Source organism: Donghicola tyrosinivorans (assembly GCF_003003355.1).
GTDB classification, from domain to species: domain Bacteria; phylum Pseudomonadota; class Alphaproteobacteria; order Rhodobacterales; family Rhodobacteraceae; genus Donghicola; species Donghicola tyrosinivorans.
Genome location: NZ_PVTQ01000001.1, coordinates 57,304 through 113,010, shown reverse-complemented (window position 1 = coordinate 113,010; position 55,707 = coordinate 57,304). Strand labels below are relative to the sequence as shown.

The window sequence follows — 55,707 nt, the reverse complement described above, 5'->3', positions numbered from 1 at the left end:
CTCGGTACAGGTCTTTGGCCTTTCAACAGACAACGCCCGCGCCTATTGGAACTGGCAGTTCATGCCCGAAATGCCCGACCTGCCCCGCACCCGCGCCATGCTGGAGAGCGCCTGCGACGTGCGCCTGCCCGCCCGCTTGAAGCAGGATGATCTGGACTATATCGCCAGCGCCCTTGTCCGGGCCGCCGAGAGTGTGAAGGGCGAGGTTCGCGCCTACGGAACCTAACGCTGGCGCCTATTGGCGGCATTGCATGAGTATTTTCATCAAGAAGAAGCGCCAGTCGGAAGGTATTCCGGCTGGCGTCTTCTTTGGCGTGCGCCGCGATATGAGTATTTGTGCAATAAAGAAGCTGCTGGTGTCAGCGCAGGTGAAGGCTGCCTTCGAGGAAAGGGTAGCGTTCGATCGCGGGGGTCAGCATGTGCTGATCCAGCAGGCCGCGCAGATGCTGCGCGATTTCGGCAGGGATCGTGCCGAGGATACCTTGGCGGGCGGTGAGCGAGATGTTCCGCGACAAGGGCGCGAACGGGAGCGGCAGCACGTCAACACGGTCCAGCAGGCGACGGGCGCGCATCAGGGCCAAAGGTGTGAGGATTGACCAGCCTGCCCCATCAGCCACGAGCGCGAGGACGGCGTGGTAGCTGTCGATCTCGAACCGGTGGGACAGTTTGAGGTTCTGGCGGGCCAGATGACTGTTGATCATCCGCCCCATGTAATGGCGGGTCGAGTATTGGATCATCGTGCGCTTGCGCAATTGATCGATGATATCCTCTTGCGGGTCGATCAGACCTTTCGGGACTGCCAGCACGTAGGGTTCGCTCAGGAGGGGGTGAACCTCCATCCATTCGGCCTCATCCCCGATTTCGGCGGCGACCACCAGATCAAGGGCGCGGTCATCGAGTTGGCCGTATAGGGCGTGGCTTGCGCCGGTTTCCAAGAGGAACTGGCAGCTGCGCATTTCGCCCGCAAGATGGGCCAGAAGGGCTGGTGTGACATCAGCCTCAAGGTCTTCGATCATGCCAAGACGCAATCGCGTCAGGGCCGAGAAATCCGCAAGCGCCAGTTCGGCGCGGGCCTGTGCGGCCTCATTCAGGATGGTCGAGGCGCGGCGGCGAAATAATTCGCCCGCAGGGGTCAGGGCCACAGGGCGCGCATTGCGCACCAGAAGGGTGGCACCGATAGCGGCCTCAAGACCGGTCAATTGTTGGGATACGGTGGATGGGCTGGTTGCCAGCCGTCGCGCCGCCGCAGAGATCGAACCTTCTTCTGCGGTGGCCACGAACACTTCGATCCCCCAGAGGGTGATCCGCCCCGGGGAATCGACCATGTGTTACTTGCTCATCTTCGAGAGCTTGGCCTGTAGTTCGGCCAATTGTGCCTTGATGTCGTTCAGGTCACCCGAACCATCGCGAGCGCCCTCTTCGCGGGCAGGCCCGCTAGAGCCCGGCCATTTGCCCGACAGACCGCCGGTCATGGCTTTCATGAAAGCTTGTTGCTGCGCTTGCATTGCCTCAAACCCCGGCATCGAGGCCATCGGATTCATCGCCGACATGTTTTCGACCATCTTGGATTGGCCGTCCCGCAACATTTCAAACGACATCGCAAGGAACTGCGGAACCACGCTGGTGGCCTGTGTCGTATAGCTGCGGACCAGATCATTCAGCACGCTCAGGGGCAGGACATTTTCCCCTTTGCTCTCATGTTCTGCAATAATTTGAAGTAGATACTGACGCGTCAGGTCATCGCCCGACTTCAAATCAACAATCTTCACTTCGCGACCACCGCGGATGAAACCCGCGATATCTTCCAAGGTCACGTAATCACTGGTCTCGGTGTTATACAGCCGACGGCTGGCATAACGTTTGATCAGAAGCGGTTTTTCGGTTTCCGACAAGGACTCCCCTCCCATGCTGCAACGCTGATAAAACCGTAGGGGGTAATTTCACAAAAAGAAAGGGCAGGCTTCACAGCCTGCCCCACTTACCGATCTTTGGGAGGGAGGGCTCCCGCGATCGACGCAATTACTTCGCAGCAGCGGTCGCTTTTTTAGCGGTGGCGGTCATCTCGGTGGTCGCCTTTTTTGCAGCAGCAGTCATTTCTTCGCCCATGTCTTTACCAGCAGCCATCAGCAGCTCCATGGTTTCCGACTGGACTTTTTTCGCGATTTCAGCGAACGCGGCAACGTTCTCGGCAGCCATTTCGGCCGACGCGCTTGCGAAGTCAGTCATTGCCTTGGCGTAGTCAGCAGGCTCTGCCTTGGCTTTGGTCATTTCGCTGATTTTCGACAGAGTGTCTTTGGTCCACTTGGTCGACAGCTCGGTCGACTTTTCAGCGGCGTCCAGAGCAACAGCCGACAGCTTCTCCGACAGAGCAGCCTGGCTCTTGAAGCCATCTTCCATGGCCGACATGTCCATCGGGAATGCGCCCATCATGTCTTTGATCATCGCGGTGAAGTCAGCGGTCTTAACGGTCATAATTCCAAATCCCTTTTATGCTGGACGGGCCCACCCCGTCTTCATCAGCTGAGTCCAATATGGATGCTGCAGCGCAGCAAATCAAGTTTTTTCTGCGCTGCAGCAAAAGAGATTTAAAGAGGCAACCAGATCAGTGACTTGGGACCGCCGTCACATAGGTTCCGGGCGCCGGAGCCAATGTAGGATGGTCCGAATCGCCTGGCTCGCGGGCGTCGATCCGCTTGCCGGAGCGGTTCGAAAGCCACTCATCCCAGCGCGGCCACCATGAGCCTTCGGTGAATTCTGCACCTGCAAACCACTCGTCCGCGGTCTGGCTCATTTTGGGGTTCGTGTAGTGGCCGTACTTCTTTTTGGACGGCGGGTTCACGATGCCCGCGATGTGGCCCGACTGCGAGACGATGAAGGTCTTGGACCGGCTGCCCATCTGGCGCACGCCGTTGTAGCTGGCTTTCCATGCGGCGATGTGGTCGGTCTCGCAGGCAATGGCGCAGATCGGCACGGTGACTTCTTTGAGGTTCAGCACCTCGCCGCAGATCTCGATGCCGCCGTCAGCGAACTTGTTCTTCTGGCACAGGTCGCGCAGATACTGGATCGCCATCGCACCCGGCAGGTTGGTGCTGTCACCGTTCCAGAACAGCAGATCGAAAGCGGGCGGCGCTTCACCCAGCATATAGCTGCGGATCGCGGGGCCGTAGATCAGATCGTTGGACCGCAAAAAGCTGAAAGTCCGCGACATGAAATATGAGCTGAGCATTCCTTGCTCGCCGATCTCTTCCTCGATCCCGTCGACGAAGTCGTCGCCAAGGAAAACGGTGAATTCTCCCTGATCCGAGAAATCTGTAAGGGTCGTGAAAAGGGTCGCGGATTTGATCGGGTTCTCGCCCCGTTTCTTCAGCAGCGCCATGGTCAGCGACAGGGTGGTGCCCGCAATGCAATAGCCCACGGCGTTCACCTGCGGCACGTCGCAGATCTTGCGGACCTCATCGATGGCAGTCAGGTAGCCGTCGGTGATGTAGTCATCCAAGGACACATCGCGATAGCTGTTGTCGGGGTTGATCCAGCTGGCCACAAAGACCGTGTAGCCCTGATCCACCGCCCATTTGATCAGGCTGTTCTTTTCCTTGAGGTCGAGGATGTAGAACTTGTTGATCCACGGCGGGAAGATCAGCAGCGGGATTTCATGGACCGTGTCGGTGGTCGGCGTGTACTGGATCAGTTCCAGCATGTGGTTGCGGAACACAACCTCGCCGGGGGTGGTGCCGATGTTCTCGCCAACCTTGAAGGCGCTTTCATCGGCCAGACGAACCAGCAGGCGGCCATCGTTGGCCTCCAGATCGCGGACAAGGTTTTCCAGACCGGCGACCAGACTTTGACCCTCGGTCTCAACGGCCTTTTCCAGCGCATCGGGGTTGGTGCCAAGGAAATTGGTCGGTGCCATCAGATCGATGATCTGGCGGGCGAAATAATCCAGCCGCTGCTTATCGCGCGGCTCTAGGTCCTGAACTTGACCCAAGGCTTTCTCGATCGCCTCGGCATTTAGTAGGTATTGCTGTTTTACATAATTAAAGTACGGATGGGTCTGCCACAGGGGGTTCGAAAAGCGCTTGTCCGGTGGTGTCCGGTCTTCGGGCACTTCGAATTTGCCGTTCGTCAGCGCTTTCTGGGCCTCTACATAATGCTGTAAGGACTTGCCCCAGAATTGTACCTGATGTTCCAGAATTTTTTGCGGATTTTGCATCCACTCCGCCCAGTAATGGGTTGCGGCTTTGACCATCAGGTCTTGGCCGGGGCCCTGAAGGGCGGGATTGATCGCTTTGCTATGCGAAAGTGCTGCAACCAGCCGTTTGGACAAGTCTTCAATCTTAGAAATATTTTCGTTCAAACGGGCAAGCTCAGTACCGGTTTCACTCTCGTGCGTTGTCATGCTTGCGATTCCCCCCTAATCTCGCTGCAACATAGCGTTGCTGGCCGGAGGGGGCAAAGTGACGATTTCACCCTGCGCGGCCCGCAGCTAAGGAGAACCTGATGCGCTACATGGCGACTTATGACTTGATGGAAACGGTTCGGAACACGAACCAGTGGCTAGGCGCCACGGCCAAAGCGTTCGCAGCTTATCCAGGAATTTCAATGGTTCCCAACCCGGTATTCCAATGGATGGGTGCATGGGGCGAAGTCACTGAACGCAGCTTTGCACGCATGGTTGCCAAGCCTGACTGGGGTATCCATTCGTATACCTGCGAAGATGGCCGCGACCACATCGTCAACGTCGAGAAAGTGGTCGAGCGTGACTTCGGTGACCTGATTCATTTCAACGTCCAAGGGCGTCCGGACACCACCCGGAAGGTGCTTTTGGTCGCTCCGATGTCGGGACATTATGCCACACTGCTGCGCTCGACTGTGATCAGTCTTTTGCCCGATTGTGAGGTCTACGTCACCGATTGGCACAACGCCCGCGATATTCCGGTCAGCGCAGGTAAATTCGACGTTGAGGACTACACCCTCTATCTGGTCGAGTTCATGCGTCACCTCGGGCCCGATACCCACGTGATCGCCGTCTGTCAGCCTGCACCGCTGACACTGGCCGCGACCGCCTATCTGGCCGAAGAAGACCCCAGCGCGCAGCCCTCGTCGCTGACCCTGATCGGTGGCCCCATCGATCCCGACGCCGCCCCCACCGAAGTCACCGATTTCGGCAACCGCGTCACCATGGGCCAGCTGGAAGAGATGATGATCCAGCGCGTCGGCTTTAAATATCCGGGCGTGGGCCGTCAGGTCTATCCGGGCCTGCTGCAGCTGTCGTCGTTCATGACCATGAACGCCGAGACCCACGGCAAGGCGTTCATGGACCAGATCCATCGCGCCACCCGTGGCGAGGCCCGCGACAACGACCGTCACAACCGTTTCTACGATGAGTACCTTGCGGTCATGGACATGCCGGCCGAGTTCTACCTCTCGACCGTGGAACGCGTGTTCAAGAACCTTGAGATCGCCCAAAACAAGTTCGTGGTGAACGGCAAGAAGGTCGACATCGGCAAGATCACCGATGTGGCTGTGAAAACCGTTGAAGGCGCGAAAGATGACATCTCGGCCCCCGGCCAGTGTGTCGCCGCTCTGCGCCTCTGCACCGGCCTGCCGGAAGAGTTGAAGGCAAGCCACCTTGAGCCCGGCGCAGGTCACTACGGTATCTTCGCCGGCAAAAGCTGGCGCAGCAACATCCGCCCTCTGGTGCTAGAATTCATCGACGCCAACAACGGTCGCCACAAACCGGCCGCCGCTGCGGAATAATCCAAGCGCGTTCTGAAACAGAAAACCCCGCCTGAACCGGCGGGGTTTTTCTTTTGGCTGCCTTCCGTGTGATCAGTGCAGGCGCAGCGGCATCTCTAGCCAGCTTTGCAGCGCTGCTAGGGTCGCCTCGGGCTGTTCCAGAGATGGCAGGTACCCCGCATTCGGGATTTCGTGAAGCTTTGCGCATGGCGCCAGATGGGCCATCAGATCAAAGCGGCGGCGCGGGGTCAGCCCGTCATCGGACCCGCAGATCACAGCCGTGGGCACCGTACAGCGGCGCAGCAGGTCGTGCTGGTCACGCTTGCGCTGCATGGCGCGGGATTGGCGGATAAACAGATCCGGCCCCAAATCCAGTGCCATTTGCCCCAGCGTGTTCAGCACCGCCAACCGACCCGAACCGGGCGCCAGCGTCTTGGGCTGGATTTCCGAGGCCAGCACATCCTCCATCCGGCCAACGCGGGCGCGCACGATCCGCTCTTCCCGCAGGGCGGCAGCCATCGGGGTTTCGGACAGCAAGCAGGTCGAAATCAGCCCCAGACGACTGACCCGTTCGGGCGCACGTTTCAGGATCTCAAGCGCGATGTTCCCCCCCAGCCCCTGCCCCGCCAGCGCAAAACGCTCTGGCAGATCGGCGAGCAAGTCTTCGGCCATCTCTTCGACCTTCTGCCCCGTCTTCGGCGTGCGCACACAAACGGTCCGCCCCTTTTCCAGACCCGAGGCCTGATGGGCAAACACCCGATCGTCACACAATATCCCCGGAAGCAGAACCACCGCCTCAACCATACCGAGAAACCCTTAACATAAACTATACAATTTAAATTGTGCGGGATTCCGGTTTGAGAGGGCAAGCGTTTATCAAGTCGGGGCAGGAAAACCGGACCAATTTACCACGAACCGTTGCAAATAAGGGCCGCACGCCACACAGCCCGCACAGGATTTATGCAACACCTGCCGTCACTGAAGACGCGTTGAGAGACCGCAAACAACAGCCGCCCTTCGAAAATGATAGCCATATTGACGGTTTACGAAGACACCCGGACAACACTCTACCCCAGTGACGCGACCTTCATTGGCGATGCAGAATGCAGCCCGCCCTTTACCCGTTGCGACACCCCGAGCATGACGGTCCAAGAGGCCCAAGATGATAGCGGGCATTAGAAGTCACCGCCCCAGCCCGTAAGCTTCACAATTAACAACTCTAAGCAGAACAACCCAAACGGGAAGTTATACTCACAGCTTAAAAAAGTTTTCACACCGTCAGATTTTGCAAAATTTTTAGCATATGATGTGGTAATTTACCGTCTTCCCTACAAAATATGCGATCACGCGGGAAAATTATACACATGGCCCGCCGCAGCTATGCCCCTTATCCCCACAGAGTTATCCACAGCTCCCACAGGTTCACGGGACAAATATGCAAGCGCACTACGTCCTGCGAAGGATAGTCTTTCTCAGTAGACCAACTGACAAAAAATCTCCGATTGATCCTGCACCATACAGCGCAAAAAGCCCGCCACAGCATCAGCTTGGCGGGCGATCTGTAGCAAGGCAGGACAGCAGGCTTACCCTGCGCGGCTGGACACCTCGGTGATCGCGCTGGCAATCACCTCAAGGCAGTCAGGGGTGGAAAAACTGTGATCCGCCCCATCCACCAACAACAGCCGCATGTCATCCCCCTGCGCATGCTCAAACAGCCGCAGCGCCGTCGCGGTCGAGACCGAAGTATCCGCCGTGCCTTGCAAGAATCGCACAGGGAACGGCAGCGGCAGCGGGCTGCGCAGGACCAGATTGCTGCGCCCATCCTCAATCAAGCGGCGGGTGATAATGTAGGGCTCGGGGTAATCCGAGGGCAACTCTAGCTGGCCGTTCGCCTCAAGCACGCGGCGCTGGTCCTCATCGAAACCGGCCCAAAAGCTGTCTTCGGTGAAATCCGGCGCAGCGGCGATGGTGACCAGCCCCGCCACGCGGCCCTTCAGGCGCTGGGTCATCAAGAGGCTGATCCAGCCGCCCATGCTGCTGCCGACCAGCACCAGCGGGCCATCGGTCACGGCCTCGATCACCGCATGCGCATCATCGGCCCAATCCCCGATGCAGCCGTCCACGAACGCTTCGGACGATTGGCCGTGGCCCGAATAGTCGAACCGCAAGAACCCGCGCCCCTGCGCCTTGGCCCAGTCTTCCAGCCAGACCGCCTTGGTGCCTTCCATGTCCGACTTGTAGCCGCCCAGAAACACCACCAGCGGCCCTGCGCCGTCTGTCTTGTGATAAGCAATCCGGCGACCCGAGGCAGTGTCTAGAAAGGTTGGTGCGGTCATGGGGCTCTCCTGTGGTTTTGCGGCCAAGATAGGCAAGGCGCGGCTGGGTGCAACTTATTCCACTATCGCGGCCAAGTGGCCGAAAGGCACCCTGCGTGAATTCATCTGCTATGAAACCGAACCATGCCTTGACTTGCCTGACCCGTTTATTCACATACCCCCTACACCATAACCCGCAACCGGGCGTCCCGTAGGCGCCAAACCGACGAGGAGACTTACGGCCCATGGCCCAGATTTCCCTGACATTCCCTGATGGCAATGCACGCGAATACGACGCAGGTGTTACTCCTGCGCAGGTCGCTGAATCGATCTCCAAGTCACTGCAGAAAAAAGCAATCAGTGCGACCGTGAACGGCGCGCATTGGGATATGCAGTGGCCGATCACTGAAGATGCGCAGATCGCCATCCACACCATGCAAGACGATGAACAGGCGCTGGAGCTGATCCGTCACGATCTGGCCCACATCATGGCCCGCGCCGTGCAGGAAATCTGGCCCGACGTGAAGGTCACCATCGGCCCCGTGCGCGGCAACGGCTGGTTCTATGACTTTGATCGTCAGGAACCCTTCACCCCCGAAGATCTCGGCCAGATCGAAGCGAAGATGAAAGAGATCATCAACGCCCGCGACGCCGTGAAAACCGAGGTTTGGGACCGCGCCCGCGCCATCGCTTACTATGAAGAGCGCGGCGAGCCCTTCAAGATCGAGTTGATCGACCGCATCCCCGAAGGCGAAGACCTGCGGATGTACTGGCACGGCGACTGGCAGGACCTTTGCCGCGGCCCGCACCTGCAAAGCACCGGTCAGGTGCCCGCCGATGCCTTCAAACTGACCCACATCGCTGGGGCCTATTGGCTTGGGGACAACGAACGCCCGATGCTGCAGCGCATCTACGGCGTGGCCTTCAAGAACCGTCAGGACCTCAAAGCGTGGGAAGTCCAGATGGAAGAGGCCGCCAAGCGCGATCACCGCAAGCTTGGCAAGGACATGGACCTGTTCCACCTGCAAGAAGAGGCCCCCGGTCAGATCTTCTGGCACCCGAACGGCTGGCGCATCTACACGACCCTGCAAGACTATATGCGTCGTCAGCAGGACCGTGACGGCTACGTTGAGGTGAACACCCCGCAGGTCGTGGACCGCAAGCTGTGGGAAAAGTCCGGTCACTGGGACAACTATCAGGAAAACATGTTCATCGTCGAAGTGGACGAAGAGCATGCCCGCGAAAAGGCGATCAACGCCCTGAAACCCATGAACTGCCCCTGCCACGTGCAGGTGTTCAATCAGGGTCTGAAATCCTACCGCGACCTGCCCCTACGTATGGCCGAATTCGGCTCGTGCAACCGTTATGAACCCTCGGGCGCGCTGCACGGGATCATGCGCGTGCGCGGCTTTACTCAGGACGATGCGCACATCTTCTGCACCGACGACCAGATCGAGGCGGAAACCAAAAAGTTCATCGAGTTCCTGTCGAAAATCTACGCGGACCTCGGCTTTGACGACTGGACCATCAAGCTTTCGACCCGCCCCGAAAAGCGGATCGGTTCCGATGAATCGTGGGATCGTGTCGAAGCGGCATTGGGCAACGCCTGCCGCGCCGCCGGTCATGACTATGAGATTCAGGAAGGCGAAGGCGCGTTCTACGGCCCGAAACTGGAATTCACCCTGACCGACGCGATCGGCCGTGAATGGCAGTGCGGCACCCTTCAGGTTGACCCCAACCTGCCGGAACGTTTGGACGCGAACTACATCGGTCAGGACGGCGCAAAGCACCGCCCCGTCATGCTGCACCGCGCTGTCCTTGGCTCGTTCGAGCGTTTCATCGGCATCCTGATCGAGAACTCGGCCGGTAAACTGCCCTTCTGGCTGGCCCCCCGTCAGGTGGTCGTGGCCTCCATCGTCTCGGACGCGGATGGCTATGTACAAGAGGTGGTCGATGCCCTGAAGGCCGCTGGCATCCGTGCCGAAGCGGACTTCCGCAACGAGAAGATCAACTACAAGGTCCGCGAGCATTCGCTTGGCAAGGTGCCTGTGATCCTCGCCGTGGGCATGAAAGAAGTCGAAGAGCGCACCGTTTCGGTCCGCCGTCTTGGCGAAAAACAGACCTCGATGGCGACCTTGGACGAGATCGTGGTCACGCTGAAAGGCGAAGCGACCCCGCCGGACCTGAAATAATCAGGGACTTCGGACAGAATATAAGGGCTGCCCTCGGGCGGCCCTTTTTTGCGCCGTATTAAGCCTCGTGATGAACGATGTGGAATCCTTCATCCTCGGTCGGGGGCTGGTAATGCTTGGTGATCGCCCAGAACTGCGCCTCTGTGGCCGCAAAGGCGTGCTCCCCGCCCGCATTCCGCGCGTGCAGGCGCTGCAAGCAGACCTCATCAGGAACATCCAACACATGCATCTGATGATCAGCACCTGACTGATCAATGATCTCGCGCATCCATGCCCGCGTTGCCACTGTATTCGCCGGAAAATCCAGCACGACCGAGACACCGGCCCCCAACAGCGCCGCCACATGCGGCCCCATCACAGCCTTCAGCTTGACCGAACAGCGCACATAGTCCTGCACATTGGTCATCTGATCCGCGAACAAGGCGGCCAGCCAGACATCTTCGGACACCAACACTGCGCCGTCCGCTGCCAAACGCGCGGCAAGGGTGGATTTCCCTGCCGCGATCTTGCCGCTTAAAAGATGCAGCGTGGCAGCCATTACGCCGGAATGCCCACGTAGTGATGAACCCAGCAGCGCTTGACGAATTTCTCCATCTCCTCGGGGATATGGGCCACTGTCCAATCCTCACCGGCAAATTCACTCAGACCGGCCTCGTCCTCCCATTCAGAGATCATCGCGTATTCGTTCGGCGTCCCTTCTGTGGGCCAACCGATGGTCACACGGGTGCAGCCTGCATAGCCGGACACGGATTGAACCGCGACGGTCTTGAACAGAGGCTCAAATTCGCTGCGCAGGTTGCTGTGGATGCGAACGCGGTAAATGCGGGTAATCATAGAAACTCCGGATACTAAACAGGACGGCCCCAAATCAGCCCCACCATGCAGAGGCAACAGCGCCGCTGGCAAGAGGGGGAAGGCCCGCAACATCCCTGACAGGGACGTGAGGCGATCACAACACCCTACAAAGCAGCAATTTCGGGATTGTAACATTCGGCACTGCCGCAGCGCCTCACCCCCGCCGCATGACGGTGAAACGTTACAAACAGGCGGAAAACCGCCCATTCCAAATCACCAAATCCAACGGTTTTTAACGCCCGCGTGACCCACATCCCTGTGAATGGCCTGTGGGGAGCGATGCTGGCTAGTGTTTGGGTGTCGCCGGAAACGTGAGCGGCGACAGAGGATCAAAAAAGGATAAGCCAATGAATACCTTCACTAAAACCGCATTCATCGCCGGCGCTTTCGTCACCGCAATTGCAGCAAACACCGTCCCCGCCGCTGCTCAGGCGCAGGAAAAATGTTTCGGTGTCGCGCTGGCAGGTGAGAACGGCTGCGCCGCTGGCCCCGGCACCACCTGCGCCGGCACCTCGACCGTAGATTATCAGGGCAACGCATGGACGCTGGTCGAGGCAGGCACCTGCACCGACATCGAACTGCCCGCCATGGCAGACGGCACCGCCCGCATGGGCAGCCTCGAAGCGCTGGAGCGTGACATCCCCGCATAACGCCTCCCTCGGGGTGCCCTTCCCCAACAGGGCGCCCCACCTTGCCCGAAAGGACCTGCCATGTTCGATACAACCATGCGCCGCCTGCCGAACGGGCCGGGCGTCGGCTACAAACCCCAACACTACAGCGCCCTGATCGCGGACCCTGCCCCCGTCACATGGCTGGAAATCCATGCCGAGAATTACATGGGTGACGGTGGCCGTCCCTTGGCGCAACTGCGCGCCCTGTCTGAACGGTTCCCGATCTCGGTCCACGGGGTTGGCCTGTCCATCGGAGGCGAAGGCCCCTTGGACCCTGACCATCTGGCCCGTCTGAAGACCTTGTGTGACTGGCTGAACCCCGCCAGTTTTTCGGAACATCTGGCATGGTCCACCCACGACAGCGCCTTTCTGAACGATCTGCTGCCCCTGCCCTACACCGACGCCACCCTCAGCCGCATTTGCGCGCATATCGATCAGGTGCAAGAGACTTTGGGACGGGAAATGCTGCTGGAAAACCCCTCCAGCTATCTGGCCTTCAGCGAAAGCACATGGGCCGAGCCGGATTTTCTGCGCGAAATCGCCCGCCGGACAGGCTGCGGCCTGCTGCTGGATGTGAACAACGTCTTTGTCAGTGCCACCAATCTGGGCTTTCGCCCGCAGGACTATACCGCCGCCTTCCCGCTGGATCAGGTGGGCGAAATTCACCTTGGCGGCCATGACGAAGACCTTGATGACCACGGCGCCCCCTTGCTGATCGACAGCCACGGGCGCGAGGTCGCCGATCCGGTCTGGAGCCTTCTGGACATCACCCTAATGGCCTCCGGCCCCCGCCCCGTGCTGATCGAATGGGACACTGATGTCCCCGACTGGCCCACCCTCAGCGCCGAGGCAGTCCGCGCACACCGCGCCCTACAAAAGGTGCTGGCATGAGCATCCAAACTACCTTCCACGCCGGCCTTCTGGACGCGGCCCAGCCCGTCCCCGAGGGGCTGACCGATGGCGAAGGCCGCCCCGCTGGCCGTCGCTATTCAGTCTATCGCAACAACGTTGCTGTCTCACTGCGCGAGGCGCTAACCACCGGCTTTCCCGTGACCCGCAAGCTGATCGGAGAGCAGAATTTCGACCATGTGGCGGGGCTTTACCTGCGGGCGCACCCGCCTAGTGATCCGCGCCTGATGCTATACGGTGCGGGCTTTCCCAACTTTCTGGCCAGCCTTAGCGCCCTATCGCACATCGGTTATCTGGCGGATGTGGCGCGGCTGGAACTGGCAATCCGCCACAGCTACCACGCCGCAGATGGCAACCCGATTGACGGCAACGCGCTGGCCCATCTGGGCCCCGATCAGCTGATGGCCCTGCGCCTTAGCCTTGCGCCGTCGGCGCGGGTGTTGCGTTCACCTTGGCCGGTGCTGTCGATCTGGCAATTCACGCAGGATGCCTCGGTGGGCAAACCCAAAGCCGGCTCGCAGGATGTGCTGATCACCCGCCCCGCCTTCGATCCCCAGCCGCAGCTTTTGCCCACGGGCGGTGCGACCTTCATCAGCGCCCTTGCCACCATGCCCTTGGGCGAAGCTGCCGAAGCCGCCCTGCGCAGCGCCCCCGACTTTGACCCCTCGGCCACTTTGGGCCTGCTACTTGCTGGCCGCGCGTTGGAGATGCCCTCATGCTGACACCCATCCAAATCCCGCAATCACTCGCGCTGAATGGCCTGCCTCTTTTGGCCCGCCTGACATTTGCCGGAACCCTACTAGTCTATTTCTGGAACTCGGCGCTGACCAAACTAGGGGACGGCGTGCTTGGTTTTGTGCGCCCGTCATTCAACTCTTACGCGCAAATCTTCCCCCGCCAGATGGAGGCCCTGAACTATGACGCCAGTCAGTTGGGGCTATTCCATTGGGCAGTAGTCATGGCAGGCACCTATGCAGAATTCATCCTGCCCGCGCTGATCATACTAGGTCTACTGACCCGACTGGCCGCGCTGGGAATGATCGGCTTTGTCGTGGTCCAAAGCCTGACCGACATTGTCGGCCATCACGTGCCACTCGGCGCTTGGTTCGATGCGGCGTCGGATGCGCCCATCGCGGACCAGCGCGCCCTTTGGGTTTACCTCCTGGTGACCCTCATCGCCTTGGGCGGCGGCCCGCTGTCGCTGGACCGCCTTCTATTTCAAAGAAAATCCGCCTGAACGTCCTTAGCCCATCCCAGCCACATGCGGTCCCCGTCCACGATCAACGGGCGCTTCATCAGGCTGGGATGCTCTGAGATCAGCTCTAGAACGGGACGCGCACGGGCCGCCTCATCCAGCTGCCGCCACGTGGTGCTGGACCGGTTCGCCAGCTTATCCCCGAACACCTCAAAGGCTTTTTCCAGCATCTCGGCAGGAACTCCGTCTTTACGCACATCCATAAATGTCGCCTCGGGTATTGCCTTAATCGCCTTCCGGCAGGTGTCACAGGTTTTCAGCCCATAGATGAACATCGGTTTCTCCTATTTTTTCCGCGTTTGTGAAGATGTGACCCAAATTGCAAGGTTGTTTCGCTTGATTTTTACACAGGGCATGCAACGTTAAGGGTGTAGCTTCATCCTGCAACGCTGCGTTTCTAGATTCGTTGTGTTGTCCTTTGAACGTTACGACAAGGCCTCCGGCACGCCGGAGAAGACGACTAGAAGGAGTAAGGGGCTATGCCCACAGGAACCGTCAAGTGGTTCAACACCACCAAAGGCTATGGCTTTATCGCACCCGATGGGGGCGGCAAGGACGTATTTGTTCACATTTCAGCGGTTGAGCGGTCTGGCCTGACCGGTCTGGCTGACAATCAAAAAGTAGAATTCGAGATGAAAGAAGGCCGCGATGGGCGTGCCATGGCTGGCGATCTGAAACTCGTCTAAGGCGAACATCTCGCGTCTGTTGACCAAAGCGCATAGCCGAGGCGTGTGAATGCCTCGGTTATTTCCATTTTGGCGACGCGACAGTTACCGGCGCAGCAGTTCCCGAACCGTGCAGACTGGGTCTTCGGCCCGCAGAACCGTGCGGCCAAGCTCGCGCCATTCGGCGTCCGAGACCTCAGGGAACCAGGTATCGGCACCCTCGACCTCGGTCTCGACCTCGGTGATCAGCAGGCGATCGGCCAGAGGCAGCATCTCTTTATAGATGCGCGCACCGCCCATCCCGTAGATGCGGCGATGACCGTGCTGTTCGGCCAGCTCAATCGCAGCCTCAAGCGATGAGACCACATGTTCGGCCTCGGCGCCACGCGTGGAAACAACGATATTCAAACGGTTTTTCAATGGCTTGAATGGCAGGCTTTCCCACGTGTTGCGCCCCATGATGACGGCGGCACCACTGGTTTCGCGCTGAAAGAACTTCAAGTCCTCGGGCGCGTGCCACGGGATCGTGTTGTCCTTGCCGATGGCTCCGTTGCGGTCGCGGGCAACAATCAGGCTGATCATACGGCCACAGGCGCCTTGATCGCCGGATCGGGGTCATAACCCACCACTTCGAAATCCTCATATTTGAAATCAAAGATCGAGGTCACGCGGCGGCGGATCTTCATTTCGGGCAGCGCCTTGGGCGTGCGCGACAGCTGCAACTGCACCTGATCCATGTGGTTCGAATAGATATGCGCGTCGCCAATGGTGTGCACGAAATCACCCACTTCATAGCCGGTCACATGGGCCAGCATTTGCAGCAGCAGCGCATAAGAGGCGATGTTGAACGGCACCCCAAGGAACATATCGGCCGAGCGTTGATACAGCTGCAAATGCAGCTTTCCGCCAAGCACCCGCACCTGCCACATGGTATGACACGGGGGCAGCGCCATGTTCGGCACATCCACCGGATTCCACGCCGAGACCAGCATCCGGCGGCTGTCGGGGCTGTTCTGGATCATGTCGATCAGGTTGGTGATCTGGTCCACGCCGCCGAAATCGCGCCACTGCTTGCCGTAAACGGGGCCAAGATCGCCCTGCTCATCGGCCCATTCGTCCCAGATCGAGACGCCGTGTTCCTTCAGATAGGTGATGTTAGTGTCACCGGACAGGAACCACAGAAGCTCATGGATAATGGATTTCAGGTGCAGCTTCTTGGTGGTTACCAGCGGAAAGCCTTCAGCCAATGAATACCGCTGCTGCATCCCGAAATAGCAGATGGTGCCGGTGCCGGTCCGGTCCGTCGATTCCACTCCGTGATCCAGAATGGTCTGCAAAGCCTCATGATACTGGCGCACCGTGCTCTCTCCGCCGCTGTTTCCTTGGCTCTGTCTTACAAACTGTGGGCGGGGAATCAAAGTGGTTCCACGATATGTTGACGGACGCGCTCTTCCGCAGACCGGAAATTTCCCGCGCGCCCCCTTTGCGTGGGGCCTGCAGCGCCTTAGGTTGTCCGACAAGTCATACGCTAACAGGAGAGTTCCAATGGGTATCCGTTACCTGCACACCATGGTCCGCGTGAAGGATCTAGAGAAATCGATGGCCTTCTTTTCCCTGCTGGGTCTGAAACAGACCCGCCGCTCGGACTATGAAAAAGGGCGTTTCTCCCTCGTGTTCATGGCTCCTGAAGGGCAAGAAGACTGCCCTGTCGAGCTGACCTATAACTGGGATGGAGACGATGGCCTGCCTTCTGACAGCCGCCACTTCGGGCATTTGGCCTATCGGGTGCCGAACATCTACGAGATGTGTCAAACCCTGATGGACAATGGCGTTACCATCAACCGCCCGCCCCGCGACGGGCATATGGCGTTTGTACGTTCCCCTGACAACATCTCGATCGAGTTGCTGCAAGAGGGTGATGCCCTGCCCCCGCAAGAGCCGTGGGCCAGCATGGAGAACACCGGACACTGGTAACCGGCACTCTCGGGAAAGGGTCCAATCAGGGGCCCTTTCTCAGTAAATGTAGCGGATCTGATCGCCCCAATAGCGTTCAACCCGTTTCAACGCGCCTGCGATGGTGTCGATCCCGTCCATATCCAGAACCGCGCGTTTTTGCAGGCCGCTGGCGTGACGCTGAAACAGTTTCTCAACCACATCGCGCACATCGCGCCCGCGCTGGGTCAGACGCACCCGCACCGAGCGGCGATCCATTTCGCAGCGCTGATGGTGCATATAGCCCATCTCGACTAGTTTTTTCAGATTATAGCTGACGTTACTGCCTTGATAGTAACCGCGGCTTTTCAATTCGCCTGCCGTCACTTCGTTGTCACCGATGTTAAACAACAACAGGCCCTGAACCGCGTTTAGTTCCAGCACGTTCAGCCGTTCGAATTCATCCTTGATCACATCCAGCAGCAACCGGTGCAGCCGTTCGACCAGCGACAGGGTGTCCAGATAGCGCGCGATATAGGTTTGGTCGGCCGAGGCAGCCGGCGGCGCATGCATCATCATCTTTCGATCTCCGCTCAGTGGGTTGATGAGGACACACTGAGCGGAATTGCCGAATATTCGGTTAAATCGTGCGAAAGATGGCTAAAATGCGGCCTATTTCTTAAAATTCAGGTCTTTCGCGATATCGGTGACCAGATCCAGATATTGCGAAGGTGTCGGTGCCTGACCGCTAACCCACTGGTAAAGATCGTGATCGTTCTCTTCCAACAGCGCCTCATAAAGGTCCAGCGCGGGGGCATCCAGATCGGCCATACGGTTGTCCGCATAGGCCATCAGGATCAGGTCCATCTCTTTGATGCCACGGCGCATGGACCGCATTTTCAGACGCTTCAGACGGGTTTCACGGTCTTCTGTGATCTGGGTCACGGGATCAGCTCTCCTTCAGGGCGGCACGCAGCCGCTTTTCCAGTCGGGCCAGCTTGTCGCCACTGCTTTTGATCTGGGTGCGCAATTCACGCATTTCCCCCAGCAGAGCGCTGACCTCAGGAGCGATGTCCTCTTCTTCGGGCGGCCCGTCAAGCCCGTCGCCCTCACCATTAAGCAGCCACATCAGCGAAACGTTCAGCAAACCTGCCATCATTTGCAGCTTGTTGGCGCGGGGCTCGTTCAGGTCCTGCTCCCAACTTTGCAATGTTCCCAACTTGATACCCATGCGGCGGGCCAGTTGTGCCTGTGTCATTCCGGCGGCTTCGCGGGCAGCTGCCACGCGATCGCCAAAAGTTGCGGCATCTTCGCTATACCAGTTGTCGTTCATCTGTTGTCCTTCCTGTGAACCCGCTTGATCGACTTTCGGCGTCAGACTAGGACAGTTGCACCTGAGTTTCAAATCGCCGGAGTTCGCGTATGTCTTTGTTGTCCAAAGCGCTTGAGCGGGTCAAACCCTCTCCCACAGTGGCCGTTACCCAAAAAGCGCGCGAACTGAAGGCCGCAGGGGTGGATGTGATCAGCCTCGGCGCAGGCGAGCCTGACTTTGACACCCCCCAGCACATCAAGGACGCCGCTATTGATGCGATAAACCGGGGCGAGACGAAGTACACCGCTCCCGACGGCATCCCAGAGCTGAAGAACGCCATTTGCGCGAAATTCGCCCGCGACAACAATCTGGGCTACACGCCTGCGCAGGTGATCGTAGGCACGGGCGGCAAGCAGGTGCTGTATAATGCGCTGATGGCCACCCTGAACCCCGGCGATGAGGTGATCATCCCCGCGCCCTACTGGGTCAGCTATCCCGATATGGTGCGCCTTGCTGGCGGTGAGCCGGTGATCGTGGAATGCGGCATCGAACAGGGCTTCAAACTGACGCCCGAGGCGCTGGATGCAGCCATCACCGACAAGACCAAATGGTTCATCTTCAACTCGCCCTCGAACCCCACGGGCGCAGGCTACACGGCGGATGAACTGAAGCAGTTGACCGACGTGCTGCTGAAGCACCCCCACGTCTATGTGCTGACCGATGACATGTATGAACACCTGACCTTCGACGGGTTCGAATTCGCGACCCCCGCGCAGGTGGAGCCGGCCCTTTATGACCGCACCCTGACCGTCAACGGCGTATCCAAGACCTATGCCATGACCGGCTGGCGCATCGGCTATGCCGCTGGCCCCGAGGTGATCATCGGCGCCATGCGCAAAATCCAAGGTCAAAGCACCACAAACCCCTGCTCGGTCAGCCAATGGGCCGCGGTCGAGGCGTTGAACGGTCCGCAGGACTTTATCCCTGCGAACAACGAAATGTTCAAACGTCGCCGCGACTTGGTCGTCTCGATGCTGAACGACAGCGATGGGGTCACCTGCCCCACACCCAACGGTGCCTTCTACGTCTATCCCAACATCGCGGGCTGCATCGGCAAGACCTCGAAAGGGGGCCGCGCGATCAAGGATGACGAAAGTTTCGCCACGGCACTTCTGGAAGAAGAAGGCGTCGCTGTGGTCTTTGGCGCGGCCTTCGGCTTGTCGCCCAACTTCCGCATCAGCTATGCTGCCTCGGACGAGGCACTGAAAGAGGCATGCCTCCGCATCCAGCGTTTCTGCGCAGGTCTCAGCTAAGGATCTCCATGACCGAGCTTCCCGAATTCTACTTTCGCACCCGTGAGAACGGCGCATTCGTTTTCCGTATCGACACGGAAAACCGGATGCGCCGGATCGAGATGGACCAGATCGCCGTCGTCAACATCCGCAACGGCGAGATCAAGCCCCACGGCAGTCGGGAACTGAGCCCTGAAGAGATCGAGGTCATCACCGACTGGATCGTCAAGCGCCGCCGCGTTTTGGCAGAGCGGGATATCGACGACATCCTGCGCTCGGTCGATCACCTGAACCTGACCACCCAATGGGCGCAAAGCCGTGCGACCGATGAACAGCTAGAGGCGGTGTCGGATTCGCTTCTGCTGGCCATGCACGATCTGCGCTCGGTCCTGACGCGGAAAAAGGCCGAACGGCTGATGGCCGCACAGGATAAGACGGACACGAACGACGACTAGGTTTGTCAGACGTTTTGTGATGCAAAATCGGTGGCGCTCTGCGGTGCGCCATCCATACGCGGATAGGTAACCAGCCAGAACCGCGCCATCAGCAGGACCGCCGCGCTGGCCAGACCAGAGACCAGCCCCGTCCAGACCCCCACCGCGCCCCAATCCAGCACAAACCCGAACACATAGGCCGAGGGCAGACCGATCAGCCAATAGCTGACCGCCGCCATGATCATCGGCACGGTGCTGTCTTGCAGCCCCCGAAGCAGCCCCAGCGCCTGCACCTGCATGGCATCCACCACCTGAAACAGCGCGGCCATGAACAGCAGGCTAACGCCAATGGCAAGGATCTCGTCCCGCGCGGGTTCATCATCGCTTAGGAACAGGCCGACCAGCGTGTCAGGGATGGCGATCATCAGCGCCAGCGTCACGGCAACCACGCCCAAGGACAGGGCGATCACCGTGATCCCGCCGCGCTTGAGGTTCGCCCGATCCCGTCGCCCGTAAGATGCCCCTGCCCGCACAGTCGCCGCATTCGACAGCCCCATATGCACCATGAAGGTCGCTGTAGCGATTTGCAGGGCGATACCATGGGCGGCCAAGGGCTCGGCCCCAAGCCAACCGATCAGAATGGCAGACGTGGCAAACAGGCCCACTTCGCTCAGGTTCGTCAGACCAATCGGCACGCCCAGTTTGAAGACCCGCAGAAAGAACTCCCAATCCGGTCTCCAGACCCGCTGGAACAGATGGTGCTGCGGCAGCACCGTCAGCGCATAAAGAATACAGCCGATCAAAGACACCACCTGCACCGCGACACTGCCAATCGCCGCGCCGCGCAGGCCAAGCTCGGGTGCGCCCCAATTGCCGAAGATCAGCGCATAGTTGATGACCCCGTTCGCAATCGCCGCCACCACGGTGATCCACAGCACCACCTGCGTACGCTCTTGCGCGGCCAGATAGCTTTTCAGCACCATCACCGCGAGGCCGGGGATGATCCCCCAACCAGCAATCTGCAAATAGCTCTGCGCATCGGTTGCCAGTTGTGCCTCTTGCCCCATCCAGCCGAACACGACCGCCGATGCATAAAAGACCACCATACAAGGCAAGGCGAACAGCAGGCTCAGCCACAAGCCCATACGGGTGATCCGGCGGATCGAGACCTCATCCCCTTCGGCAGCGGCAGCCGCCACCATCGGCAGCACCGCCCAAGCAAAGCCCGACCCCATGATGAACAAGGTCATAAACAGCGAGCCCGCAAGGACCGAGGCCGCCAGAGGCTCGACCCCATAGCGCCCAAGCATCACCGTGTCCGTGGTCCAGATAGCAAACTGCGCCAGATGGCCACCAATCAAAGGCAGCCCCAGCAAAACAACCGCACGAATATGGTCGCGATAGGGAAGAGCAGGATTTTTGATCATATGGTCGGAATATTCTCGGCCCGTCGATGCGGCAAGAAGATTCAGAGCGCCCGCATCAACAACTGGCTTGCAGCGATGCACACAATTGCGCCCGCCGCGATCTCGATCACGGCCTGAAGGCGCAATGCGCCTGTGCCGCCCGCCACTTGCATCAAGGCACTGGTCCGCAAACCATGGGCGGCAAAGGCCACCAGCAATGTCACACTGGCCGTTCCCAGCCCCATGACAAAGGCCCCCGCAATCCCCGCCAGATCGATCCCCAGCTTCCAGCACAGCAGAAGCACAAAGATCGCCCCCGTGCAGGGCCGAATGGCAATGCTGGCAATCAAAATCGCCGCCTCGCGCCAGTTACCTACCTTTGCCGCCGCCTCAGGGTCCGGCCCATGGGCATGGCCGCAGCCGCATCCTTCATGGTGTTCGTGGTGATCCACCGGACGGCTGGCCCACCACCGGCGCACACCGCGCAAGCCCAGCCAGACACCGACCAAAGCAATCGCGCCGTAGCTGACCGGCGCCATCGTCTTCTCGGCCACACCCTCAAGCTGCGCCCGTCCCAGCTGGAACAGGCCCACACCGGCATAAACCACCACAACCGCCGTCAACGCCTGCGCCAGGGACGAGGCCACAGCCAGCCCCGCCAGCTTGACCCGCGCCACATCGCGCCCAAGGCCATAGCCCCCGATCAGCACCTTGCCGTGACCCGGACCCGCCGCATGGAAAAACCCGTAGGCAAAGCACAGACCCATCAGCGTCCAAAAAGCCGCGCCCTGCCCCGCCTTTATGCCGCGCAAGGCGCCCGCCATCTGGTTTTGAACATCGCGCTGACCGCTGGCGGCCCAACGGGACAGATCCTCCATCCCGCCATAGCCCCAAAGCCAAACCGCCAACGCGCCGCACAGGGCCAGAACAGCAAACCCTAGCCACCGCATGACACAGTTACCTCATCCGCGAATTCGGCCCCCACTTCGGGGTATTCCACATCGGTGTTCAGAATGCCCAATTCCTCGATCAAGGCGTTGGCCTTATCCTGCGCCGCCTTGATGTCCGCTACGATGACCGAGACCTCGCAGCCCTCAGGCACATCTACCCCGCCGCCCAGATCATAGGCCGTGTAGAACGTCGGATCATAGGCCTTGATCCGCACCTCTCCCGATACTGGCGCGGCTAAGTGGCGGAAATGGCGGCTGACCACGCGGCCACCTTCATATGCGCTTTCCAAAGGCTCGGGCGCGCCCAATTCCAGCGCCCCGTCGCCCTGCCAAAGATACAGATCGCCCGCATAGCCCGGCTGCCAGTTCATATCGAACCCGTCCAACGCCGCAGCCTCGCCATCTGCCAGAACCCCGTCATAGTCCTGATCCAGCCCCATCTCATCCAGCAGCATCATCGAATACAACTCGTCATAGGTCCACTGAACCTCAACGCCGCTGACAGCACCCGCGCCATCGGTGCGCACCACCAAACGGGTTTCGATAAAGATATGCGGATGGGCCCGCGCAATGGCCGGCCCAAACATCAGCGCCCCAAGGGCCGCCATCTGCAAAACACGATAATTCATAGGCGCAGAATTAGGCCGCGCGCCGCATCGGCGCAACGGCCCGACCCCCCGATCGGCCTGAATTTGCCGTGAGGCCTCAGCCCTCGCTGCGCCGCTGATCGGGATGCAAGGCCGACCCCAGAATATGCTCGGACTTGTGGATCACATGGCTGGCCCCACCCACAATCAACGGATCGGGCGCACGCACAACTTTATGGTCCTTACCCGGATAATCGATCGAGCTCAGGAAATGCCGCATGCAGTTCAACCGCGCACGCTTCTTGTCGTTGGATTTGACGATCGTCCAAGGGGCATCGGCGGTGTCGGTGTAAAAGAACATCGCCTCTTTCGCCTCGGTGTAATCATCCCACTTGGTCAGACTGGCCTTATCGATGGGCGACAGCTTCCAGCGCTTCAGCGGATCGGTCTCACGGGCCTCAAAGCGGCGCTTCTGCTCATCCTGCGTGACCGAGAACCAGTACTTGTACAGCCGAATCCCAGAGCGTACCAACATCCGCTCCAACTCCGGCGCCTGCCGCATGAACTCCAGATAGTCGTTCGGCTCACAGAACCCCATGACCCGCTCGACACCGGCGCGGTTGTACCAACTGCGGTCATAGAACACCATTTCCCCTACCGTCGGCAGCTCTTTCACATAGCGCTGGAAATACCACTGACCGGATTCCTCCCACGTGGGCTTGTTCAGCGCCACCACACGGGCCGCCCGCGGGTTCAGATGCTCCATAAAGCGCTTGATGGTCCCCCCTTTGCCCGCTGCATCGCGCCCTTCAAACAGGATCACAAAGCGCTGGTCAGTCTCTTGCGCCCAGAGCTGAACCTTCAACAACTCTGCCTGCAACTTGGCCTTCTCGCGCTCATAGGCCCGACGGGACATCTTCACGTCGTAAGGATACTCGCCTGTCTCGAAGGCCCTCCGGACCTCTTCAGGGCTGGCCACATGGGGCTTACGCAACTCCACAGGGGCCTCTTGCCCGATCTCCGGCAACGGCGCAGCGGCTGCATCCGCCATCGGGGTCTCATCCAGCACAGTTACAGGGGTCTCGGTCATGTCAGGCTCCTTTCGCATCAAGGCCCACATTCTGCACCCCTACGCACAATCGCGCCTTGAGATGGGTCAAACCCGAATCTTCTCAGCCCCTCTCCAACCCCAATAAAATAAGGCGATTGCAGAAAGCGCAGGCCATAACTGACTTTTCCAGCACATTCCCCAAGGGCAGCCCCGCAAAATTATGCGGGCAAGGGTCACGTATTCCTCACCCATGCGACTCAAGCTTTGGCACAGACCCGCGCTGCCCCTTACACTCGACCAATCATCAAACATCACACCCGATTGGAGACCCGCCATGAGCCTGACCCTCGGCTATGTCTTCTGCGCGCTGGCAACGCTTGTGATCATCGCAGGAGACTACTTTATCAAACTTGCCGCCGACCAAGGCCTGACCTTCGGCGCCCCGAAAGTGCTGCTGGCCTGCGCCCTCTACGCCGTCTCGGCCGCGCTCTGGTTTGCGGCCATGCACCACATCACACTGGCGCAAATGGCCGTCGCTGCGGCCATCTTCACGCTTCTGGCCCTCACGGCCCTCGGCGTCACCGCCTTCGGCGAAAGCCTCACAGCCCGCGACATCATCGGCATCACGCTGGCCGTCGGCGCACTGATCCTTATGTCCCACCGCGCCTAAGGCAGACCGCTTCCACGCCCAACGCCCACAACTTCTTTATTGCAAAAATACTCATCTCCCCAAGGGCCGCCCCACAGCACCAGCCACTCATACCGCACGGCCCCGCGGCCTTCTTCTTGACCAAAATACTCACAGCGAACCCGCGCCAAACACACCATCCGCCTTGCCCGTCTTGCCCCCCGCCCACAAGCTGCTGTATCTCTAGCTCCCAAAGCTACCAAAGAAAGCGAGCAGCATGTCCGACGATCTTCTCCACGGGACCGAAGCGGAAACCTATGACGCCTCCTCCATTGAGGTGCTCGAGGGTCTGGAACCCGTGCGCAAGCGCCCCGGCATGTATATCGGCGGCACGGACGAACGCGCCCTGCACCACATGGTGGCTGAAATCCTCGACAACTCCATGGACGAAGCGGTCGCTGGCCACGCCACCCGCATCGAAGTGGAACTGCATGAGGATCACTCGATCACCGTCCGCGACAACGGCCGCGGCATCCCGATCGACCCGCACCCCAAATTCCCGGGCAAATCCGCGCTCGAGGTCATCCTCTGCACCCTCCACGCAGGCGGCAAATTCTCGAACAAAGCCTACTCCACCTCCGGCGGCCTCAACGGCGTCGGCTCCTCGGTGGTGAACGCCCTCTCCGATTTGATGATCGTGCAGGTCGCCAAGAACAAGGAACTGTTCGAACAGCGCTTCTCCCGCGGCGTCCCCCAAGGCCCGGTCGAGAAAATCGGCGCCGCCCCCAACCGCCGCGGCACCACCGTCACCTTCCACGCCGACCCCGAGATCTTCGGCTCGCTCAAACTCAAGCCTGCCCGCCTCTTCAAGATGGTCCGCTCCAAGGCCTACCTCTTCTCGGGCGTTGAAATCCGCTGGAAAACCGCCGTCAACGACAACGAGACCCCGCTGGAAGCTACCTTCCACTTCCCCAACGGCCTCTCGGACTTCCTCAACGAATCCCTGAAAGGTGTCACCACCTACTCCGACCGCCCCTTCGCGGGCAAAGTCAGCTTTCAGGACAAATTCAACGTCCCCGGCTCGGTCGAGTGGGCAATCAACTGGACGCCCATGCGCGATGGCTACATCCAGTCCTACACCAACACCGTTCCCACCCCCGAAGGCGGCACCCATGAGACCGGCTTCTGGGCGGCAATCCTCAAAGGCATCCGCGCCTACGGGGAACTGGCGAACAACAAAAAGGCCGCGCAAATCACCCGCGAAGACCTGATCACCGGCGGCTGCGCCCTCCTGTCGATCTTCATCCGCGAACCCTCTTTCGTCGGCCAGACCAAAGACCGCCTCTCCACCGAAGAAGCCGCCAAATGGGTGGAAAACTCGGTCCGCGACCACTTCGACAACTGGCTCGCCGCTGACACCAAATCCGCAGGCGCCATCCTTGATTTCCTCGTCCTGCGTGCCGAAGAACGCCTCCGCCGCCGTCAGGAAAAAGAGACCGCCCGCAAAACCGCCACCAAGAAACTGCGCCTACCGGGCAAGCTGGTGGACTGTTCGGCCACCAACCGCGACGGCACCGAACTGTTTCTGGTCGAGGGCGACTCGGCCGGCGGCTCTGCCAAAATGGCCCGTGACCGGAAAACCCAGGCCCTCCTGCCCCTGCGCGGGAAAATCCTGAACGTTCTGGGGGCCGCCAGTTCGAAACTGGGCAGCAACCAAGAAATCAGCGATCTGTCACAGGCGCTGGGGGTTGGCCTTGGCAGCAAGTTCAACGTGGATGACCTGCGCTACGACAAAATCATCATCATGACCGATGCGGACGTGGACGGCGCCCACATCGCCGCGCTGCTGATGACCTTCTTCTTTACCCAGATGCGGCCGATGATTGACCACGGCCACCTCTATCTGGCCTGCCCGCCGCTCTATCGCCTGACCCAAGGGGCGCACCGCGTCTACTGTCAGGATGAGGCCGAGCGGGACCACTGGCTGAAAAAAGGCCTCGGCGGCCGCGGCAAGATTGATGTCAGCCGTTTTAAAGGTCTGGGTGAGATGGACGCCAAAGACCTCAAAGACACCACCATGAACCCCGCCACGCGGCAGCTCATTCGCGTGTCGATTGACGAGGACACCCCCGGCGAAACCGGCGATCTGGTCGAGCGTCTCATGGGCAAAAAGCCCGAACTGCGTTTCGAGTACATTCAGGAGAACGCGAAGTTCGTCGAGGATGTGGATGTTTGATGGCCACTCAGAAATTCAAAGCAGAGACTATCAGAATCCTTGCCACATTTATAACCACAGCGGTGACAACCTACATCGTAGCTCGAATCTACATATATTGGGATGTCTACCATGCAATGGCCCCGAACGAATGGGGAGATTTCTTCGCAGGCGCAACTGGTCCTCTGGCCTTTTTCTGGCTTATTCTCGGGTACCAACAGCAAGGGGAGCAGCTAAGAATTAGCAACGAAGAACTCCATGCTACAGCAAGCGCGAACGCTGACCAAGCATATGCGGTCGAAAGAACTTCAAAAAGCCAAGAACGTCTCGAGCAAAACGCTGAGAAGCAAAGACAAATTATGAAATTAGACTTTGAGCTTCGACACAAGCAAGCAATTCAAAGTGCACGAGCAACTATCCAGATTGTGGATGTACGTGTTCACTCCGCGAAAATTGAATCGTCGTCGAACCCAAAACTGGGGCCGTTTAGCAATACTGAGACGCTTGTGGATTTTTTCATCCAGTCTCTAGGAAATACTGCAAATGATGTTTTCGTCGAATTATGCAGAGAGTACGATGAAACAGGCCAAGGCAATTGCTCTTTGGAATGCAAGGAAAATTCATTTAGGTTCAAAAATGGATTTCGCGTACCAATCTTGAAATCTGACCAATATGCTGCCTTTGGCATAAGAATAGACCACTTACCAGACGGGAACTGGTTCGCACCTATAAAAATCACTCACACAAACAAAAATGGCAAGACTGATCAAAGCCTATTTTTAATTTGCGCAGATCCTTACGGGATAAACTCGCACCACCTAAGGCTAAACAACTCAAACGAATACTACAAATACGAAAACTATATTTCAGACGTCATCAAAGGCAACATGAAACTTCTCAATCAGATGAATACAATAGAGAAGCCAATCGAAAGAAAGAAAATATTTTGAAGTCTATTCTCACCATATCGATTCATTAAAGCACACATCCGTTCCCATCAGATACACCCAACGTCAGTACGTTTGCCATATGTTTGCCATACCTAAACCAGCAGGCAAAAAAATACCCTGAGCCAAGGCCCAGGGTGTAAGGTCGAGTTCTGGAGGCGAAACAAAAGTCTCGCGAGTTGACACCATCAGCGCCTACCGGGATGACGGCGCCTCAAGCATCCCCATACCCAATAGTTAAGATTTGCCCAGCGCAGTTACCACCTCTCGCAAGGTCAAATCTTTGTCTCTTTCGCGAGTGGTTTATATCCGCAAGGATAGGTTAGCGCAGCTGGCCGCCGTCCAGCGTCACAGTCCGGTCCATCTTGGCCGCCAGATCGGGGTTGTGCGTCGCAATCAGCGCCGCCAGCCCCGTCTCCCGCACCAGATCCATCAGCGCGGCGAACACCCGATCACTGGTCGCAGGGTCCAGATTGCCCGTCGGCTCGTCTGCCAACAGCACCTTAGGCCCGTTCGCAAGCGCCCGCGCAATCGCCACCCGCTGCTGCTCGCCCCCCGACAGCGCGCCGGGACGATGCTCCATGCGCCCAGCTAGGCCCATGTGATCCAACAGTTTTTCCGCGTGCAGCTTGGCGTCCTTCTCCCGCACGCCCTCGGCCAGTTGCGGCAGCACGATATTCTCCAGCGCCGTAAACTCGGGCAGCAGATGGTGGAACTGGTACACAAACCCCAAGTCCCGCCGCCGCACCAAAGTCCGCTGCCGATCCCCCGCGCCCGTCACATCCTCTCCGGCGATCTCGACCGTGCCAGCGTCCGGCGTATCCAGCAGACCAGCAATATGCAGCAGCGTGGATTTCCCCGATCCAGAGGGCGCAACAAGGGCAACAACCTCACCCTTCTGCAAAACCAGATCGGCCCCCTGCAACACGGCCACCTCACCGGCCTCACCGCGCTTGTAAACCTTTTCGATGCCCTGAAGGCGCAGCACAGCCTCACTCATAGCGCAATGCCTCCACCGGATTCATCCGCGCCGCCCGCCGCGCCGGAAAGATCGTGACGATAAAACTCAGCGACAAAGACAACAAAACCGCGCTCAAAACATCATCAAATTCCAATTTCGCCGGCAAAGCATATATCCCCCGTATCGATGGGTCCCACACCCCGCCACCCATCATGTAGTTTACTGTGGCAAAGATCGGATCAATATATAGGGCAAAAAGGCATCCCAGCAGCACGCCCATCGCGGTACCGATCACACCGGTGAACGCCCCGCAAATGAAAAACACCCGCAGTACGGCGCCCTCGGTCAGACCCATGGTCCGCAAAATCCCGATGTCGCGCCCCTTGTTTTTCACCAGCATAATCAAACCGCTCGTGATGTTCATCGCGGCAATCAGCACGAGGATCGAGAGGATCACGAACATCACATTATCCTCAACCTCAAGCGCCCGCAGGAACGACCCGCTCGCATCGCGCCATGTCCAGACCAAAGCCCGCTCTCCGGCAGCCTGCAGGATCGGAATGATCAACCCGTCAACGCTATCGGGATCCGTGACCATCACCTCCAACTCATCGGCAACGCCGGTTCGGTTGAAATAGGCCTGCGCCTCTTCAAACGGCATATAGACCCGAGTGCGATCAATATCGTAGCGGCCAGCCGTGAAGATATAGACCACGTCATAGGCCTTCACCCGCGGGCTAGTGCCGAAGGGCGTTTTCACCCCCTCGGGCGAGATCAGCTTGATCTTCGAGCCCACCTGAACGCCCAATTCACGCGCCACACCGGATCCAATGGCCACACCAGAGGCGAAGTCCTCAATCCGGCCCTCTTTTGCCTCAGGCTCGACGATACGCGGGATCGTCAGCAGATCGTCATAGGCAATCCCGTAGACCTCGACGCCCGCATTCTTTGCGTTAGCCGTCACCATGACTTGGCCCTTCACCAAGGGCGCGACACGGGTCACGCCCGGAACGTCAGCTACCCGCGCGGCCATATCAGCATAATCCCCAATTGTCCGGCTGGTGCGCCCGTTCGCGTCGACCTCAATTGCATTGTAAACGGTGATATGTGCGTTCGACCCCAGAATGGTGTCCACAAATTCGTCCCGAAACCCTGACCGCACGGCCAAAGTCGCGATCAGAGCAAACACGGCCAAAGTGATCCCGACAAGGCTGATCCAGGTCATCACACTGACCCCGCCTTCTGCCCGTTTGGCGCGCAAGTACCGCCAGGCAATCATGAATTCATAAGCAGCAAAGGGAGGGGGCGTTCTACGCATCATAGTCCTCAATCAGTTGGCGACAGATGTGCATCCCCCGCCCGCGGGGTCAAGTCACGGTGCCGCCAGCATACCGACGAAGCCGCGCGAAAAGCCCCGAAAACGCACCCAAGACCAGCCGAACCCCGCTAAATCCGGCCAACGCGCCCATACCTGCCATGACAAGCCCCTCAAATGTCAAAGGCACCGCAGGCCGATAAGCCTGCCACGCCCGCGCCAGAATGAAACTATCGTGAAACCGGCCAACTTCATAAAGGCGCAGAAACGGCCCCGCCCCTTCCAGCGCCGCCAAATCAGCTGATAGCCTCTCTGACCGCGCAAACACACGTCGCATGTCCGTCGCACGCGCATCCAGAAACGCCGTTCCAACCAGCTGCGCCAATGCCTCTTCCCGCGTCAGCCCTGCCCCCGCCGCCGAAGCATCAAAGTCCGCGACCACAACGCGCAACTCATCCACTGCCCCGCCAAGGCGTTGCCGGTACTGTTGAGAGAATTCGGGGAATTGCGACAAACCAATTGCCCCGACCAATCCCCCTGCCAATGCAATCGTCCGCCCGATCATGCGCTCGTTCCTGACTTCTTTATTGCCCAAATACTCAAAAAGAAAACGGCCGCTGCCAAGGGGGCAACGGCCGCTGAATAGCTTCAAGCGATCAAAAAGAGATCACAGACCCTTGGGATCGGGGTGCTTGGCGTAGATTTCTTTCAGTCGTGCGACAGCGGCGTCCATGGACAGCTCTTCGCTTTCGCCGGTACGGCGGCTGGTCAGTTCGACAACGCCCTTCTCCAGACCGCGCGGGCCGATGGTCACGCGCCAAGGCAGACCGATCAGATCCATGGTCGCGAATTTAGCGCCGGCGCGCTCTTTGCGGTCATCGTACAGGGGCTCAAGTCCGGCAGCTTCCAGCGCCGCTTCCAACTGGGCGCAGGCGCCATCAGTCGCGTCATCCCCCTGCTTCAGGTTCACGATACCAACGTGGAAAGGGGTCACGCCTTCAGGCCAAATGATGCCATTCTCGTCGTGGCTGGCCTCAATAATCGCGCCAAGCAGGCGGCTCACGCCGATGCCGTGGCTGCCCATATGTACAGGAACCACGTTGCCTTCGGCGTCCTGCACGGTCGCGCCCATAGCTTCGGAATATTTGGTGCCGAAGTAGAAGATCTGGCCAACCTCGATCCCGCGAGCCACACGGCGGCGCTCTTCGGGGATCTTGTTGAAGATTTCTGCGTCGTGGGTCTCGTCAGTGCGGGCATAGCGGCTGGTGAATTCTTCCAACACGGCCTGACACTGATCTTTGTTGTCAAAGTCGATCTCACGATCACCAAAAGTCAGATCGGTGATCTGCGAATCGTAGAACACTTCCGACTCACCCGTATCGGCCAGCACCAGGAATTCGTGGGTGTCGTCGCCGCCAATGGGGCCCGAGTCCGCGCGCATGGGGATCGCCTGCAGGCCCATACGCTCATAGGTGCGCAGGTAGCTGACAAGGTGACGGTTATAGGCGTGCAGTGCGTCCGCTTTGGTGAGGTCAAAGTTGTAGCCGTCTTTCATATAGAATTCGCGGCCACGCATCACACCGAAACGGGGGCGGATCTCGTCGCGGAATTTCCACTGGATTTGATAGAGGGTCAGCGGCAGGTCTTTGTAGCTGCGCACATAGCTGCGGAAAGTATCGGTGAACAATTCTTCTGCGGTGGGCGAGAACAGCATGTCACGGTCATGGCGGTCCTTCATGCGCAGCATCTCGGGGCCGTAGGCGTCGTAGCGGCCCGACTCGCGCCACAGGTCGGCGGTTTGCAGGGTCGGCATCTGCATGGGGATGTGACCGGCTTTGATCTGCTCATCATGAACGATGTTCTCGATCTTGCGCAGAACTTTGAAACCCAGCGGCAGCCACGAATAGATACCGGCGCTGGTTTGCTTGATCATGCCGGCCCGCAGCATCAGGCGGTGGCTGACGATCTGCGCCTCGGCGGGCGTCTCCTTGAGAACGGGCAGGAAATAGCGGGACAGGCGCATGGAACCCTCGTAGACAGTATGGCGTTTGCTGCATGGGTTTAAAGCGCATTGGCGGCAGAGAAAACCGCTTTGTGCGCCTGACAGCCCTGCAAAGGTGTCCCCATCTTGAAACAAGGCCCCTCTTGGGCGACATACTGGGGGCAGGACAGCGAAAGGAAGCCCCGTGTCATTGCCAATTTCTCAGCAGGCCAAATACTGGGGCCTTTCGACCGCGGTCTTTCTTCTGCTCTTGTGGTTGCTCGGAGATATCCTGCTGCCGTTCTTTGTCGGCGCGGCGGTGGCCTACTTCCTGGACCCTGTAGCCGACCGGCTGGAGTTAGCGGGCTTTAGCCGCGCCATGGCGACGCTGACGATCACGCTTGTGGCCGTGCTGGTGTTTGTGGTTGCCGCGCTGGTGATCATACCCACCATGGTCGAGCAGGCGGTGAACCTCTTTAAAACCGCGCCGCAAATCTTCCAGCGCCTGCAAGACATCCTGACCGAGCGGTTCCCCGAGCTGGTCAACGAAGGCAGCCCCGTGCGCAAGACACTGGCCTCTGTCGGCGCGACCATTCAGGAAAAGGGCGGCACGCTGCTGGAATCGGCGCTGACCTCGGCAGCCTCGCTGGTGGGCATCCTGATGTTTCTGGTCATCGTGCCGGTCGTCTCATTCTACCTGCTGCTGGACTGGGACAACATGATCGCAAAGATCGACGATCTTCTGCCCCGTGACCATGCCCCTGTGGTGCGCCGGATTTTCAATGACATCGACAGGACGCTGGCAGGTTTCGTCCGCGGACAGGGCACAGTCTGTCTGGTGCTTGGGACCTACTACGCAATCTCGCTGATGATCGTCGGACTGAACTTCGGCCTCGTGGTCGGCTTTTTCGCCGGTCTGATCAGCTTTATCCCTTATGTGGGCGCGATTTTCGGCGGTGTTCTGGCGATCGGTCTGGCCCTGTTCCAGTTCTGGGGCGACTGGTGGATGATCGTCGCGGTGCTGGTGGTGTTCCAGATCGGCCAGATCATCGAAGGCAACGTCCTGACGCCGCTGCTGGTGGGCAGTTCTGTCGGCCTGCATCCGGTCTGGCTGATTTTAGCCCTGTCGGTTTTCGGCTCATTGTTCGGATTTATCGGGATGCTGGTTGCGGTTCCCTTGGCTGCTGCATTAGGAGTGCTGATCCGTTATCTGGCATCACAATACAAAGACAGCCGCCTCTATAAGGGACTAAGCGGCCGGGACGCCCCGTAAGAAGTTAAGAACTATGGCACGACAGCTCAGCTTTAATCTGCCCGTGCGCCCCGCACTGGGGCGCGAGGATTTCTTTGTCTCTCCCGGCAATGCGATGGCGGTTGCCCTGCTGGACGGCTGGCGCAATTGGGCAGGCGGCAAACTGGTTCTGTATGGGCCCAAAGGGTCGGGCAAAAGCCATCTGGCCCATGTGTGGGCCTCTAGCACCGATGCCAAGATCATCAAGGCCGCCGACCTGACCGAAGAGGCTGTTCCCGAACTGGCCCACGGTCATGTGGCAGTCGAAAACGTGTCCGATATCGCTGGCAACGCACAGGCCGAACAGACCCTGTTTCACCTGCACAACCTTGTGCTGGCCGAGGGCAAGCGCCTGCTTTTGACTGATAAAACCCCCGCGCAGGTCTGGGGCCTTGCCCTGCCCGACCTGCAAAGCCGGATGCAGGGCGCGCAGTCCATCGGCCTGCCCGCGCCCGACGATGCGCTGCTCAGCGCCGTTCTGACCAAACTGTTTGCCGACCGGCAATTGTTCCCCTCGCCCGACACGCTGAGTTACCTCGTGCGGCACATGGACCGTTCATTCGCCACGGCGGGTAAGATGGTTGCCCTGATCGACCGCACCGCCTTGGAGCAAGGGCGGGCCGTGAACCGCAAACTAGCGTCGGAAGTGCTGGACAAACTGGGCAAAGACTGATTGCCTCTTGGGCGAATTCTATACTCTTGCTGGACGCCAAGCCCATGATTAGCGCCGATTTTTTGCACAACGCTTTCCCCGAAGCCGTCGAACTGCCCGTCGAAGAGACCGAGGGCGTCCGCCGCTATTTCAACCGCGAACTCAGCTGGCTGGGATTTAACCTGCGCGTTCTGGAAGAGGCCGAGAACCCGCGTGTGCCCCTGCTGGAGAGGCTGCGCTTTATCTCGATCAGTGCGACCAACCTTGATGAGTTCTACACTGTTCGTGTCGCGGGCCTGCGTGAATTGAAACGCGAAGGCAACACCACCCCCGCCGCCGATGGCCTGACCCCCAGCCAGCAGCTCAAGCTGATAGACGCTGACGCCCGCGCCCTGATGGACCGCCAGCAGACCGCGTGGCAGGCCCTGCGGGTCGAGATGGCTGCCGAAGGCATCGAAATTCTGAACCGCTTTCAGTTGAACAAGGCCGACAAAGAGCATCTGGCGAATGTCTTCCTCAATCAGGTTTTCGCCGTTCTCTCGCCTCTGGCCATCGATCCGGCGCACCCCTTCCCCTTCATCCCCAACACCGGCTTCACGCTGGCGCTGGAATTGGAGCGGATGCAGAACAACAAGACCCTGCAGGCGCTGCTGCCGATCCCCGCGCAGATTCCGCGATTTATCCGCTTGCCCGCAGAGGAAGGCCAGTTCCGCTTTATTCCCCTGGAAGAGCTGCTGCTGCTGCATCTGGACCAGCTGTTCCCCGGTTATCGCCTGAAAGCGCACTGCATGTTCCGTGTGCTGCGCGACAGCGATCTGGAGGTCGAGGAAGAAGCGGAAGATCTGGTGCGCGAGTTTGAAAGCGCCCTGAAACGCCGCCGACGCGGTGAAGTCATCCGTATGAAGATCAGCGCAAAGGCCCCCGCAGGCCTGATGAACATCATCATGCGCGAGCTTCATGTCAGCGACGAAGAGGTGATCGAGGTCGACGGCGTTATCGGTATGGCCGATCTGAAAGAGCTGATCATCGACGATCTGCCTCACTTGCTGTGGCCGAACTTTACCCCTCGCGTGCCTGAGCGGGTCAGCGATCACGACAACGACATGTTCAAGGCGATCCGCAAGAAGGACATGCTGCTGCACCACCCCTATGAGACCTTCGACATGGTGGTGCGCTTCCTTCAGCAAGCGGCACGTGACCCGAATGTGGTGGCGATCAAGCAGACGCTGTACCGGACCTCAAAAGACAGTCCCATCGTCGAGGCCCTGTGCGAGGCCGCCGAGGACGGCAAATCGGTGACCGCTCTGGTCGAGTTGAAAGCCCGTTTCGATGAGGCCGCCAACATCCGCCAGTCGCGCCGGCTGGAACGGGCGGGCGCCCATGTAGTTTATGGCTTTGTGGACCAGAAAACCCACGCCAAGATCAGCACCGTGGTGCGCCGTGAAGGAGACCAGTTGGTGACCTACAGTCACTTTGGCACCGGCAACTACCACCCGATTACGGCCAAGATTTACACGGACCTCAGCCTTTTCACCTGTGACGCGGCCTTGGGGCGCGATGCGGTGAAGGTCTTTAACTACCTGTCGGGCTACGCGATGCCCGAACACTTGGAAAACCTCTCGATCAGCCCGACCGACATGAAGCAGGACCTGATCAAGATGATCGAGGCCGAGGCCGAGCACGCCCGTGCCGGGCGTGCGGCAGGTATTTGGGCCAAGATGAATTCACTGATCGAGCCCGATGTCATCGACGCGCTTTATGCGGCCAGTCAGGCAGGGGTTCCGATTTCACTGGTGATCCGAGGCATCTGCGGCCTGCGCCCCGGCATCAAGGGCCTGAGCGAGAATATCCGCGTCAAATCCATCGTCGGGCGTTTTCTGGAGCATTCGCGGATTTGCTGCTTTGGCAACGGGCACGGGCTGCCCTCGCGCAATGCGCGGGTCTTTATCAGCTCCGCCGACTGGATGGGCCGCAACCTGAATCGGCGCGTCGAGACCTTGATCGAGGTGCATAACCCCACCGTGAAAGCGCAGATCGTCGATCAGGTAATGGCCGCGAATATGGCGGATGTAGCCCAAAGCTGGGTGATGGCCCCCGATGGCAAGTTCACCCGCGCCAGCGTTCCCGAAGGGCAGTTTGCCTTTAACTGTCACCGCTTCTTCATGGAATTTCCGTCTTTGTCTGGACGTGGATCGGCAGGTGCGGCAGATGTTCCGAAATTGACCCACACCGACGATTGACCCCTTGACCGGAAATCACCAAGGTGCGTTAACAAATTGCAAGAATGGACTCGAGATGATCGACCAGACTGCCGCCCGTGGCACTGATGGCGCCGTGTTTCTGCGCCCGTTGATTTCCGATGCACAGGCCCGCGCCCTGTCAAAGGTAGGGGTGGTCGATGTCGGCTCAAACTCGGTCCGATTGGTGATTTTCGACGGCGCTGCCCGTAGTCCGGCCTATTTCTACAACGAAAAGGTCATGTGCGGCTTGGGGGCTGGCTTGTCCGAGACCGGCAAGCTGAACCCCGAAGGCAAGGAAAAGGCCCGCGCCGCCCTGCACCGTTTTCAGGCGCTGGCGGAAAGTCTGGGAATCGCGCCTTTGCATGTGGTAGCCACCGCTGCCATGCGCGAAGCCTCGGACGGGGCCGCTTTTACCGCCGAGATCGAAGCCGAGACCGGCATGACGATCCACATCATTGATGGCGAGGAAGAGGCACGGTTGTCCGCCCAAGGTGTGCTGCTTGGCTGGCCCGGAGCCTATGGTCTGATCTGCGATATCGGTGGCAGTTCGATGGAGTTGGCCGAAATCCGCGGCGGAGCTGTCGGCAAATGCGTGACCTCTCAATTAGGGCCGCTGAAGCTACAGGATGTCCCCGGCGATGCTGAGGGACGCGCAGCCTATATCAATGAAACTCTAGACCGGCTGACCGACGTGATGGGCCCCCAGCACGACCGTCTGTTCCTTGTGGGCGGCAGCTGGCGTGCGATCGCCCGTATCGATATGGAACGCCGCCAGTATCCCCTGCATGTGCTGCATGAATACCGCATGACCTGCGATGATCTGAAGGCCACGCTGGAGTTCCTACGGGCGGAACCCGATCATACCGAGCTGCGTAAGCGTTGCGGCATCTCTGCAGGCCGGATGGCGCTGGTCCCCTTGGCAGCCGAGGTTCTGGCAGGCGTGGTGGAACGGTTCGATCCGGCAGACATCGCGATCTCCAGCTACGGGATTCGCGAAGGGCTGCTTTATGAGCAAATGCCACAGGAATTGCGCGACCGCGATCCGCTGATCGAAGCGTGCCGCTTCTCTGAACGCAAAGACGCGCGCCTGCCCGGTTTCGGCAAGACACTGTACAATTTTCTGCTGCCGATTTTCGAACGAGCCCCCCTGTCGCGCAAACGGATCATTAAGGCCGCATGTCTGCTGCATGACGTGACATGGCGCGCGCACCCCGATTATCGGGCTGATGTCTGCTTTGACAACGCAACCCGCGCGAACCTTGGCGGCCTGACCCATAGCGAGCGGGTCTTTCTGGGGCTGGCCCTGCTTTATCGCTACAAGAACAAACCCAACCCCAACTTTGACATTGTGGCAGATCTGATCACCGAAGAGGACCGGCGCGAGGCCGAGGTTCTTGGCAAGGCGATGCGCTTTGGGGCGATGTTGTGGCTGAACCCCAGCGCGACGCCCGCGCAAATCCGCTGGATGGAGGACGTCCGCCGTCTGGAACTGCGCCTGCCCGCCCAAGCGGCAGAGCTATATTCAGATGTGGCCGCATCACGGTTCGAATCCTTGGCCGCCGCGCTGGATGCCACGACCGAGGTTGTGCGCGTCGGTTAATCCGCCAGAGTCATCGTCACGGGAAAATGGTCCGATGCTGTCAGCAGCGCCTTTTGCAGTGCCGTATCGCGCCAACAGGCAGCATCATCGAACGGATGCCAGATGCGCCAGTCCTGCGCCACGGGGCGCAGGTTTTCTGACACCATCAGATAGTCCAGCAGCGCCTCAAGATATCGGTTTTCCTCAGGGATAAAGAATCGGGCCGAGCTTGGCGGCGCCTCCAGCCGCACCTGCAACGCACGGCACGCGTGGGGATCAAAAAGGGGATGCGACCCGTCCCCCATGATGATTTCAACGGAGGAACGGCCGAACAGCTTTTCGTATTCATCCAGCCCGGGACCGTCATTCAGATCCCCCGCCAAGATCACGTCGTGGCCCGCCGCCATATCCGCCTCTAACCGCCGACGCAGCCAGATCGCCTGCGCAAGCTGCTTGCGCCGGTTGCTGATCGATAGGCGCATTGCCTCAGCCGCGTTGCGCGCACCATGAGGGGCTTTGGACTTCAGATGCGCGCCATAAAAACGGAAACTGCGGGTATCCGTGACCACTTGCACCTCTAGTGGCGGCTTGGAAAAGCGTATTTCGTCGTATTGAGCGTCGATATCCAGATCGATGCCGAAGGTCTGATCAAACCGTGGCGCGCCCAGATCTGTGGGATCATGGGTCACCTCGCAAAGATCGGGATCATAAAGCACCGCAATCTCTTGCTGGGTGTCGTTGGAAAAGCCGATCATCGCTTCACGGGCACGCAGGCGGAACCTATCCGCGAATGCTTCAAGCGCCGGTGCGGTGCGCCGCTTGCGGCCTTGATCAGGGGCCTCGATCACCATGATCAGATCCGCATCCATGGACCGGAACACATGGCCTAGCGCAGCAATCTGCTCGGATCGGCTGACGCCATGACGGCCCGACAACCCGCCATCGATCAACGCCCCGTCATCATCGAAAAGCGTGTTGAACCATTCGACATTGTACGAGGCCAGTTTCACCGTGCGCCCCGCCCGATCTCTTCCCAAGCGCGGTTCACGTCCTGCAACCGCCGCTCGGCCAGTTTGATCGCTTCGGGCGGCACCCCTCGGGACATCATCCGATCCGGATGCGCCTCACGCACCGCTATGCGCCAAGCCGCCCGTATCTCCTCAGCCGAGGCATCATGAGACACCCCAAGCACCTCATAGGGATCAGGCGCCACGCCGGGAACAAACCGCGCTTTCAAGCGGCGAAACCGCTGCGGGTCCATTTCCAGAATCTCCGCCACCCGTTGCAGGAACACATCCTCCGCCGGGTGATAGGTCCCATCCGCCATAGCGATATGGAACAGCCCCTCCATCAGATCGCAAATCGCCTCATTCTCTTCGCGGAACATCCCCCTGATCCGGCGCGCATAATCCTCAAACCCCGCCACATCCTGACGGGCCAGATTGAACACGCGGGCCGCATTGGCCTCTTCTTCAGGGGAAATCTGGAACACTTCACGAAAGGCGGTCACCTCATCGCGCGTCACCAAACCATCGGCCTTCGCCATCTTGGCCGACAAGGCAATCACAGCAATCGTAAAACCGACCGAGCGTTCGGGCGGTGTGCGCAACCGTTCAAAGACTGCGGAAAGGCCCTCACCTTGGGCCAGCGCGGCAAGCGCGTCAGAAATACGAGACCAAATCGACATGGCCCGCACCCTATCTGCAACCTATTGCCCTGTCAGCGGGAATTCACAGGAATTTCTGCATCAGCACCAAATCCATCCAGCGCCCGAATTTGAAACCCACTTCCGGAAGGCGCACCCGCTCTTCAAATCCCAGCGCCCGATGAAAGGCCACGCCGTCCGGGTTCTCGCCGCTAACGCCTGCAAATAAACTATGCACACCTTCAGCCCGCGCGGCCCCGATCAAAGCCTCCATTAGCGCACGGCCAACGCCCATGCCCCGCGCCTCAGCCGATAACATCACCGAATGCTCTTTGGTCCGCCCATAGCCAGGCCCGCCGCGAAAAGCAGAATAGGTGGCAAAACCCACAACTGCGCCACCCAATTCGGCCACCTGAAACCCTGCACCACGCGCAGAAATATCAGCCGCAATTCCGGCCGCCGTCTTTTCATCTGTGGTAAAAGTCACTGCGGTCTCCCGAACAAACACGTTCCAGATCGCCGCAATCTCTGCTGCATCGCTTCCACGCGCAGCCCGCACCAGCACACTCATCCCTGCCCCTTTCATCTTGGGCGAAATACCTTCGGGGGTGAATTGGCGCGAAGAGCGCCAAGAGGGGGCAGACAGCCCCCTCTCGGCAAAAGCTAGCCTTACGACCGGGCTTCTTCAATAAGGCGCAGGATGTCCTGAGCTGCCGACGGAATATTGGTGCCGGGACCGAAAATGGCCTTCACACCTGCCGCCTTGAGGAAGTCATAGTCCTGCTGGGGGATCACACCTCCACAGATGACGATGATGTCACCAGCGCCCTGCTCTTCCAGCACCTTGATCAGCGCGGGCGCCAGCGTCTTGTGGCCTGCTGCCTGCGAGGAAATCCCGATCACATGCACGTCGTTGTCGATCGCGTCCTGAGCGGCCTCTTCGGGGGTCTGGAACAGCGGGCCTACATCCACGTCGAACCCGATATCGGCAAAGGCAGTGGCGATGACCTTGGCGCCGCGGTCGTGACCGTCCTGCCCCATTTTCACCACCAGCATACGGGGACGGCGGCCTTCCTTCTCGGCGAAATCTTCCACCGATTTCTGGATGGCGGCAAAGCCTTCGTCGCCCTCATAGGCCGCGCCATAGACGCCTGCCAAGGTCTTCACTTCGGCACGGTGACGGCCGAACTCTTTTTCCATAGCCATGCTGATCTCTCCGACCGAGGCCCGGGCACGCGCTGCTTCCACAGCCGCCTCAAGCAGGTTACCGCCTTCTTGCGAACGACGGGTCAGTTCTTCCAGCGCAGCTTGGCAAGCGGCCTCGTCACGCGATGCGCGGATGCGCTCAAGGCGAGCGACCTGAGCTTCGCGCACCTTGGTGTTGTCGATCTCAAGAATGTCGATCGGGTCTTCTTTGTCCTTGCGGTACTTGTTCACGCCGACGATTACCTCATCGCCGCGGTCGATGTCTGCCTGACGACGGGCTGCGGTCTCTTCGATGCGCAGCTTGGGCATGCCGGACGCAACCGCCTTGGTCATGCCGCCCATCTCTTCGACTTCCTCGATCAGCGCCCAAGCCTTCTCGGCCAGTTCGTTGGTCAGGCTCTCGACGTAATAGCTACCTGCCAGCGGATCGACGACGTTGGTGACGCCGGTCTCTTCCTGAAGGATCAGCTGGGTGTTCCGCGCGATGCGGGCGCTGAATTCGGTGGGCAGCGCGATGGCTTCGTCCAGCGCATTGGTGTGCAGCGACTGAGTACCACCAAGCACCGCCGACATCGCCTCATAGGCAGTGCGGATCACGTTGTTATAGGGGTCCTGCTCTTGCAGCGACACGCCCGAGGTCTGGCAGTGGGTGCGCAGCATTTTCGAGCGGGGATCTTTGGGCTCGAACTCATCCATGATGCGCGACCACAGCATACGGGCAGCACGCAGCTTGGCAGCTTCCATGAAGAAGTTCATGCCAATCGCAAAGAAGAACGACAGGCGGCCTGCGAACTTGTCCACGTTCATGCCACGGGCAATGGCAGCACGCACGTATTCACGACCATCGGCCAGAGTGTAGGCCAGTTCCTGCACCAAGTTCGCACCAGCTTCCTGCATGTGGTAGCCGGAGATCGAGATGCTGTTGAACTTGGGCATCTCGTTCGAGGTGTATTCGATGATGTCCGCAATGATCCGCATCGAAGGCTCGGGCGGATAGATGTAGGTGTTGCGGACCATGAATTCCTTCAGAATGTCGTTCTGAATGGTGCCCGACAGCACGGCCTTATCGTGGCCCTGCTCTTCACCAGCAACGATAAAGTTCGCAAGGATCGGGATCACCGCGCCGTTCATGGTCATCGAGACCGAAACCTTGTCCAGCGGAATACCGTCGAACAGGATCTTCATGTCTTCGACGCTGTCGATGGCCACACCGGCCTTGCCCACGTCACCAACCACACGGGGGTGATCGCTGTCATAGCCGCGGTGCGTCGCAAGGTCGAAAGCAACCGACACACCCTGCTGACCGGCAGCAAGGTTCTTGCGGTAGAAGGCGTTCGATTCCTCAGCGGTCGAGAAGCCCGCGTACTGGCGGATGGTCCAAGGACGGCCCGCATACATGGTTGCCTTCACGCCACGGGTGAAGGGCGCGAAACCCGGCACACCGCCCATATGGGGCAGCTCTGCGGTGTCCTCGGCGGTGTACAGCGGCTTGACCTCGATCCCTTCGAGGGTCTGCCAGTTCAGGTTCTCCAGCGGCTTGCCCCGCAGTTCCTTTTCGGCAAGGGCGCGCCAGGCGTCTTTGTCTTGGGTCATCAGGTCATTCCTCCAATCGACGCGGGCCTGCCATCTTGTGACATTTCCGCGGAAAAAAGCTTCGAATTCGGGGGCATCGCCCCTATCTCTAAAGCGACAGGAGGAGCCATGACCCGACTTGCCGCCATTTTCATAATGTTATTGTCGCTGACCAGCCCTGCCGTTTCGGCACAAGAGACGGACATGACCGACGCCATCATTCTGGATGGGAAAACTGCCGAACTTTCGCAGTTCAAGTGGACCCATCGTCCTTTGGCCGTCTTTGCGGACAGTCCCGCCGATCCGGCCTTTATCCGGCAGATGGACCTGCTGAACGCCGACCTGCCTGCGTTGCTGGACCGCGACGTGGTGGTGCTGGTGGACACCGACCCTGACGCCAAATCCGACATCCGCCGCACGCTGCGCCCAAGGGGATTTGGCATCGTGCTGATCGGCAAGGACGGCGGCATCAAACTGCGCAAACCCGTCCCTTGGACCGTGCGTGAGCTGTCCCACACCATCGACAAAATGCCCATGCGCCAACAGGAACTGAGCGAGCGTCGCTGACGCCGCCCGCCGCTCCGGCCCCAAGGGGCCGAAGCGTTCAGGCAGCTTATGTCAGCCACGCCCTTCATGGATCATTCGAATTCCATGATCACTTCGTCGACCGCCAGACTGTCACCAGCGCCAGCGTTGATCTTGGTGACGGTGGCCTTCTTCTCGGCGCGGAGGATGTTTTCCATCTTCATCGCCTCGATGGTGCACAGGGCCTGACCTTCCTGAACCTCGTCGCCAACGGCAACGTTCATCTTCACCACGACGCCGGGCATCGGGCAAAGCAGCATCTTCGAGGTATCGGGCGGCAGTTTCTCCGGCATCAGCAGGGCCAGTTCGGCCTGACGGGGGCTGTAGACATGCACCTTCAGGTCCGCGCCGCGGCTGCGGATACGGAAACCGTTGGTGATTTTGCCAGTCTTCAGGACCAGCGGGCTGCCACCAACCGAAAGGGTCGCCAGTTGGTCACCGGGTGTCCAATCGCTTTCAACGCGCAAAGTGGTACCGTCAGCAAACGTCACGTCCGAGCCCTTGGGGTCAGCCGCGATGTTCACAACGAACTCGGCGCCGCCAAGACGGACAACCCAATCATCGCCAACCTTACGCTCGTGGTTATCCATGGTGCCCGAGATACGGGTACGACGGATTTCCGCGACGCGGTTCATGGCGGCGCAGGCCGCTGCGATACGCTGTAGGTCTGCCTCGGGCAGGTCCACACCGGCAAAGCCTTCGGGATATTCTTCCGCGATGAACGCAGTGGTCATATCGCCCGAGACGAACTTGGGGTGATCCATCACAGCCGACAGGAACGGTAGGTTGTGACCGATGCCTTCCACTTCAAAGCTGTCCAACGCGACGCGCATTTCCTCGATCGCTTCCAGACGGGTCGGCGCCCATGTGCAAAGCTTGGCGATCATCGGGTCGTAGTACATGCTGATCTCGCCGCCTTCATAGACGCCGGTATCGTTACGTACTGCGCGGCCTTCCTCGGCGATCTCTGCCGGCGGACGGTAGCGGGTCAGACGGCCGATCGAGGGCAGGAAGTTCCGGTAGGGATCTTCTGCGTACAGGCGGCTTTCCATCGCCCAACCGTTCAGCTTCACATCGTCTTGGGTCATGGTCAGCGGCTCGCCATTGGCGACGCGGATCATCTGTTCCACAAGGTCGACACCGGTGATCAGTTCGGTCACGGGGTGTTCCACCTGCAGACGGGTGTTCATCTCAAGGAAGTAGAAGTTCTTCGCGCCATCGACGATGAATTCCACGGTGCCCGCGCTGGTGTAGCCCACGGCCTTGGCAAGAGCCACGGCCTGTTCGCCCATCGCTTTGCGGGTCGCTTCATCAAGGAACGGGCTGGGAGCCTCTTCGATGACTTTCTGGTTCCGGCGCTGGATCGAGCATTCACGCTCGCCCAGATAGATGCCGTTGCCGTGCGCATCGCACAGAACCTGAATTTCGATGTGACGGGGCTGGGTCACGAACTTTTCGATGAAGATACGGTCATCACCAAAGCTGTTGGCCGCCTCGTTCTTGGACGATTCGAAACCTTCGCGGGCCTCGGTGTCGTTCCAAGCGATACGCATCCCCTTACCGCCGCCACCGGCAGAGGCTTTGATCATCACGGGATAGCCGATCTGCTGGCTGATTTTCACAGCCTCTTCGGCGTCCTCGATCAGCCCCATGTAGCCGGGAACGGTGCTGACGCCCGCTTCCTGAGCGATCTTTTTCGAGGTGATCTTGTCACCCATCGCCTCAATGGCTTTCTTGGGGGGGCCGACAAAGGCCACGCCTTCGGCTTCCAGAGCCTCGGCGAATTTGCTGTTTTCCGACAGGAAGCCGTAGCCCGGGTGCACGGCCTGAGCGCCGGTCTGGCGGATCGCATCCATCACCTTATCGATGACGATATACGACTGGTTCGCAGGCGGAGGACCGATGTGCACCGATTCATCAGCCATCTCTACATGCAGCGCATGCTTGTCTGCATCCGAATAGATGGCCACGGTTTTGATGCCCATCTTACGCGCCGTTTTGATCACGCGGCATGCGATCTCGCCACGGTTGGCAATGAGGATCTTGTCGAACATTGGTCTCCGTCCCTTTCTTAAGTCCAGCATGAGAGCGCGGCTTTTCGCGCTCTGACTGGTTCGCCAATAAAAAAGCCACCGGCTGCCCGAGGGCACCCGATGGCTGGAAATCTGTTTTGCGCGCCAAAGAGGCGCTGCGTGGTCTGCTTAGTTGCAGCGACCGGTTGTACGGCAATAGGCAACGTTGCCGGCACCGCCGACGACTGCGCCAGTGACCACATCGCCACCAGTGACTGCACCTGCTGCTGCACCTGCGCCTGCACCCAGCAGCGCTTGTTCACCAAGGGTGTCACCGCAAGCCGACAGGCCAGTGATTGCGACAACTGCAACGATCCAGGTTTTCTTGAGCATTTCGAGGTCCTTTCAATTGAACTGCACTCGTCCATCAGATTGGCGGCGCTGGATGAAAGGACAACGCAAATTTCCGTTAAGCGGTTCCACTGCGCGGCAATTCGCTGAGACACAAGCGTGTGATCAGACGGTTTTCCGCCGTAAACCAAAGAAAGAGATTGGAACGCGCGGCGCAACCCATGCGCCAGCGCGTTTGTCTGGCCGAGACCAGAGGCTTTGGGCAGATTTGCCTGCCGGAACGCTGCCGCACCCGCGCGATGGGCAGCACGGCGCAGCATCTGCGCCCCCTGTCCAGCGGCGCGCGTGACGACATATGCGTTCATTCCAGCCATTCAGAGCTCCCGTCCAGAATCTGGGGGAAGGTCCGTTCGACCTCTTTCACGTTGATCTGCAGCAACGACTCATAGCTTGCGGGATCAAAGGGGTCTTCGGCAGCGATCACTTCGCGCTCGAACAGCCAGCTCAGGCGGCCAGCGTCCAGATTGCCGCGCTCGAACGGCTCTTCGCCGAACTGCACCCACAATGCTGCAAGGAAGCATTCATCCGCTCGGCGGTCCACATTCTTGCGGTCCGGAAAACGCTTTAGCGCCTTCAGGGGCGTCACCCCACGGGGATTCGCACGTCGAATGGTGAATTGGTAATCAGAGCCGGGCATCCGCCCGGGAAAGCCGCGATGTTTTAGCATGGTAGTCCCCATTTTTGCAGGGACGGACCATTTCCGCAGCCATGAGCGGGCCCGACGGCCCGCCCCGGTTTCGTCAGTACATGCTTACTTGTACTTGCCGGTGTAAGCGGGTTCCACCGAAATGGGCTCGGGGGCAACGTAGACGGGCTCGGGCTCGGGCTGTTTTGCACAAGCGGATACCGATGCGACCATGGCGACTGCGGCCATTGCGATGATGAATTTCGACATCTCTGTCTCCTGTAAGTATCATTATAAACCGGCGTCTGGGTTTTCAGTACTGCCGGGCACTGCTTCGAGGTATGGGGGTCTTGGGATACTCCCGACACAACAATACCGCGAATTTTTCGTGCTGCATACGGACAAGTTACGACAGATGCTTTCTGTGGCGGAAAATCCGCAACAGTCAGCCGATAAAGGGACTTAGCTGCGTTCAGAACAGGCGTCATCATCAGAATGCCTCCCAAACACAGGTTGCATCGGTGACGCTGAAAGCCTCAAAAAACTGGACTGCTTCGGGGTCGCTGTCACCAAAAACAACGGGACGATCAGACATGCTCAGAATGATATGGGCCACGTCGTGACCCTGACCTGTTAGCTCAGGCAAAGCATATTGATCGCAAAGAGCAGGGAAATCCCCGGCCACCCGATCATAGCCTGCATCGGCCAGATCGGGTGCCAGGTATCTGTATCGGGCCTGAACCTTTCCATCAGGCAGATTCTCGAGAATCACTTCCTGAAGAGAAAGATCCAGACCCGAAGGCACGGTGGGGGCCCCCTCCTGCCCCGCAGCCGTGGTCGCCGCTCCGAAGAGGGCAACAAAAACCGAGATACGCACAACACTCATCGTGCGCGTCCCGCGTGCATCACCCAGCGCGATCTTCGCGCGGCATCGTTCAAAACTGATGAAACAACAGCTTGCGTGTGTTGTCTAGGCCACATTCCATTGACCTGACCGCCAGCACGCACGCGGAAACAATTACCCGTTGGAAGCACCACTATCACAGGAGAGTAGCCTTTCAAACCCTTGAGTTCGCGCCAAATGTCCTGTCGGATCTGATGAGCCAGTTTGATCGGGTTGCACGTCGGAAGATTCGTTTCGACCGCAAAGTCGAAACGCGCGGGAATTCGGCGGGACAGAGTAATCTCGCCCGCTTCACCTTTGCAAATATGCCAATTCTTCCCGCGCATTTTTGTTTAGAGAGGGATGTTGTCGTGCTTCTTCCAAGGCATGCTGCGCTTCTTCTGACGCAGCGCCGCGAAGGCACGAGACACACGACGGCGAGTGCTATGGGGCATGATGACTTCGTCGATGAAGCCACGCTCGGCGGCCACGAAGGGATTCGCGAATCGGTCTTCGTAGTTCTTTGCCCGCTCGGCGATTTTCTCAGGGTCGCCCAGTTCGGAACGATAGAGAATCTCGGTCGCGCCCTTGGCACCCATCACCGCGATTTCCGCAGTCGGCCACGCGTAGTTGAAGTCCGAACGCAGGTGCTTGGACGCCATAACGTCGTAGGCACCGCCGTAGGCTTTACGGGTGATGACGGTCACTTTGGGAACGGTCGCTTCGCCATAAGCAAACAGCAGCTTCGCGCCGTGCTTGATAACGCCGTTGTATTCCTGCGAGGTGCCGGGAAGGAAGCCGGGCACGTCCACCAGAGTCAGGATCGGAATTTCGAAGCAGTCACAGAAGCGGACAAAGCGCGCGGCCTTGCGGCTGCTGTCGATATCCAGACAGCCCGCCAGAACCATCGGCTGGTTTGCGACGACACCAACGGTCTGACCTTCCAGGCGGATGAAGCCGGTGATCATGTTCTTGGCGTATTCGGCCTGAATCTCGTAGAAATCACCCTCGTCCGCGACTTTGTGGATCAGTTCCTTCATGTCGTAGGGGGTGTTGGCGTTCTCGGGGATCAGCGTATCAAGGCTGTTTTCCACACGGCCGGGCGCATCGAAGAAGGGACGCACGGGTGCCTTTTCGCGGTTCGACAGCGGGAGGAAGTCCACCAGACGGCGAACTTCGGTCAGCGCCTCGACGTCGTTTTCAAACGCGCCATCAGCGACCGAGCTTTTCTTGGTGTGGGTGATCGCGCCGCCCAGTTCCTCGGCGGTGACGTGTTCGTTGGTCACGGTCTTGACCACGTCGGGGCCGGTCACGAACATGTAGCTGCTGTCCTTCACCATGAAGATGAAGTCCGTCATCGCAGGCGAATACACCGCGCCGCCGGCGCAGGGGCCCATGATCACGCTGATCTGCGGGATCACACCCGAAGCTTCGATGTTGCGCTGGAACACTTCGGCATAACCGGCCAACGAGGCAACGCCTTCCTGAATACGCGCACCGCCCGAGTCGTTGATACCGATCACAGGCGCGCCGTTCTGCATCGCCATATCCATGATCTTGCAGATCTTCTGGGCGTGGGTTTCCGACAGCGAGCCGCCAAAGACGGTAAAGTCCTGACTGAACACATAGACCATACGGCCATTGATGGTGCCCCAGCCGGTCACAACGCCGTCACCGTAGGGACGGTTTTCCTGCATGCCGAACTCGGTGCAGCGGTGCGCGACGAACATGTCGAACTCTTCAAAGCTGCCTTCGTCCAACAGCAACTCGATGCGCTCACGCGCGGTCAGCTTGCCCTTGGCATGCTGCGAGTCGATCCGTTTCTGACCACCACCGGCGCGGGCTTGCTCCCGGCGGGTTTCCAATTCTTGCAGGATATCTTTCATGCTGTGCCCTCCGCTTTCGCGCGACCTTATGCGGGCATGCTGCGTGCGCAAAGCACGTAATGGCAAATTTGCAAATTGTTGACTGTAACTAAATTTCAAAATGCAAATCTGCTAAATCACCAATCAGAATTGGACAGAATGCCAGTAAGTCGCGAAGACTTCCGCTGAAATAATGAGACGACACAAGACGATGTTCAACAGAACAACACCACCGCACATCGTAACTCTGATCCTTTTGGCGGGGATTTCAGCGCTATCGATGAATATCTTCCTGCCATCGCTGCCGGGAATGACCGAATATTTCCACACCGACTACCGGCTGATGCAGCTATCGGTCGCACTTTATCTGGCGGTGAACGCAGTTCTGCAAATCTTCATCGGACCATTTGCAGACAAATTCGGGCGACGCCCGATCCTGCTGGTGGCGCTGGTGATCTTTCTGCTGGCGACCCTTGGCACCCTGCTGGCCCCGAACGCCTATGCGTTTTTGGTGTTCCGCATGACGCAAGCGGTGATCGTGGCGGGGATGGTGCTGTCGCGGGCAATTGTGCGGGACGTCCACGATCAGGATTCTGCGGCCAGCATGATCGGCTATGTGACCATGGGCATGGCGCTGGTCCCGATGATCAGCCCTGCCATCGGGGGCGTTCTGGATGCGGCGTTCGGCTGGCACGCGAATTTCTGGGGACTGTTCCTTCTTGGCGCGCTGATGCTGGCGCTGGTCTACTTCGATCTGGGAGAGACCGGCAAACCCCGCGACATCTCATTGCTGGGGCAGTTCAAGGAGTACCCGCAGCTGCTGACCTCGCCGCGGTTCTGGGCCTATTCGTTGGCGGCTGCGGCAGCCTCGGGGGCCTTCTTTGCCTACCTTGGCGGAGCGCCTTTCGTGGGAAATGACATCTATGGGCTGCCGCCCGAGACACTTGGCCTCTACTTTTCAGCGCCTGCGATCGGCTATTTCGTCGGGAACTTTGTCAGCGGCAAATTCTCGGTCCGTGTGGGGATCAACCGGATGATCTTCTGGGGCTCGGTCATCAATTCGGCGGGCATTGCGGTATCCTTGCTGATCCACTTGGCGGGCGCAGGCACGGTGATGGTGTTCTTCGGCTTTATGACTGCCGTAGGCGTGGGAAACGGCATGGTCATCCCCAACGCCACCGCCGGTTCGCTATCGGTCCGCCCCCATCTGGCAGGGACGGCCAGCGGCCTTGGCGGCGCGATCATGATCGGCGGCGGCGCGGCTCTGTCGGCCATCGCGGGCAGCCTCTTGTCAATCGAGACAGGCGCATGGCCCCTGCTGGCCATCATGCTGGCCAGCGCCCTTTGCGCCATCGTCGCGATCCTTTTCGTCATGTTACGGGAGCGACAACTCGCCCGTTGATGCTGCAATTTGCAAAGCGTATCTTGGTCAAAAGTAAACCCGCAAAGTCAGAGGTGAACGAATGGCCCCGCAAAAGCTCTACGCTGGCGTCAAACTGCGCGAGATCCGCTCGCGTCTTGGCCTGACCCAAAAAGATTTTGCGGGCAAACTTGGGGTGTCCCTGCCCTATCTGAACCAGATGGAGAACAACAACCGTCCGGTCAGTACCTCAGTGGTTCTGGCGCTGGCGTCCGAGTTCGGCTTTGACGTGACCGAGCTATCGACGGGGGACAGCGAACGCCTTGTCAGCGACATGCGTGAGGCGCTGGCCGATCCGGTCTTCACCGATGCGCCGCCTCCCCTGGCCGACCTGCGCTTGGCCGCCAGCAACGCACCCGCTTTGGCCCGTGCCTTCCTGCATCTCCACCGCGCTTACCGGCAAACACACGAACGGCTTGCCTCACTGGATGAGGCGCTGGGGCGCGAAGATGCCCGCGTGCAGCCGTCCCCTTGGGAAGAGGTCCGAGACTTCTTCCATTACTGCGACAACTACATTGATGCGGTCGACCGCACCGCCGAGCGTTTTGCCGAACGCTTCCCCGGAACCGCAGGGGCCGAGACCGCTTTGGTTGAGCATGGCGTCACCATCCGAATGATCACAGGGCCGGTCCTGCGCAGCTATGATTCTGAAACGCGGGTGCTGTCTTTGTCCGACCGCTCGCCCCCCGAAACGCGCCGATTCCAGATGCTGCTACAGCTGGCCCTACTGACCCAGAACAAGCTGCTAGAGGCCACACTGGACCTTGCCCGTTTCCAGACGAACGAGGCCCGCGCCATCGCGAAAATCGGCCTTGCGAATTACTTCGCAGGCGCAGCATTGATGCCCTATGGGCCGTTCCTGAAGGCGGCGCAGGACTGCCGTCACGATCTGGAAATTCTGGCCACTCGATTTGGTGCCTCAATCGAACAAGTGGCCCATCGCCTGTCCACCATGCAGCGCCCCGGCGCCAAGGGTATCCCGTTCTTTTTCGTCCGCGTGGATCAGGCCGGAACCATCACCAAGCGCCATTCTGCCACGCGCCTACAATTCGCCCGTTTCGGCGGTGCGTGCCCGCTTTGGAACGTTCACCGTGCTTTCGAGACACCCGGACACTTCTTACGGCAGTTAGCGGAAACACCGGACGGGGTGAAATACCTGTGCCTAGCGCGGGATGTTTCAAAGCCCGGCGGGGCCTTTGGTGCGCCGGTAAGGCGCTACGCCATTTGTCTGGGATGCGAGGTACGCCATGCGGGCGATCTGGTGTACGCGGACAGTCTTGATGTGACCAATGCGGCTGCCTTTGAACCCATCGGGATCAGTTGCCGCATCTGCGAAAGAACCGACTGTCACCAGCGGTCCGTGCCACCCCTTGAACGCCGCCTCAGCATCGAGCCGTTCCAGCGCGGGGTCTTGCCATACAGGGTCGAAAAATAGTTGGGGCCGAATACCGTTACACTCGATCAATAAAGACCGGATGCCCCCGGACATCCGGCCCCATGTTCAAATAGTCCGTCCCTCCACGGGCTATCTGACACAACCTTAGTATATCAGGCAGTTGCAGCCTTGGATAGGATCGACCAGATCTCGTCCTTAAGCTTGCTGCGTTCTTTGCGCAGCTGCTCTTCTGCCAGTTGTTCGATCGGCTGGACGTTGGTCTCTGCCAGATACACCTTCTTGTTCACCTCGTTGTAGGCATCCACCAGCTTGGCGAAATGGGCATCCGAGGTTTTCAGAGCGGCGATGGCTTCGACGTGCTCGGGGAAATCATCAACCAGTTGGTGCGGCGTATGGGACATAGGTGTCTCCTGTTCGTTAATCACAGACAGAGACTAGGGCCCAAAAGAAAAGGCGACCTTGATACGCATCAAATGGCCGCCTTTCATGAGTGATTTTGTCAAAAACCTAGCGCTGCGCGGTTTCCCAGTTCGGGTTGATCCAAGGGGCGCTTTCATCGCGGGGCAAACTGCGGCCCAGAATGTGATCCGCCGCCTTTTCACCGGTCATGATCGACGGGCTGTTCAGGTTGCCATTGGTGATCCGCGGGAAGATCGAGCTGTCTGCCACGCGCAGCCCGTTCACCCCGATCACGCGGCACTGTTCGTCGACCACCGCCATCGGGTCATTGCGGTCGCCCATCTTGCAGGTGCCGCAAGGATGATAGGCGCTTTCCACATGCTCTTTGATAAAGCCATTCAGTTCGTCATCAGACTGCACCGCCTCACCGGGTTGGATTTCGTGCTTGTAGTAAGGCTTGAAGGCCTCTTGCTCGAAGATCTCACGGGTCAGGCGGATACAGGTGCGGAAGTCATCCCAATCCTGTTCGGTGGACATGTAGTTGAACAGGATCTTGGGCGCCTGTTTTGGATCACTGGATGCCAGCGTGATGTTCCCGCGCGACGGGCTGCGCATGGGGCCAACGTGAGCCTGAAAGCCGTGACCCTCTGCCGCCGCCTGACCGTCATAGCGCACAGCGATGGGCAAGAAGTGGTACTGGATGTCGGGATACTCGATACCCGCCTTGCTGCGGATGAAGGCCGCGCTTTCGAACTGGTTCGACGCACCAAGACCCTTCTTGGTCAGCAGCCATTGCGCCCCGATCAGACCTTTGCCGATCAGGTTCCAATACTTGAACAGAGTGATCGGCTGTTTGCAGGCCACCTGCAGGTAAAGCTCTAGGTGGTCCTGAAGGTTCTGACCCACACCGGGACGATCCGCGATCACATCGATGCCATGCTCGGCCAGATGTTCCGCCGGACCAATACCGGACAGCATCAGCAGCTTGGGGCTATTGATCGAGGAGGCCGAGATCACAACCTCTTCGCTGGCATTGATGATCTGTTTGACGCCGCCCTTTTCAATCTCGACCCCGCGGGCGCGGCCTTCGGTGATGACAACGCGGCAGGCCAGACCCCGCACGACCTCGACCTTACCGGTCTTGATGGCGGGCTTCAGATAGGCGTTCGCAGCGGACCAGCGGCGGCCCCCATAGACGGTCTGCTCCATCGGGCCAAAGCCCTCTTGCTGCTCACCGTTATAGTCGCCGGTGACAGGGTAGCCCGCCTGACGGCCAGCCTCGACGAAGGCGTGGAACAGAGGGTTTTCGCGCGGGCCACGGGTGACATGCAGCGGGCCGTCCTTGCCCCGCCACTCTTTGTCGCCGCCATGACCGCCCTCGTGCCAATGCTCCATCCGCTTGAAGTAGGGCAGTACGTCCGCGTAGCTCCAGCCACGGGCACCGGATTGCGCCCAGTGATCATAGTCCCGCGCGTGACCGCGCACATAGACCATCCCGTTGATGGAGGACGAGCCGCCAACAACCTTGCCCCGCGGGGTCGCCAGACGGCGGCCATCAAGATAGGGCTCGGGCTCGGATTGAAAGCCCCAGTCGTACATCGGCATGTTCATGGGATAGCTCAGCGCCGCAGGCATCTGGATGAAAGGGCCTGCGTCCGTGCCGCCATGTTCGATGACGATCACGGATTTGCCCGCTTCGGCCAGACGATAGGCAATGGCGCAGCCCGCGCTGCCTGCGCCGACGATCACATATTCGGCTTGCATGGGCGTCTCCTTAGAACGGCGCTTCGGTGTCGCCCATGGCGACGTAGACGGTTTTCAACTCGGAATAATGCTCGATCGCGGCGCGGCCATTCTCGCGGCCAACCCCCGACAGCTTGGACCCGCCAAAGGGCACTTCGACCGGCGTCAGGTTGTAGGTGTTGATCCACGTGGTGCCTGCCTCGAACGCACCGGCCACGCGGTGGGCACGAGTCAAATCGGCGGTAAAGACACCGGCGGCCAGACCGAATTCGGTGGCGTTGGCGCGGGTGATCGCCTCTTCCTCGGTGTCGAAATCCAGCACGGACATGACGGGACCAAAGATCTCTTCTTTGGCGATGGTCATATCGTCCTGCACATCGGCAAAAACGGTAGGCTCGATCCAATAGCCCGGCCCCGCCAGACGCTTGCCGCCCGAGATCAGACGCGCGCCCTCTTCGTGGGCCTTGGCGATATAACCCTCGACAATGCTGGCCTGACGGTCACTGACCATGGGGCCAAAGTTCACCGCCTCATCCAGCGGATCGCCCATCTTCACGCCTTTCAAACGCTCGGCCAGACGGGACAGGAATGCCTCTTTGATGCCCTTCTGCACAAACACACGGGTACCGTTCGAGCAAATCTGACCCGAGCTGTAGAAGTTCGCGTTGATCGCAGCGCTGACGGCGTTTTCCACGTTGGCATCGTCAAAGATCACCAGCGGAGATTTCCCCCCGAGTTCCATCGTGACATGACGCAGACCTTCGGCCGCCGCCGCGTAGACCTTACGGCCCGTCGGGATGGAGCCTGTAAGAGACACCTTTGCAACATCGGGATGGGTGACCAGACGGGCGCCCACGGCCCCTGCCCCTTGCACCACGTTGAAGACACCGGCGGGTGCGCCTGCCTCGATCAGGATTTCAGCCAGCTTCAGGGCCGACAAGGGCGTGGTTTCCGACGGCTTGAACACCATCGCGTTGCCGCAGGCCAGCGCGGGCGCGGCCTTCCAGCTGGCGATCTGGATCGGGTAGTTCCACGCACCGATACCGACGCACACCCCCAGCGCCTCGCGGCGGGTGTAGGCGAAGTCTGCGCCAAGCTGGATATGCTCGCCGCCCAAGGTCGCGGCCAGACCGCCGAAGTATTCCAGCGCATCCGCCCCACTAGAGGCGTCTGCGATCAGGGTTTCCTGTAGCGGCTTGCCGGTGTCTACGGTTTCCAGTTCCGACAGTTCGCGGTTACGTTCGCGCATGATCTCGGCGGCGCGGCGCAGGATGCGGCCCCGCTCAACGCCCGAAAGGGCAGCCCACGCGGGTTGCGCGGCTTTGGCAGCGGCGATGGCCTGATCCACAAGCGCCTCATCGGCCAGCTTCAGGGTCGCGACAGTTTCACCGGTGAACGGGTAGACCACGGGCAGGTCTTCAGTGCCGCCCTGAACATACTGGCCATTGATAAAGTGGCTGGCGGTCGGCGTGACGTCGATCGTCATTCGGGACGTTCCTTCTGTGCAATCAGGCTAAGTGTGGCGGCCGGGCGTTTCGCCCCACAGCGCACCAGTTCGTTTTCAAGGGTGCCAAGAACCAGCTCGACCGCGACCTGTGGATCAGCGGCAGCATCGCGCAGGCTTTGACGCAGATAGACCCCGTCGATCAGCGCCTCGATCCGGCGGGCAATTGTGACGGCCTCATCGCCCACCAATGGGCGCAGGTCGTGCAAAAGGTTCGAGTGCAGGCGGCGGTAGTAGACGGTCAACAAACGCCGCGCCTCATCCTCGTTCTGGGCCAGCACGTAGAAGTTCATCCACGCGCTCACGACCTCATCGCGAAAGTTCGAGGGGGCAAAGTTCGCATCCACCAGCGCCTTCAGACGCTCTTCATGGGTCTTGGCCTTTTTCAGACGGCGCCGTGCCTCCAGCCCGTATTGGGACAGGATGTGCCGCATGGCCGCCATGAAAATCTGGGTTTTTCCGCCGAAATAATGATGGGCCAGCGCGCTGGACATGCCTGCGCGTTTGGCGATCTGGCTGACCGTGACATCCAGTGTACCGGCGCGGCCGATCTCGTGAATTGTCGCCTCGACCAAGGCCGCGCGACGTACAGGTTCCATTCCGACTTTGGGCATTTTCCGACCTCATGTGACGGAAATGACCCTAGGGTTTTTTATTGACTAGTCAATCAACAAAAAGGCCGGACAACAGCCAACCCCTTCGCAAAGCTGGAAATGTCGCAGCTTGCGGCCCGTATTTTATGCACTTTGGGATGCGGTACGGCGGGGCCGCCCCAAGCGGCCTTACCGGTAGGCGGGCACGTTCAGCATGGTCCAGTGGTGGATATAGCCCACCACCCGCGCGCCACCCGCGACCTGCTGGTCAATCGCGACCTGATCGTATTTGGGACAGCCGATCAGCATGTTGGCATCGTCCCAAAAATCCTTGGACACCATGTTACGCGCGATCTCATAGCAAGGGCTACCCGCGTCCGGATAGGGCCGAACGGTCTTCAGACCCGACTGCCATGGCGGCGAGTAATACGTGCCAGCGGTACTGGCCGGATTGGTCGAGGCACAGCCAGCCACGGC

General features: G+C 59.4%; 58 protein-coding genes (2 of these 58 cut by a window edge). 21 read left to right on the top strand and 37 right to left on the bottom strand.

What is annotated here, in order from left to right; translation table 11 throughout:
* A protein-coding gene (locus CLV74_RS00560) for a DegT/DnrJ/EryC1/StrS family aminotransferase (RefSeq protein ID WP_106262267.1) crosses the window boundary here: on the top strand, window positions 1-226 show its end. 992 nt of this gene lie to the left of the window's left edge; only the last 226 of its 1,218 coding nucleotides appear in the window; the start codon falls outside the window, past its left edge; the stop codon is at window positions 224-226.
* A 133-nt stretch (window positions 227-359) separates the two neighbouring features.
* On the opposite strand, the gene CLV74_RS00555 is transcribed toward CLV74_RS00560, so the two are convergent.
* From CLV74_RS00555 to CLV74_RS00540, 4 genes are all read right to left on the bottom strand, one after another.
* Window positions 360-1,325 (bottom strand): LysR family transcriptional regulator, encoded by a 966-nt coding sequence (locus CLV74_RS00555; RefSeq protein WP_106262266.1) that lies wholly within the window; start codon window positions 1,323-1,325, stop codon window positions 360-362.
* A gap of 3 nt (window positions 1,326-1,328) precedes the next feature.
* Entirely contained in the window at window positions 1,329-1,892 is a 564-nt protein-coding gene (phaR, locus tag CLV74_RS00550) for a polyhydroxyalkanoate synthesis repressor PhaR (protein WP_106262265.1), read from the bottom strand.
* 127 nt (window positions 1,893-2,019) lie between these two features.
* Window positions 2,020-2,472 carry a phasin, PhaP gene (locus tag CLV74_RS00545; RefSeq protein WP_106262264.1) on the bottom strand — a complete coding sequence of 151 codons (453 nt, stop codon included), beginning with the start codon at window positions 2,470-2,472 and terminating at the stop codon, window positions 2,020-2,022.
* Between the two features lie 130 nt (window positions 2,473-2,602).
* Window positions 2,603-4,396 carry a PHA/PHB synthase family protein gene (locus CLV74_RS00540; RefSeq protein ID WP_106262263.1) on the bottom strand — a complete coding sequence of 598 codons (1,794 nt, stop codon included), beginning with the start codon at window positions 4,394-4,396 and terminating at the stop codon, window positions 2,603-2,605.
* Between the two features lie 101 nt (window positions 4,397-4,497).
* On the opposite strand from CLV74_RS00540, the gene phaZ reads away from it, so the two are divergent.
* Complete coding sequence (gene phaZ / locus CLV74_RS00535) at window positions 4,498-5,757, top strand: polyhydroxyalkanoate depolymerase (protein WP_106262262.1); 1,260 nt, start codon at window positions 4,498-4,500, stop codon at window positions 5,755-5,757.
* 72 nt (window positions 5,758-5,829) lie between these two features.
* Here phaZ and CLV74_RS00530 read toward each other — a convergent pair whose 3' ends face one another.
* Complete coding sequence (locus CLV74_RS00530; protein ID WP_106262261.1) at window positions 5,830-6,540, bottom strand: alpha/beta fold hydrolase; 711 nt, start codon at window positions 6,538-6,540, stop codon at window positions 5,830-5,832.
* A gap of 779 nt (window positions 6,541-7,319) precedes the next feature.
* Window positions 7,320-8,072, bottom strand: a complete 753-nt coding sequence (locus CLV74_RS00525; RefSeq protein WP_106262260.1) for an alpha/beta fold hydrolase — start codon at window positions 8,070-8,072, stop codon at window positions 7,320-7,322.
* A gap of 224 nt (window positions 8,073-8,296) precedes the next feature.
* Here CLV74_RS00525 and thrS point away from each other — a divergent pair, with 224 nt between their 5' ends.
* Window positions 8,297-10,243, top strand: a complete 1,947-nt coding sequence (gene thrS / locus CLV74_RS00520) for a threonine--tRNA ligase (protein ID WP_106262259.1) — start codon at window positions 8,297-8,299, stop codon at window positions 10,241-10,243.
* Between the two features lie 58 nt (window positions 10,244-10,301).
* Here thrS and CLV74_RS00515 read toward each other — a convergent pair whose 3' ends face one another.
* The gene (locus tag CLV74_RS00515) at window positions 10,302-10,781 is read right to left on the bottom strand and encodes a P-loop nucleotide/nucleoside kinase family protein (protein WP_106262258.1); all 480 of its coding nucleotides are present in this window, start codon (window positions 10,779-10,781) and stop codon (window positions 10,302-10,304) included.
* Window positions 10,781-11,077, bottom strand: coding sequence for an antibiotic biosynthesis monooxygenase (locus CLV74_RS22700; protein ID WP_106262257.1), 297 nt, complete (start codon window positions 11,075-11,077; stop codon window positions 10,781-10,783). Before CLV74_RS22700 ends, CLV74_RS00515 begins: the two co-directional genes overlap by 1 nt.
* A 368-nt stretch (window positions 11,078-11,445) precedes the next feature.
* Between CLV74_RS22700 and CLV74_RS00505 the strand changes: the two genes are divergently transcribed.
* The 4 genes from CLV74_RS00505 to CLV74_RS00490 are packed head-to-tail and all read left to right on the top strand — an operon-like array spanning window position 11,446 to window position 13,915.
* The gene (locus tag CLV74_RS00505; RefSeq protein ID WP_106262256.1) at window positions 11,446-11,748 is read left to right on the top strand and encodes a BufA1 family periplasmic bufferin-type metallophore; all 303 of its coding nucleotides are present in this window, start codon (window positions 11,446-11,448) and stop codon (window positions 11,746-11,748) included.
* Window positions 11,749-11,808: 60 nt separating this feature from the next.
* Window positions 11,809-12,660, top strand: a complete 852-nt coding sequence (gene bufB, locus CLV74_RS00500) for an MNIO family bufferin maturase (RefSeq protein ID WP_106262255.1) — start codon at window positions 11,809-11,811, stop codon at window positions 12,658-12,660.
* Entirely contained in the window at window positions 12,657-13,400 is a 744-nt protein-coding gene (locus CLV74_RS00495; protein WP_106262254.1) for an HvfC/BufC N-terminal domain-containing protein, read from the top strand. The genes bufB and CLV74_RS00495 overlap by 4 nt, the downstream gene beginning before the upstream one ends.
* The gene (locus CLV74_RS00490; protein WP_106262253.1) at window positions 13,394-13,915 is read left to right on the top strand and encodes a DoxX family protein; all 522 of its coding nucleotides are present in this window, start codon (window positions 13,394-13,396) and stop codon (window positions 13,913-13,915) included. Before CLV74_RS00495 ends, CLV74_RS00490 begins: the two co-directional genes overlap by 7 nt.
* On the opposite strand, the gene CLV74_RS00485 is transcribed toward CLV74_RS00490, so the two are convergent.
* Window positions 13,897-14,208 (bottom strand): ArsC/Spx/MgsR family protein, encoded by a 312-nt coding sequence (locus tag CLV74_RS00485; protein ID WP_106262252.1) that lies wholly within the window; start codon window positions 14,206-14,208, stop codon window positions 13,897-13,899. The two genes, CLV74_RS00490 and CLV74_RS00485, sit on opposite strands and share 19 nt — an antisense overlap.
* Before the next feature lie 204 nt (window positions 14,209-14,412).
* On the opposite strand from CLV74_RS00485, the gene CLV74_RS00480 reads away from it, so the two are divergent.
* Window positions 14,413-14,619 carry a cold-shock protein gene (locus CLV74_RS00480; RefSeq protein WP_106262251.1) on the top strand — a complete coding sequence of 69 codons (207 nt, stop codon included), beginning with the start codon at window positions 14,413-14,415 and terminating at the stop codon, window positions 14,617-14,619.
* Between the two features lie 84 nt (window positions 14,620-14,703).
* On the opposite strand, the gene CLV74_RS00475 is transcribed toward CLV74_RS00480, so the two are convergent.
* Both CLV74_RS00475 and CLV74_RS00470 read right to left on the bottom strand, forming a co-directional pair.
* Window positions 14,704-15,180 carry a dihydrofolate reductase gene (locus CLV74_RS00475; RefSeq protein WP_106262250.1) on the bottom strand — a complete coding sequence of 159 codons (477 nt, stop codon included), beginning with the start codon at window positions 15,178-15,180 and terminating at the stop codon, window positions 14,704-14,706.
* Entirely contained in the window at window positions 15,177-15,956 is a 780-nt protein-coding gene (locus CLV74_RS00470) for a thymidylate synthase (RefSeq protein ID WP_106262249.1), read from the bottom strand. The genes CLV74_RS00475 and CLV74_RS00470 overlap by 4 nt, the downstream gene beginning before the upstream one ends.
* Before the next feature lie 187 nt (window positions 15,957-16,143).
* Here CLV74_RS00470 and CLV74_RS00465 point away from each other — a divergent pair, with 187 nt between their 5' ends.
* Window positions 16,144-16,572, top strand: coding sequence for a VOC family protein (locus CLV74_RS00465; RefSeq protein ID WP_106262248.1), 429 nt, complete (start codon window positions 16,144-16,146; stop codon window positions 16,570-16,572).
* Between the two features lie 39 nt (window positions 16,573-16,611).
* Here the strand turns inward: CLV74_RS00465 and CLV74_RS00460 are convergent, their stop codons facing one another.
* From CLV74_RS00460 to CLV74_RS00450, 3 genes are all read right to left on the bottom strand, one after another.
* Window positions 16,612-17,109, bottom strand: coding sequence for a MarR family winged helix-turn-helix transcriptional regulator (locus CLV74_RS00460; RefSeq protein WP_245888411.1), 498 nt, complete (start codon window positions 17,107-17,109; stop codon window positions 16,612-16,614).
* Window positions 17,110-17,202: 93 nt separating this feature from the next.
* Window positions 17,203-17,466 (bottom strand): FAD assembly factor SdhE, encoded by a 264-nt coding sequence (locus tag CLV74_RS00455; RefSeq protein WP_106262604.1) that lies wholly within the window; start codon window positions 17,464-17,466, stop codon window positions 17,203-17,205.
* A gap of 13 nt (window positions 17,467-17,479) precedes the next feature.
* Complete coding sequence (locus tag CLV74_RS00450; protein ID WP_106262247.1) at window positions 17,480-17,863, bottom strand: helix-turn-helix domain-containing protein; 384 nt, start codon at window positions 17,861-17,863, stop codon at window positions 17,480-17,482.
* Window positions 17,864-17,952: 89 nt separating this feature from the next.
* Here CLV74_RS00450 and CLV74_RS00445 point away from each other — a divergent pair, with 89 nt between their 5' ends.
* Window positions 17,953-19,155, top strand: coding sequence for a pyridoxal phosphate-dependent aminotransferase (locus CLV74_RS00445; protein ID WP_106262246.1), 1,203 nt, complete (start codon window positions 17,953-17,955; stop codon window positions 19,153-19,155).
* A gap of 8 nt (window positions 19,156-19,163) precedes the next feature.
* Entirely contained in the window at window positions 19,164-19,589 is a 426-nt protein-coding gene (locus CLV74_RS00440; protein WP_106262245.1) for a hypothetical protein, read from the top strand.
* Window positions 19,590-19,594: 5 nt separating this feature from the next.
* On the opposite strand, the gene CLV74_RS00435 is transcribed toward CLV74_RS00440, so the two are convergent.
* The 4 genes from CLV74_RS00435 to ppk2 form a co-directional block, all read right to left on the bottom strand.
* Window positions 19,595-20,995: an MATE family efflux transporter gene (locus CLV74_RS00435; protein WP_106262244.1), complete on the bottom strand. Its 1,401-nt coding sequence runs from the start codon at window positions 20,993-20,995 to the stop codon at window positions 19,595-19,597.
* 41 nt (window positions 20,996-21,036) lie between these two features.
* Window positions 21,037-21,924 (bottom strand): nickel/cobalt transporter, encoded by an 888-nt coding sequence (locus CLV74_RS00430; protein WP_106262243.1) that lies wholly within the window; start codon window positions 21,922-21,924, stop codon window positions 21,037-21,039.
* On the bottom strand, window positions 21,912-22,553 hold the full coding sequence (locus CLV74_RS00425) for a DUF1007 family protein (RefSeq protein ID WP_106262242.1): 642 nt from the start codon (window positions 22,551-22,553) through the stop codon (window positions 21,912-21,914). Before CLV74_RS00425 ends, CLV74_RS00430 begins: the two co-directional genes overlap by 13 nt.
* A gap of 76 nt (window positions 22,554-22,629) precedes the next feature.
* Window positions 22,630-23,601: a polyphosphate kinase 2 gene (gene ppk2 / locus CLV74_RS00420; RefSeq protein ID WP_106262241.1), complete on the bottom strand. Its 972-nt coding sequence runs from the start codon at window positions 23,599-23,601 to the stop codon at window positions 22,630-22,632.
* 295 nt (window positions 23,602-23,896) lie between these two features.
* Here ppk2 and CLV74_RS00415 point away from each other — a divergent pair, with 295 nt between their 5' ends.
* From CLV74_RS00415 to CLV74_RS22970, 3 genes are all read left to right on the top strand, one after another.
* Window positions 23,897-24,232, top strand: a complete 336-nt coding sequence (locus CLV74_RS00415; protein WP_106262240.1) for a hypothetical protein — start codon at window positions 23,897-23,899, stop codon at window positions 24,230-24,232.
* A gap of 235 nt (window positions 24,233-24,467) precedes the next feature.
* Complete coding sequence (parE, locus tag CLV74_RS00410; protein ID WP_106262239.1) at window positions 24,468-26,426, top strand: DNA topoisomerase IV subunit B; 1,959 nt, start codon at window positions 24,468-24,470, stop codon at window positions 26,424-26,426.
* Window positions 26,426-27,355 (top strand): hypothetical protein, encoded by a 930-nt coding sequence (locus CLV74_RS22970; protein WP_211298994.1) that lies wholly within the window; start codon window positions 26,426-26,428, stop codon window positions 27,353-27,355. Before parE ends, CLV74_RS22970 begins: the two co-directional genes overlap by 1 nt.
* A gap of 319 nt (window positions 27,356-27,674) precedes the next feature.
* Here the strand turns inward: CLV74_RS22970 and CLV74_RS00400 are convergent, their stop codons facing one another.
* The 4 genes from CLV74_RS00400 to proS all read right to left on the bottom strand — a co-directional run bounded on the left by CLV74_RS00400 (window position 27,675) and on the right by proS (window position 31,651).
* A complete protein-coding gene (locus tag CLV74_RS00400; protein ID WP_106262238.1) occupies window positions 27,675-28,352 on the bottom strand; it encodes an ABC transporter ATP-binding protein in 678 nt (225 codons plus the stop codon).
* Complete coding sequence (locus CLV74_RS00395; protein ID WP_106262237.1) at window positions 28,345-29,631, bottom strand: lipoprotein-releasing ABC transporter permease subunit; 1,287 nt, start codon at window positions 29,629-29,631, stop codon at window positions 28,345-28,347. Before CLV74_RS00395 ends, CLV74_RS00400 begins: the two co-directional genes overlap by 8 nt.
* Window positions 29,632-29,680: 49 nt before the next feature.
* Entirely contained in the window at window positions 29,681-30,193 is a 513-nt protein-coding gene (locus tag CLV74_RS00390; protein ID WP_106262236.1) for a DUF2937 family protein, read from the bottom strand.
* Window positions 30,194-30,295: 102 nt separating this feature from the next.
* Window positions 30,296-31,651, bottom strand: coding sequence for a proline--tRNA ligase (gene proS, locus CLV74_RS00385; protein ID WP_106262235.1), 1,356 nt, complete (start codon window positions 31,649-31,651; stop codon window positions 30,296-30,298).
* A gap of 163 nt (window positions 31,652-31,814) precedes the next feature.
* Here proS and CLV74_RS00380 point away from each other — a divergent pair, with 163 nt between their 5' ends.
* From CLV74_RS00380 to CLV74_RS00365, 4 genes are read left to right on the top strand one after another with little or no spacing between them, the layout of a single operon-like run.
* Window positions 31,815-32,882 carry an AI-2E family transporter gene (locus tag CLV74_RS00380; RefSeq protein WP_106262234.1) on the top strand — a complete coding sequence of 356 codons (1,068 nt, stop codon included), beginning with the start codon at window positions 31,815-31,817 and terminating at the stop codon, window positions 32,880-32,882.
* A 13-nt stretch (window positions 32,883-32,895) separates the two neighbouring features.
* Complete coding sequence (locus CLV74_RS00375; protein ID WP_106262233.1) at window positions 32,896-33,573, top strand: P-loop NTPase family protein; 678 nt, start codon at window positions 32,896-32,898, stop codon at window positions 33,571-33,573.
* Window positions 33,574-33,617: 44 nt separating this feature from the next.
* Window positions 33,618-35,792 (top strand): RNA degradosome polyphosphate kinase, encoded by a 2,175-nt coding sequence (locus CLV74_RS00370; protein ID WP_106262603.1) that lies wholly within the window; start codon window positions 33,618-33,620, stop codon window positions 35,790-35,792.
* 55 nt (window positions 35,793-35,847) lie between these two features.
* Entirely contained in the window at window positions 35,848-37,392 is a 1,545-nt protein-coding gene (locus tag CLV74_RS00365) for a Ppx/GppA family phosphatase (RefSeq protein WP_106262232.1), read from the top strand.
* Here CLV74_RS00365 and CLV74_RS00360 read toward each other — a convergent pair.
* The 4 genes from CLV74_RS00360 to scpA form a co-directional block, all read right to left on the bottom strand.
* On the bottom strand, window positions 37,389-38,381 hold the full coding sequence (locus tag CLV74_RS00360; protein WP_106262231.1) for an endonuclease/exonuclease/phosphatase family protein: 993 nt from the start codon (window positions 38,379-38,381) through the stop codon (window positions 37,389-37,391). The genes CLV74_RS00365 and CLV74_RS00360 overlap by 4 nt on opposite strands.
* The gene (locus CLV74_RS00355; protein WP_106262230.1) at window positions 38,378-39,058 is read right to left on the bottom strand and encodes a TerB family tellurite resistance protein; all 681 of its coding nucleotides are present in this window, start codon (window positions 39,056-39,058) and stop codon (window positions 38,378-38,380) included. The genes CLV74_RS00360 and CLV74_RS00355 overlap by 4 nt, the downstream gene beginning before the upstream one ends.
* A gap of 43 nt (window positions 39,059-39,101) precedes the next feature.
* Window positions 39,102-39,581 carry a GNAT family N-acetyltransferase gene (locus CLV74_RS00350; RefSeq protein ID WP_106262602.1) on the bottom strand — a complete coding sequence of 160 codons (480 nt, stop codon included), beginning with the start codon at window positions 39,579-39,581 and terminating at the stop codon, window positions 39,102-39,104.
* Window positions 39,582-39,685: 104 nt separating this feature from the next.
* Window positions 39,686-41,815 carry a methylmalonyl-CoA mutase gene (scpA, locus tag CLV74_RS00345; protein ID WP_106262229.1) on the bottom strand — a complete coding sequence of 710 codons (2,130 nt, stop codon included), beginning with the start codon at window positions 41,813-41,815 and terminating at the stop codon, window positions 39,686-39,688.
* Between the two features lie 108 nt (window positions 41,816-41,923).
* Between scpA and CLV74_RS00340 the strand changes: the two genes are divergently transcribed.
* A complete protein-coding gene (locus CLV74_RS00340; protein WP_106262228.1) occupies window positions 41,924-42,361 on the top strand; it encodes a DUF4174 domain-containing protein in 438 nt (145 codons plus the stop codon).
* A gap of 71 nt (window positions 42,362-42,432) precedes the next feature.
* Here CLV74_RS00340 and CLV74_RS00335 read toward each other — a convergent pair whose 3' ends face one another.
* The 6 genes from CLV74_RS00335 to CLV74_RS00315 form a co-directional block, all read right to left on the bottom strand.
* Complete coding sequence (locus tag CLV74_RS00335; protein ID WP_106262227.1) at window positions 42,433-44,433, bottom strand: acetyl-CoA carboxylase biotin carboxylase subunit; 2,001 nt, start codon at window positions 44,431-44,433, stop codon at window positions 42,433-42,435.
* 17 nt (window positions 44,434-44,450) lie between these two features.
* The gene (locus CLV74_RS23425; protein WP_170107959.1) at window positions 44,451-45,116 is read right to left on the bottom strand and encodes a hypothetical protein; all 666 of its coding nucleotides are present in this window, start codon (window positions 45,114-45,116) and stop codon (window positions 44,451-44,453) included.
* Window positions 45,104-45,469, bottom strand: a complete 366-nt coding sequence (locus CLV74_RS00325; RefSeq protein ID WP_106262225.1) for a hypothetical protein — start codon at window positions 45,467-45,469, stop codon at window positions 45,104-45,106. The genes CLV74_RS23425 and CLV74_RS00325 overlap by 13 nt, the downstream gene beginning before the upstream one ends.
* Before the next feature lie 84 nt (window positions 45,470-45,553).
* Window positions 45,554-45,697 (bottom strand): hypothetical protein, encoded by a 144-nt coding sequence (locus CLV74_RS22690; protein ID WP_170107958.1) that lies wholly within the window; start codon window positions 45,695-45,697, stop codon window positions 45,554-45,556.
* A gap of 220 nt (window positions 45,698-45,917) precedes the next feature.
* On the bottom strand, window positions 45,918-46,313 hold the full coding sequence (locus tag CLV74_RS00320) for a DUF6497 family protein (protein ID WP_106262224.1): 396 nt from the start codon (window positions 46,311-46,313) through the stop codon (window positions 45,918-45,920).
* 350 nt (window positions 46,314-46,663) lie between these two features.
* Window positions 46,664-48,196 carry an acyl-CoA carboxylase subunit beta gene (locus CLV74_RS00315; RefSeq protein ID WP_106262223.1) on the bottom strand — a complete coding sequence of 511 codons (1,533 nt, stop codon included), beginning with the start codon at window positions 48,194-48,196 and terminating at the stop codon, window positions 46,664-46,666.
* Between the two features lie 190 nt (window positions 48,197-48,386).
* Between CLV74_RS00315 and CLV74_RS00310 the strand changes: the two genes are divergently transcribed.
* Window positions 48,387-49,577 carry a multidrug effflux MFS transporter gene (locus CLV74_RS00310; protein ID WP_245888410.1) on the top strand — a complete coding sequence of 397 codons (1,191 nt, stop codon included), beginning with the start codon at window positions 48,387-48,389 and terminating at the stop codon, window positions 49,575-49,577.
* A 61-nt stretch (window positions 49,578-49,638) separates the two neighbouring features.
* A complete protein-coding gene (locus CLV74_RS00305) occupies window positions 49,639-51,030 on the top strand; it encodes a helix-turn-helix domain-containing protein (RefSeq protein WP_106262221.1) in 1,392 nt (463 codons plus the stop codon).
* Window positions 51,031-51,143: 113 nt separating this feature from the next.
* On the opposite strand, the gene CLV74_RS00300 is transcribed toward CLV74_RS00305, so the two are convergent.
* From CLV74_RS00300 to CLV74_RS00280, 5 genes are all read right to left on the bottom strand, one after another.
* Window positions 51,144-51,392, bottom strand: coding sequence for an HP1242/YdcH family protein (locus tag CLV74_RS00300; RefSeq protein ID WP_106262220.1), 249 nt, complete (start codon window positions 51,390-51,392; stop codon window positions 51,144-51,146).
* Window positions 51,393-51,498: 106 nt separating this feature from the next.
* The gene (betA, locus tag CLV74_RS00295) at window positions 51,499-53,154 is read right to left on the bottom strand and encodes a choline dehydrogenase (protein WP_106262219.1); all 1,656 of its coding nucleotides are present in this window, start codon (window positions 53,152-53,154) and stop codon (window positions 51,499-51,501) included.
* A 10-nt stretch (window positions 53,155-53,164) separates the two neighbouring features.
* Window positions 53,165-54,619 carry a betaine-aldehyde dehydrogenase gene (gene betB / locus CLV74_RS00290; RefSeq protein WP_106262218.1) on the bottom strand — a complete coding sequence of 485 codons (1,455 nt, stop codon included), beginning with the start codon at window positions 54,617-54,619 and terminating at the stop codon, window positions 53,165-53,167.
* A complete protein-coding gene (betI, locus tag CLV74_RS00285) occupies window positions 54,616-55,251 on the bottom strand; it encodes a choline-binding transcriptional repressor BetI (protein WP_106262217.1) in 636 nt (211 codons plus the stop codon). Before betI ends, betB begins: the two co-directional genes overlap by 4 nt.
* A 168-nt stretch (window positions 55,252-55,419) precedes the next feature.
* Window positions 55,420-55,707, bottom strand: the 3' portion of a protein-coding gene (locus tag CLV74_RS00280) for a hypothetical protein (RefSeq protein WP_106262216.1). It continues 36 nt past the right edge of the window; 288 of the gene's 324 nt are visible here — the last part of the coding sequence; its start codon lies beyond the right edge, outside the window; its stop codon occupies window positions 55,420-55,422.

Bases quoted from the DNA above. Each gene is read 5' to 3' on its own strand.
- CLV74_RS00355 (WP_106262230.1), bottom strand. From the start codon at position 39,058: ATGTCGATTTGGTCTCGTATTTCTGACGCGCTTGCCGCGCTGGCCCAA.
- CLV74_RS00545 (WP_106262264.1), bottom strand. From the start codon at position 2,472: ATGACCGTTAAGACCGCTGACTTCACCGCGATGATCAAAGACATGATG.
- CLV74_RS00475 (WP_106262250.1), bottom strand. From the start codon at position 15,180: ATGATCAGCCTGATTGTTGCCCGCGACCGCAACGGAGCCATCGGCAAG.
- CLV74_RS00540 (WP_106262263.1), bottom strand. From the start codon at position 4,396: ATGACAACGCACGAGAGTGAAACCGGTACTGAGCTTGCCCGTTTGAAC.
- scpA (WP_106262229.1), bottom strand. From the start codon at position 41,815: ATGACCCAAGACAAAGACGCCTGGCGCGCCCTTGCCGAAAAGGAACTG.
- thrS (WP_106262259.1), top strand. From the start codon at position 8,297: ATGGCCCAGATTTCCCTGACATTCCCTGATGGCAATGCACGCGAATAC.
- CLV74_RS00460 (WP_245888411.1), bottom strand. From the start codon at position 17,109: ATGATGATGCATGCGCCGCCGGCTGCCTCGGCCGACCAAACCTATATC.
- CLV74_RS00340 (WP_106262228.1), top strand. From the start codon at position 41,924: ATGACCCGACTTGCCGCCATTTTCATAATGTTATTGTCGCTGACCAGC.
- proS (WP_106262235.1), bottom strand. From the start codon at position 31,651: ATGCGCCTGTCCCGCTATTTCCTGCCCGTTCTCAAGGAGACGCCCGCC.
- CLV74_RS00310 (WP_245888410.1), top strand. From the start codon at position 48,387: ATGTTCAACAGAACAACACCACCGCACATCGTAACTCTGATCCTTTTG.
- betI (WP_106262217.1), bottom strand. From the start codon at position 55,251: ATGCCCAAAGTCGGAATGGAACCTGTACGTCGCGCGGCCTTGGTCGAG.
- CLV74_RS00325 (WP_106262225.1), bottom strand. From the start codon at position 45,469: ATGCTAAAACATCGCGGCTTTCCCGGGCGGATGCCCGGCTCTGATTAC.
- CLV74_RS00320 (WP_106262224.1), bottom strand. From the start codon at position 46,313: ATGAGTGTTGTGCGTATCTCGGTTTTTGTTGCCCTCTTCGGAGCGGCG.
- CLV74_RS00450 (WP_106262247.1), bottom strand. From the start codon at position 17,863: ATGAACGACAACTGGTATAGCGAAGATGCCGCAACTTTTGGCGATCGC.
- CLV74_RS00300 (WP_106262220.1), bottom strand. From the start codon at position 51,392: ATGTCCCATACGCCGCACCAACTGGTTGATGATTTCCCCGAGCACGTC.
- bufB (WP_106262255.1), top strand. From the start codon at position 11,809: ATGTTCGATACAACCATGCGCCGCCTGCCGAACGGGCCGGGCGTCGGC.
- CLV74_RS00430 (WP_106262243.1), bottom strand. From the start codon at position 21,924: ATGCGGTGGCTAGGGTTTGCTGTTCTGGCCCTGTGCGGCGCGTTGGCG.
- betB (WP_106262218.1), bottom strand. From the start codon at position 54,619: ATGACGATCGACGTCACGCCGACCGCCAGCCACTTTATCAATGGCCAG.
- CLV74_RS00555 (WP_106262266.1), bottom strand. From the start codon at position 1,325: ATGGTCGATTCCCCGGGGCGGATCACCCTCTGGGGGATCGAAGTGTTC.
- CLV74_RS00415 (WP_106262240.1), top strand. From the start codon at position 23,897: ATGAGCCTGACCCTCGGCTATGTCTTCTGCGCGCTGGCAACGCTTGTG.
- parE (WP_106262239.1), top strand. From the start codon at position 24,468: ATGTCCGACGATCTTCTCCACGGGACCGAAGCGGAAACCTATGACGCC.
- CLV74_RS22970 (WP_211298994.1), top strand. From the start codon at position 26,426: ATGGCCACTCAGAAATTCAAAGCAGAGACTATCAGAATCCTTGCCACA.
- CLV74_RS00425 (WP_106262242.1), bottom strand. From the start codon at position 22,553: ATGAATTATCGTGTTTTGCAGATGGCGGCCCTTGGGGCGCTGATGTTT.
- CLV74_RS00495 (WP_106262254.1), top strand. From the start codon at position 12,657: ATGAGCATCCAAACTACCTTCCACGCCGGCCTTCTGGACGCGGCCCAG.
- CLV74_RS00390 (WP_106262236.1), bottom strand. From the start codon at position 30,193: ATGATCGGGCGGACGATTGCATTGGCAGGGGGATTGGTCGGGGCAATT.
- CLV74_RS00370 (WP_106262603.1), top strand. From the start codon at position 33,618: ATGATTAGCGCCGATTTTTTGCACAACGCTTTCCCCGAAGCCGTCGAA.
- CLV74_RS00525 (WP_106262260.1), bottom strand. From the start codon at position 8,072: ATGACCGCACCAACCTTTCTAGACACTGCCTCGGGTCGCCGGATTGCT.
- CLV74_RS00515 (WP_106262258.1), bottom strand. From the start codon at position 10,781: ATGGCTGCCACGCTGCATCTTTTAAGCGGCAAGATCGCGGCAGGGAAA.
- CLV74_RS23425 (WP_170107959.1), bottom strand. From the start codon at position 45,116: ATGGCTGGAATGAACGCATATGTCGTCACGCGCGCCGCTGGACAGGGG.
- CLV74_RS00465 (WP_106262248.1), top strand. From the start codon at position 16,144: ATGGGTATCCGTTACCTGCACACCATGGTCCGCGTGAAGGATCTAGAG.
- betA (WP_106262219.1), bottom strand. From the start codon at position 53,154: ATGCAAGCCGAATATGTGATCGTCGGCGCAGGCAGCGCGGGCTGCGCC.
- CLV74_RS00505 (WP_106262256.1), top strand. From the start codon at position 11,446: ATGAATACCTTCACTAAAACCGCATTCATCGCCGGCGCTTTCGTCACC.
- phaZ (WP_106262262.1), top strand. From the start codon at position 4,498: ATGCGCTACATGGCGACTTATGACTTGATGGAAACGGTTCGGAACACG.
- ppk2 (WP_106262241.1), bottom strand. From the start codon at position 23,601: ATGACCGAGACCCCTGTAACTGTGCTGGATGAGACCCCGATGGCGGAT.
- CLV74_RS00335 (WP_106262227.1), bottom strand. From the start codon at position 44,433: ATGTTCGACAAGATCCTCATTGCCAACCGTGGCGAGATCGCATGCCGC.
- CLV74_RS00375 (WP_106262233.1), top strand. From the start codon at position 32,896: ATGGCACGACAGCTCAGCTTTAATCTGCCCGTGCGCCCCGCACTGGGG.
- CLV74_RS00445 (WP_106262246.1), top strand. From the start codon at position 17,953: ATGTCTTTGTTGTCCAAAGCGCTTGAGCGGGTCAAACCCTCTCCCACA.
- CLV74_RS22690 (WP_170107958.1), bottom strand. From the start codon at position 45,697: ATGTCGAAATTCATCATCGCAATGGCCGCAGTCGCCATGGTCGCATCG.
- CLV74_RS00395 (WP_106262237.1), bottom strand. From the start codon at position 29,631: ATGCGTAGAACGCCCCCTCCCTTTGCTGCTTATGAATTCATGATTGCC.
- CLV74_RS00440 (WP_106262245.1), top strand. From the start codon at position 19,164: ATGACCGAGCTTCCCGAATTCTACTTTCGCACCCGTGAGAACGGCGCA.
- CLV74_RS00365 (WP_106262232.1), top strand. From the start codon at position 35,848: ATGATCGACCAGACTGCCGCCCGTGGCACTGATGGCGCCGTGTTTCTG.
- CLV74_RS00490 (WP_106262253.1), top strand. From the start codon at position 13,394: ATGCTGACACCCATCCAAATCCCGCAATCACTCGCGCTGAATGGCCTG.
- CLV74_RS00400 (WP_106262238.1), bottom strand. From the start codon at position 28,352: ATGAGTGAGGCTGTGCTGCGCCTTCAGGGCATCGAAAAGGTTTACAAG.
- CLV74_RS00485 (WP_106262252.1), bottom strand. From the start codon at position 14,208: ATGTTCATCTATGGGCTGAAAACCTGTGACACCTGCCGGAAGGCGATT.
- CLV74_RS00530 (WP_106262261.1), bottom strand. From the start codon at position 6,540: ATGGTTGAGGCGGTGGTTCTGCTTCCGGGGATATTGTGTGACGATCGG.
- CLV74_RS00480 (WP_106262251.1), top strand. From the start codon at position 14,413: ATGCCCACAGGAACCGTCAAGTGGTTCAACACCACCAAAGGCTATGGC.
- CLV74_RS00305 (WP_106262221.1), top strand. From the start codon at position 49,639: ATGGCCCCGCAAAAGCTCTACGCTGGCGTCAAACTGCGCGAGATCCGC.
- CLV74_RS00435 (WP_106262244.1), bottom strand. From the start codon at position 20,995: ATGATCAAAAATCCTGCTCTTCCCTATCGCGACCATATTCGTGCGGTT.
- CLV74_RS00315 (WP_106262223.1), bottom strand. From the start codon at position 48,196: ATGAAAGATATCCTGCAAGAATTGGAAACCCGCCGGGAGCAAGCCCGC.
- CLV74_RS22700 (WP_106262257.1), bottom strand. From the start codon at position 11,077: ATGATTACCCGCATTTACCGCGTTCGCATCCACAGCAACCTGCGCAGC.